Raw genomic sequence first — 57,369 nt, forward strand, 5'->3', positions numbered from 1 at the left:
AAGCTCTTCAGCGCCGATGGTAGTTGGGGGTTTCCCCCTGCAAGAGTAGGACGTCGCCGGGCACACGGTCATTACCAATAGGTAATGGCTTTTTTGTTGCCTAAAAATGAAAACCGAAGGTTTATTCTACGCCGACGCAATGAAATGCGAGGAAGTGAAAGTGGAAGGATCTCGCATATGATATACGCGAGAACTAGACGACCTAAACTGATCAAGAAAACTGTCGCTCATCACCTTCTGTAGTCTCGGCCTTTTTTGCTTATCATTTAGTAGGATTTATTGGGGACAAGCATTTAATTGATTGAATGAAATGGTTTATAAACATTAAGAATAATGATGTCAGGTTTTCTAAGTTACAGACTGAATAAATTGGCAGTATCCTTTATAATAGAAATAAGTAAAGGAAGTGTGATTTGCAATGGAAAGTCCTGAACGTCCGCTTGTTAAGGCGTTACTAAAATTCAAAGAAGCAGATTCGGTTTCATTTCATGTGCCGGGACATAAGGGAGGCATGCTGTCGAGCTTGCCGACTGAACTACGTTCGATGCTCCGTTATGACTTCACGGAGTTAGCGGGGCTTGATGACCTTCACGAACCGGATGGAGTTATAAAAGAAGCGCAACAGAAGCTTTCGTCATTCTACGGTTCGGATCATAGTTTTTTTCTCGTGAATGGTTCGACAGTTGGAAATTTGGCGATGATCTATGCAACATGCGGTGCAGGAGATACCATTATTGTTCAGCGCAATGCACATAAATCGGTGTTCCACGCAATTGAACTGACTGGCGCGAAACCTGTACTTGTTTCAGCAGGATTGGATAGACTTACAAAGACAGCCGGAGTGATGACCGTCGAGCAAATTGGAGAAGCACTGGAAGCGTATCCTAACGCCAAGGCAGTTGTTATAACGCATCCAACTTATTACGGCACGACCGGGACAGATCTGGAAAAGACGATCGGACTTTGTCATACATATGGAGTACCAGTCTTGGTAGACGAAGCCCACGGTGCGCATTTTGTCATAGGTGATCCATTTCCCCGCTCAGCATTGGATATGGGGGCAGATGTGGTTGTGCATTCGGCACATAAAACGTTGCCCGCTATGACAATGGCTTCGTTCCTGCATGTAAGGTCAAATCTTGTTTCCTATGAAAGGGTTGCGCATTATTTACAAATGCTGCAGTCGAGCAGTCCATCGTATATATTAATGGCTTCACTTGATGATGCAAGAGCTTACGTAGAGTCTTATCGTGAGGAAGATAAGGCTTTATTTATGGAAAGGCGCTCAGTATTTATCGAACGGCTAACGATGATTCCGCGGATTCAAACGGTTAGGGTAGATGATCCTTTAAAGCTTATTATACGATTGGAAGGTTACTCGGGATTCGAACTACAAAGGGTGCTGGAAGCGGAAGGGATTTATGCAGAACTTGCGGATCCGTATCAAGTACTATTCGTTTTACCACTGTTGAAAGTGGAGTCGGATTATCCATTTGAGGAGATTAGCCGGAAAATCGAGTCTGCGATTGCACAATTAGATCATGCGGACCGGACATGGAGTTCAATTGAGGTCCCATCTTTAGATGAAGAAACTTCTTGTCTAACGTATACAGCTGGACAACTTACAACAATGGAGACTGAGTGGGTTCCATATGAAGTTGCCGCGGGGCGTGTCGCAGCTGGTTCCATTATTCCTTATCCTCCAGGCATTCCGCTGTTAATTGGTGGGGAGAAGATTAGGGACAAGCATATTCAATCGCTAATGAAGTTGCTTCAAATGGGGGCAAAGTTTCAAGGTTCAATTCGAATGAATGACGAGCAGATAGTTGTCGTAAAGGAAGAGGTCGAGGAATAGTATGGTGCAGAAAGGCGTTTTTATTACATTTGAGGGCCCTGAGGGTGCGGGTAAGACGACGGTTATCGCAGAGTTGTATAAGCGTTTAGTGAGTGAAGGGCATAATATTATTCTTACGCGTGAACCCGGCGGTATTCGCATAGCGGAGAAAATCCGAGATGTAATTCTTGATAATAACCATCTGGAAATGGATGCTAAGACGGAAGCTCTTCTTTATGCTGCTGCAAGAAGGCAACATCTTGCAGAGAAAGTAATGCCCGCACTTCGCGATGGCTACATTGTGTTATGCGATCGCTTTGTCGATAGTTCGTTAGCTTATCAGGGGCACGGGAGAGGACTTGGGATTGACGAGGTTTTATCAATTAATGAGTTTGCAATTGGCGAAACAATGCCGGATTTGACTATTTTCTTCGATATCGACCCAGAGGTGGGATTGGCACGTATTGCAAAGAACGATGAACGTGAACAAAACCGATTGGATAGAGAGAGTCTGGATTTTCACTACAAGGTTTACAATGGCTATCAGGAGATCATCCGCCGTTATCCAAACCGGATAGTAAAAACTGATGCATCTCTTTCTGAATTGGAAGTAACGGAAAATGTTTGGAAAATTATATGCAACCAACTCATGTAATTTGTGAATTCATGATATAATAGTTGGAAAGCGGAAAAGGGGAGATTACTGTGAAATTGATTGTGGCAGTAGTACAGGATCAGGATAGTAACCGATTGTCTGCAGCGTTGACCAAAAATGACTTCCGGGCAACGAAGTTAGCCAGTACGGGAGGTTTTCTTAGGTCAGGAAATACAACGTTTCTTATTGGTACTGATGATAGCCTTATTCCAAAGGCACTTGAACTTATCCGAGAAAATTGCCGTTCACGCGATCAAATGGTAGCGCCTGTGTCACCTATGGGCGGTAATGCCGATTCATATATTCCTTATCCGGTTGAAGTTGAAGTTGGTGGAGCAACAGTATTTGTTCTTCCAATCGAACATTTTCATCATTTTTGATGAACAGAGGTGAATCGATGTGAAAGTAAACGGTGATTACCGGGCTGGCCTTGATAAGATGAGAAATGACCCATTGCAGACACCGCAAAGTGGAGCAAGGTTTGGACAAATGGTCGTCAAACAAGAGCAGCGACTCCATGGAGAGCAGATCACTAGGCTTCTTGGCGATATTTCATCGGCTGGAGATCGGATTGCCCGTTCACGTAATTTACGCGACATGGCTAAGTATAAAATGCTCGTCCGCCGTTTTCTAAAAGAAGCCGTCGAATCGGGTATGGGACTTAAACAGTCACATACATGGAATCGGTTTGGCGAGGGACGACGTTTAAAACTCGTTGAGACGATAGATGTACGGCTGATTGAATTGGCAGAGGACTTGTTGAATGAAGAAAAAACATCTGTCGATCTGTTAGCTAAAATTGGAGAGATCAAAGGACTACTCATTAATCTATACATGTAATCCCGTGTTTTCTGTCCTATAAGAAACACGGGTTTTTTCAAACAAGGGGTGTGGCATGATGTCGGAAGAAGGAAATCAACGGCTTTTTGAAGAGCAGAAAGTTGTTATTGAGCGGCTGAGTTCTTCCTATAAAAACGGACGGATTGGGCATGCATATATATTTGATGGAGAATCGGGAACAGGAAAAGAACAGGCAGCACTTTTTTTTGCCAAACTCCTTCTTTGCAATCAACCCGAAAATTATGTTCCATGTGAAACATGTCATTCTTGTCGGCGCGTCACATCCAGCAATCACCCTAACGTAACTACTATTCGACCAGACGGACAAGATATAAAAAAGGATCAGATGTCTACCCTTATTTATAACATGACAAAAAAGGGATATGAATCAGGAAGAAAGATTTATATTGTTTCAATGGCAGACCGGATGAATGTTGCCGCGGCAAATACCCTTCTTAAGTTTCTAGAAGAACCTGAAGGGGATGTGACAGCGATATTGTTAACGGATTCCTATCAATCTATTTTACCGACAATCCAATCGCGCTGTCAGCGAATTTCGTTTCTTCCACCGTCAAGAGATATGATGATACAGGGACTCGTTAAACAAGGGATTACTTCTTCAATGGCCGCGACAGTGACAATGGTAACGGCCAGTCCAGACGAAGCATTTCGACTGGCAGGTGATGAGCAATTTGCACACATGCGAAAGACAGTGTTAAAATTGGTTGAAGCATCTGATAGACATGTCCATGAAGCTTTATTATTCATTCAGTCGGAGTGGTCACCTTTATTTAAAGAGAAAGAAGAAGCGGAACGTGGGCTCGACCTACTGCTATATGCCTACCGAGATATGGTAGCATTGAAGGCGGGGTTGCAGTCAACACCAGCATTTCCAGATCAGCAGGAACTTATGAAGAACCTTTCGATGAAGATGACATATAGCCGATTGTCTGCCAATATGGAGGCAATTTTACAGGCGAAAAAGCAACTGCGTGGCAATATGAATCGCACGCTTTTAATGGAACAATTGGTGCTTAGCATGCAGGAGGGGTTACTTGTTGTATAAAGTCGTAGGCGTCCGCTTTAAAAAAGCGGGTAAAATATATTATTTCGATCCAGTTGATTTTATACTCGACACGGGAGACTATGTCATTGTTGAGACTGTACGCGGGATTGAATATGGTAAGGTTGCGGGGCAGGTAAGGGAAGTCGAAGAAAATGATGTAGTCCTGCCACTCAAGAAAATTATTCGTCCCGCACAGACGGAGGATCTTCAAAAAGTTGAGGACAACCGTCTTGAGGCTGAAAAAGCTTTCTCAACGGGTGTAGAGAAGATTCAGGAACATAAATTAGAAATGAAGCTGGTTGATGTTGAATATACATTTGATCGCAATAAAATTGTCTTTTACTTCACGGCGGAAGGACGCGTCGATTTCCGAAATCTTGTCAAAGACTTAGCATCGATTTTCCGAACGCGTATTGAGCTAAGGCAAATAGGAGTGCGTGACGAAGCTAAGATGCTTGGCGGTATCGGACCATGTGGCCGAATGCTTTGTTGTTCGACGTTTCTCGGCGATTTTGAACCCGTGTCGATTAAGATGGCAAAAGATCAGAACTTATCGCTGAATCCATCAAAAATCTCAGGTCTTTGTGGCCGTCTTATGTGCTGCTTGAAATATGAGAACGATGAGTATGAAGAAGCGAAGGCGCTAATGCCGGATGTCGGAACGCATGTTAAAACGCCGGAAGGACCTGGTAGAGTAGTAGGTTTGAACCTACTTGAACGTTTACTTCAAGTAAGTTTGACTGATCAAGATCATGTGTTGGAGTATTCGTTGGAAGAATTATTGGAGCAACAAAACAATATAGCTCAATTGACGAAATGATGAGGTGGGATAGTTGAAAGAAAGGAATTTTCTGGACAGGGTAATGGAATTTGAACAACAACTCAGCTCTATGCATAAGCAATTTCACGAATTAATTGGATTTGTCGCGCAGATGACGGAAGAGAACCATTCGCTTCAACTCGAAAACCATCATTTGCGAAAGCGGCTTGAGGAAATGGATGGGCAAGCGCAAGTCGTGAACAAAAAGCAACATCGCAAAAAGCCGAATACCGTAGATATCGGAGAAGGTGTCGATAACTTAGCGAGGCTTTATAACGAAGGTTTCCACGTGTGTAATGTCCATTATGGAGGTACCAGAAAAGGCGAAGACTGTCTGTTCTGCTTATCTTTTTTAAATAAACAAAATGTGTGAAGTGAGCCGATCCTATTGTCATGTAGGCATCGGCTTTTTCTTTTGAGGAGTGTAGGTATGGAAGGAATTTTACGAGATGATGAGCGTCTCGATTATTTGTTAGCAGAAGAATTACGGATTATCCAAAGCCCATCTGTTTTTTCGTTTTCACTTGATGCGGTGCTACTTGCAAAGTTTGCTTATGTACCGATTCGTTCGGGAAAGATTGTCGACTTATGTGCTGGTAATGGTGCAATCCCTTTATTTTTGAGTGCGCGTACAAATGCCGATATTACAGCCGTCGAATTACAGGAACGACTTGCGAATATGGCGGAAAGAAGTATTTGTTATAACGGACTAGAAAATAGGATTCATATGGTCAACGATGATGTCATTGGCATTGCTTCGAAAATAGGGTACGAAAAGTATGATACGGTGACCTGTAATCCGCCTTATTTCCCAGCGGAAGGGGCTAGTGAGAAGAATTTACTTGAACATGTTGCGATTGCTCGACATGAAATTAGGCTTACGCTTGAGCAGGCAGTTCAATCGGCAAGTGAATTGTTGAAACAGGGTGGGAAAGCGGCATTCGTTCATCGTCCTGGACGATTGCTAGACATTGTCACCGCAATGCGCGCGAATCGACTGGAGCCTAAACGGATCCGGTTTGTGTATCCTAAAGAAGGTAAAGAAGCGAATACATTGTTAATCGAAGGGATTAAGGATGGGAAGCCGGATTTGAAAGTATTGCCTCCATTATATGTGTACGGCGCTGATGGTGAATATACGGACGAAGTGAGGCTACTTCTTTATGGAAAACAAGGCTGATCATTTATTTTATGTACTAGAGTGCAAGGATGGCTCTTTCTACGCGGGTTATACAAATGATTTGGATAAGCGTGTACGTGTCCATAATGAAGGCAAAGGTGCGAAATACACTCGTGCAAAAAGACCTGTGCGTTGTATTTATTATGAAAGCTTTGAAACAAAACGGGAAGCGATGCAGGCTGAATATCAATTTAAACAATTAAAAAGAGAAGCAAAAGAGCGGTATATTGCAAAGGAGCAGATGTTAGATGAAGTCGCAAAAGAGCGCTGAACTGGGTGGTGGAAAGCTATTTCTCGTTGGAACACCAATCGGCAACTTAGAGGATATGACATTCCGTGCGATTCGTATCTTGAAAGAGGTCGATACGATTGCAGCAGAAGATACTAGGAATACAATCAGGCTGTGTAACCATTTTGAAATTAAGACACCGCTAATGAGCTACCACGAACATAATATAGAGTTTGGTGGGGAAAAGATTTTAGCACTACTTGAGGAAGGGAAGTCAGTTGCACTTGTAAGTGATGCAGGAATGCCATGTATCTCAGACCCGGGTGCGGATATAGCTGCCAAAGCAATAACTGCAGGATATGATGTCGTCCCCGTACCAGGTGCCAATGCGGCAATTAGCGCGCTAGTTGCTTCGGGATTAGTACCACAACCCTTTTTGTTTGTTGGTTTTGTATCCCGCCAGAAGAAAGAACGGACAAGTCAATTGGATGTTTTAAAGCGCCGGGAAGAGACTGTCATTTTGTATGAGGCACCTCACAGGCTGAAGGAAACCTTGCGTGCGTTAGAAGGAAGTTTTGGTGGGGCACGTCGTGTCACGTTGGCAAGGGAATTGACAAAGCGATTTGAAGAATTTCTTCGGGGTACGCTTGAAGAGGCTGTCTTATGGGCAGAATCAAATGAGATAAGAGGAGAGTTCTGTATTGTCATCGAAGGTAGTGATGGTATCGTTGAAGAACAACAAGATGTATGGTGGAGTAGCATCGGGGTTCGTGATCACGTCGTTGAAGTCATGACTAGGAAAGAACTGCGGTCAAAAGAAGCGATTCGGGAAGTAGCGATAGAGCGTGGCATGAGTAGACGTGATGTGTATAAGGAATATCATGTAGAAGATGAATAATTTTAACCTGTTTCGAGAGAAGTCTTTATTGTTATAAGTGTGGGGTGGAAATTAGCCTACAAAATGTAATATCCAGAACAGTTACTCGTTCTGGATATTATTATTGGAATTTAGTTTTGTAAATTTTCTTCGATTTCTTTAATAAGTTGTTTTGCGCCTTCTGGGCTCAAAATCAATTTTCCGTCGATAAGACGGAGGTTGCTGTCAGACACATCGCCCGTAATTGAGCATGTCATATTCGGCATATATTTCTTCAAGATGATTTTATCTTCATCCACGTAGATTTCCAAGGCGTCTTTCTGAGCAATACCAAGTGTACGGCGTAATTCGATAGGAATCACAACACGTCCAAGTTCATCAACTTTTCTTACAATACCAGTAGATTTCATAGCAAGGATACCCTCCAATTCATTAGTTTTCGTCAAAGTTCGACAAAATTCTCTTGTCTGCTTTTTATCATACCAAGACTTCCAATTATCGTCAATACAACTTACTTAAAACTATAATAAAAATAATAGTTAGTTCTACTAGACAACTAGAAAGTGTACATAAGTACGTTTAAAACGGCTACCGGCAAGGAATATCATTGTATCGGCGTGACGCTTTCGATAGAATAGAAGGTATATTTAATTACACTGGAGGAATATTCGTGGCTGATCAGAAAAACACATTTTATATTACGACACCGATTTATTATCCAAGCGGGAAATTCCATATTGGCACGGCTTATACGACCGTTGCTTCAGATGCTATGGCGCGCTACAAGCGACTACGCGGATACGATGTTCGCTTTTTGACGGGAATGGACGAGCATGGTCAAAAGATACAAGAAAAAGCGGAAGAAGCGGGACTTCCACCGCAGGAATATGTGAATGGTATTGCGGAAATAGCGAAAAAGGTATGGGACATCATGGATATTTCTTATGATGACTTCATCCAGACGACAGAGGAACGTCATAAGACAATTGTTGACAAGATTTTTAAAACGTTCCTCGACAATGGCGACATTTACAAAGGGGAGTACGAAGGATGGTATTGCGTGCCGTGTGAGACGTATTACACGGAAGGGCAACTTGATGACGGCAACTGTCCGGACTGCGGACGGGCTGTTCAAAAAGTGAAGGAAGAATCGTACTTCTTTAATATGAAGAAATACGCAGACCGATTGTTGAAGTTTTACGAGGATAACCCGAAATTTATCGAGCCGGAGTCACGGAAAAACGAGATGATTAATAACTTCATCAAACCGGGCCTTGAAGATTTATCCGTTTCTCGTATGTCATTCGATTGGGGCATAAAAGTACCTGGAGATCCGAAGCACGTCATCTATGTATGGGTCGATGCTTTGACGAACTATATTACGACACTGGGTTATCAGTCTGAAGACGATTCATTGTTCAATAAATATTGGCCGGCGGATGTCCATGTCGTGGGGAAAGATATTGTTCGTTTCCATACGATCTATTGGCCAATTTTCCTAATGGCGCTTGATTTGCCGCTACCGAAAAAAGTGTTTGCACATGGCTTTATAATGATGAAGGATGGCAAAATGTCGAAGTCAAAAGGTAATGTCGTCTATCCTGAAATGCTTGTCGAAAGGTATGGTCTTGATGCGACACGTTATTTCCTTCTTCGTGAGCTACCATTTGGACAAGATGGTGTGTTTTCACCGGAGTCGTTCATTGAACGGACAAATTATGACCTAGCCAATGATTTAGGAAACTTATTGAACCGGACGATTTCAATGATCAATAAATACTTCGATGGCGAAATTCCGACGACAGGGCTTGTTGCGACAGAATTCGATACGAGTTTGACGGATTTCATCACAAAAACGGTGGGCAAGTACGAAGCTTCGATGGAAAACATGCAGTTTAGCACTGTGCTGTCCGATTTGTGGGCGCTTGTATCACGGACGAACAAGTATATAGATGAAACGTCTCCGTGGGTGCTAGCGAAAGAGGAGGCGGATAGAGGCAAGCTTGCATCTGTTATGGCGCATCTGGCATCTTCGCTTCGTCATATCGCGGTGTTGTTGCAGCCATTTATGACGGAATCACCGAAAAAGATTGTGTCACAACTTGGTTTGGACGAGTCGCTGCTCGCTTGGGATACGCTTGGCAACTTCGACGCAATTCCAACAGGTACAAAAGTGATAGACAAAGGTGTACCAATTTTCCCACGCTTGGATTCAGAGATTGAAATCGTTTATATTCGCGATCAGATGGCTATCTCAGCCCCGGCCGAAAATAAGCCTGCCAAGCAAGCTGAAAAGGTAGAGACTGAAGTTGCTGAAGTGGATGAAATCACATTTGAAGAGTTCATGAAAGTTGATTTACGTGTTGCGACAGTAACTGCATGTGAGAAGATTCCCAAAGCAGATAAGTTACTGAAACTACAACTAGATCTAGGCTATGAGCAAAGGCAAGTTGTATCAGGTATTGCGGAACATTACGAACCGCAGGCGTTGATTGGTGAAAAGGTCATTGTCGTTGCGAACTTGAAACCTGTAAAATTACGCGGGGAACTGTCCCAAGGTATGATATTGGCCGGGAAATCGGATGGTATCTTGAAATTAGCAAGCGTGGATCCAGCATTGGAAAACGGCGCGCAAGTGAAGTAAGAAAAGCGTAAGCGCCTGCTCAGCCCCGACAAGCGCTGGCCGACTAAATTCGCCACGTCCTGTGGCAACGTCGGCACTAGTACGTCCTGTACGTCGAAAGGCTTGAAGATAAAGGCTCTCTTTGCCTTTATCAGCAAGTAGGAAGGATGTAATTCCATCCTTCCTCACTGAAGCGACTCGAGGGGCTAGGCGCTGAAAACTAGACAAGTAAGAAAAGCACAAGGCACCTACTTAGCTACGACCGGCGAATGGCCGTGCAGCTGGGCTGAAACTTTGAGGAACAAAGTCCTCTGAGCGTCTGGAGCCTAGACAATAAAAGATGGAGACGGCGTCCCTCATGGAAACGCCGTTTTTCTTTACAAATAAATGTATAGTGAGGCGGAAAATTTATGTTTATCGATACACATGTCCATTTAAATGCAGACCAATATGAAGAAGATATAGCTGAAGTAATTGAGCGTGCTCTCGAGGCTGGCGTAGAAAAGATGGTAGTCGTTGGATTTGACCGCAAGACAATTACGAAGGCAATGGAACTAGCGGAGCAACATTCGTTCATCTATGCGGTCGTTGGCTGGCACCCTGTGGATGCAATCGATTGTACGGAGGAAGACCTAGAATGGATTGAATCACTAGCTGCACACCCGAAAGTCGTTGGTATTGGGGAAACAGGACTTGACTACTATTGGGATAAATCTCCGAAAGATATTCAACAGGAATTGTTTAGAAAACAGATTCGACTGGCGCAGAAAGTGGGACTTCCTGTTATTATTCACAATCGGGATGCGACAGCGGATGTGGTTCGTATTTTAAGGGAAGAAGAAGCTGAAAAAACGGGAGGCATTATGCACTGTTTTGGCGGGAGTGTAGAAACAGCTAAAGAGTGTATCGATTTGAATTTCATGATTTCACTCGGAGGGCCTGTTACGTTTAAAAATGCTAAGACGCCAAAAGAAGTTGCAACCGACATTTCGCTCGATTATTTATTGATAGAAACAGATGCACCATATTTGGCGCCGCACCCCTATCGAGGCAAGCGGAATGAGCCTGCTTGGGTGACGCTAGTTGCTGAAGAAATCGCACGGTTGAAGGGTTTACCCGTAGACGAAGTAGCCCAAAGAACAACTGCGAATGCGTTAAAAGTATTTAATATTGGATGAATAAAATGGCAATAAGTCTTCCATACTTTTCATGTGGGAGGCTTCTTGGTTGCCTTATCCGGTAAGTTCGGGTGGGTTGACACGCGTGAAAGTAACCTTTATAATCAGCCGAGTGATAAAGGAGGAGTTTTTTTCATGTCAAAATGGTTCATGGAAAACCTGTTCTTTCAGTCATTGAGGAGTAAACAAATAGCTGTAACCGTCGTATCACTTACGCTATTTGTTGCTATTACAACACTTGTCCTTTATGAAGGGACACAAAAATCGGTCACGTTACAGGTGAACGGTGAAGAACAAGAAATTAAGACGCACGCACATACAGTTGGTACACTTCTTTCTGATCAAGATATAGAAGTTACCGAGCATGATTTAGTAACACCCTCAGTGAATACATCTATCGAAGACGGACTATCGATTAGGTGGGAACAGTCGAAACAAGTTGCAATTCAGGTCGATCAGGAGAGTACATCTGTTTGGACAACGGGTAGTACGGTAGCAGATGCATTGGCGGAAGCCGACATTGTAGTTACCGAAAACGATAACGTAAGTCCTGGCCTACAGGAGCGGCTTGCAAAAGACAACAAAATTACCGTCCAAAAAGCGTTCGAAATAACGTTGAGTGACGGGGGAGCACAGAAGAAGGTCTGGTCTACTTCGACTACGGTCGCTGACTTTTTAAAGAGAGAGAACATTCAACTGAATGCAGATGACCGACTAAATGGAAAGGCAGATGGATATCTGAAGCCTGGTTCTGTGGTAGAGGTCGTACGAGTGGAAAAGGTCACCGATGTAGTGGAAGAACCAGCGAACTTTGCAGTTGAAACACGTAGCGATCCATCTTTGCTAAAAGGGCGAGAAAAAGTTGTCCAAGAAGGAAAGAAAGGCACGGTTTCACGGGAGTTCGAAATTGTTAAAGAAAACGGCAAAGAGGTTTCTCGTAAGGTATTAGTAGAAAAAGTTATTGCAGAACCACAAAAGAAAATTGTTGCGGTTGGTTCAAAATTGATGGTTGCGAGTGCATCATCGAAAAAGTCTGGTGTGGGCGTATCCCGTAGTAATTCCAATGCCCCTTCAGGCGGTAAGGAATTTTATGTGACGGCTACGGCATATACAGCGTATTGTAATGGTTGTTCGGGCGTTACAAAGACGGGTATCAATTTGCGTTCAAACCCGGATTTGAAGGTTATTGCGGTTGATCCAAGTGTTATTCCACTCGGCTCTAAAGTATGGGTGGAAGGGTACGGTTATGCAGTCGCTGGAGACACGGGTGGTGCAATCAAGGGAATGAAGATTGATCTTCATGTTCCCACGAAGAACGAGGCCTATAAATTTGGACGACGCCAAGTAAAAATGAAAATCATCGATTGACGTAGAAATCCGTAGGACTGCAATTGGTCCTACGGATTATTTCGTTATGGCTTGCTTCTCCTAAAGCAAGCCATGCCTCCGGCGGATGTCACAAATTTTGAAGGGAGTTAATTGCGCAAGCGCAATTCAAAATTTGGACGCAATTACGCCTTGGCATAATTGATACAACTTCTGCCTTCAGTGGATATCCTGTTCCTTTCTGTACAATGGTCTTTATGCAATGTAGAATTGGAGAAAGAATAGAACGGGAAAGAGGATTTTTGTGAACATAAAAGAGATTATTGTTGTTGAAGGAAAATCTGACACGGTCGCAGTAAAACGTGCAACAGGTGCTGATACCATCGAAACGAATGGTTCTGCCATTGACGATAAAACACTTGTCCGTATTCAGCATGCCCAGGAAACGCGTGGCGTGATTGTTTTTACTGACCCCGACTTTCCAGGTAGAAGAATTCGTGCAATCATCGAAGAGCGTGTCCCAGGCGTCAAGCATGCTTTTCTCAAAAAGGCATTGACGATTGCAAAGAATGGGCAAGGGCTTGGTATTGAGCACGCACAAGACGAGGATATAAGAAAAGCCATTAGCTCGGTTTATACCGTAGATGATCAGCCAGTTGTGGATATTCCACTTGCTGACTTGATAACGGCTAGGCTAGTCGGTCATCCAGATGCCAAGAGGCGGCGCGAACAATTGAGTGAACTGCTACAAATTGGTCAAGTGAATGGCAAGGGTTTGAAAAAGCGACTTGAGATGTTCCGTATTAGCCATGAAAAATTTGCGGAAGTATTAAAAGTTCTCGACAAGGAGGAAAATTAATGAATAAAGATATCGCGACTCCGGTTAGGACGAAAGAAATTCTTAACAAGTATGATTTTGCATTTAAAAAAAGCTTAGGTCAGAACTTCTTAATCGATCCAAATATTTTACGTAATATCGTGTCTCACGCAGAGTTAACAGAGAAAACGGGTGTTATCGAAATTGGACCGGGCATCGGGGCACTGACCGAACATATTGCTAGAAGTGCAGGTAAAGTGGTGGCTTTTGAAATCGATGGCCGTCTGTTACCTGTATTGGAAGATACATTATCGCCTTATGACAACGTTACAGTTGTTCATCAAGATATATTGGATGCTGATCTCGCGCAAGTCGTCACGGAGCACTTTGCGGACTATGACGATGTCGTTGTGGTAGCGAATTTGCCTTACTATGTTACGACGCCGATCATCATGAAGTTCCTGCTCGGCAAAGTTCCGATTTCAGGTATGGTTATCATGATGCAGAAAGAAGTGGCGGACCGTATTACGGCTCTTCCTGGAACGAAAGCGTATGGCTCACTTTCTATCGCTATTCAGTACTATATGGATGCGGAAGTGGCGATGATTGTACCGAAAACTGTATTCATGCCGCAGCCTAATGTTGAATCGGCCGTACTCCATTTGACAAGGAAAGAAACAGCCCCAGCACACGTAATTGACGAGGACTTTTTGTTTGCTGTATCAAGAGGGTCATTTGTTCAGCGCAGGAAGACAATTTTGAATAACTTGCAGTCGTCACTACCGGAAGGCAAAGCAAAAAAACAGCAAATATTAGATGCTTTTGAGAAAATCGGCATGGACCCTAGTAGGCGCGGAGAAACATTGACGATTGAAGAATTTGCGAGTCTGTCAAATGCTTTGTATGAGGATTTTTTCGTGGCAAAGAAAAAATAATGCATAAAAGGATTGACAAAGTTACTGCTAAATTGTTAAAATGAATCTTTTAATTGACAGAAACTTTTAAAAGTGTTATGCTTATACTTAGTGAGGTGTAAGCGACATGCCAAAAACATTAGCGGACATTAAGAAGTCATTGGATTCTCACCTGGGAAAACGTTTGCACTTAAAGGCAAACGGCGGTCGGAAGAAGACGATCGAAAGAGCTGGGGTATTACGCGAAACGTATCGCGCAGTATTCGTAGTTGAACTTGACCAGGACGAAAATGCGTTTGAAAGGGTATCTTACAGCTACGCAGATATTTTGACCGAAGCGGTTGAAATAACAATTCTCGATGGCGTAGATTCTACCGAGTTTAGCGTCAAATAATTACAGCATTTATGATTTAGTTCATTTTTTTTTAAAACATCTTTGTCGACATTCTGAAATAGAATGGATGACAGGGGTGTTTTTTCTTTTAAGTGGTTCATACTATGTTTGTCAGCTACAGAGGAGGAAAACCGAATGGCGAAAAGACGTGGTATTATGTCTGAGCACTTGAAAGAAGAAATTGCAAAAGAGCTTGGATTTTACGATGTTGTGGAGCGAGAAGGTTGGGGTGGCATTAAGGCAAGTGACGCTGGAAATATGGTGAAGCGAGCAATTGAAATGGCCGAACGAGGAGTAGCAGAGGAAAAGAAATAGCTATGAATGACCCTGGAATCCATTAAGAGCTGACTGAAGAGGAGTTGCATGTAGCGTCCATACGACGTATCGTGCAGCTCTTTTTTTATAAGATAAGTATACATGTTTTGCAACGTAGAGCAATATTTAGTGGTTTAGGGCCTGTGGGCTATGAGTTACATGGTAGGGACGAGGATTTTTCTTTTTTTATCCAATGCGCTTCGGCTTTTCTTATTGTCTAGCCTCAGCGCCTAGGGACCGGGTCATAAGCCATCTTGGCTATGAGGTAAAGATCTCCTCTTCGCCAATCTTTCTTATGTCTATCGCAGGCATACAGGATGTGGCGAACTTAGGTTGCCTTTCCTTTATCTGAGGCGTTTCGGCATTTCTTATAACCAAAACAAATCGCCCTATGGTAAAATAGGGAACAATGACAAGCTGGAATGGAGGGAGCCGGATGCTGTACGAGAAGGCGCCAGCAAAAATCAATTTAACACTTGATGTGTTACATAAACGACCTGATGGTTTTCACGAAGTAGAAATGATTATGACAACGGTCGATCTTGCGGACCAGATCTGGATTCGTCCGATGGATAACGGACGAATCACCATAAAAACGTCCGAACGTTTTGTACCGAATGATAGAAAAAATTTGGCCTATCAGGCAGCTGAATTGCTACAAAAACAGTATGGAATTAAAAAGGGTGTAGAGATTACGCTTGAAAAAAGTATTCCTGTTGCCGCAGGGCTTGCGGGGGGAAGTTCAGATGCTGCCGCCACATTGCGGGGGTTGAACAGGTTATGGAATTTAGGGATTAGCGCGGACGAGCTAGCTACATTAGGGGCGCGGATTGGTTCAGATGTATCGTTTTGCGTCCATGGTGGAACGGCGCTTGCGACGGGGCGTGGCGAGATCATCAAACGTTTACCTGCACCGCCTAATTGTTGGGTTATTCTCGCGAAGCCCGCTATTTCAGTTTCGACAGCCGATATTTATGGAAATCTTGATCTTTCCGCAGTTATACATCCGAATACATCCAGCATGATAGAGGCACTTATGGCAAGTGATTATGACAAGATGTGCAAGTCCGTTGGCAATGTCCTTGAAGGTGTCACAATGGATCTTCATCCACAAGTTGTGATGCTAAAAGAGCAGATGAAAAGATTTGGCGCAGACGCGGTCTTGATGAGTGGTAGTGGTCCGACTGTTTTTGGTCTTGTCAAACATGAGTCGCGGGTTCCACGTATTTATAACGGCTTGAAAGGGTTCTGTCCGGAAGTCTATGCGGTCAGGATGATCGGCGAACGTCACTTTCTTGATTGACCACGTACAATTGTGTTAATGTACGATTAAAACATTCGGGTTTAGGGAGATGGTACCATGAAGTGGAAAAGAAGCGAGCGGCTTGTCGATATGACGCGCCATCTGTTGGATTATCCACATGAACTCATTCCACTGACCTTTTTTTCCGAACGCTATACAGCAGCGAAGTCCTCGATAAGTGAGGATTTGACGATTGTAAAAGAAACGTTTGAGGAAAAAGGGACAGGAAAGCTAGTGACGATGTCGGGCGCAACGGGTGGAGTGAAGTTTATTCCAAAAACGGCAGAATCAGATGTTCGTGAAGTGATGGCACTCTTAATAGAGAAACTTGGTCAATCAGATCGGTTGTTGCCGGGTGGCTACTTGTTTATGACAGACCTTCTTGGCAATCCACGTATCATGGACCGTGTCGGTAAAGTATTTGCTTCCGCGTTTGCGGAAACAGAGATTGATGTCATTATGACTGTGGCGACGAAAGGGATTCCGATTGCACATGCAATTGCGCGTCATTTGAATGTCCCTGTAGTCGTTGTTCGCCGTGATAGCAAAGTGACGGAAGGGCCTACCGTTAGCATCAATTACGTGTCTGGCTCGACAAGGCGTATTCAGACAATGGTATTATCAAAGAGAAGCATGCAAAGCGGTCAGAAAGTGCTTATTACAGATGACTTTATGAAAGCTGGCGGCACAATGGTCGGGATGAAGAACCTGCTCGAGGAGTTTGGTTGTGAGCTTGCAGGTGTGGCGGTTCTTGTTGAATCTATTCACCCGGAAGAAGTCCTTGTCGATCATTATTTGTCCCTTGTAAAGCTTCATGCGGTAAATGAGAAGGACCGCACCATCGCATTGGAAGAAGGCAACTACTTTTTGGAAGGTGGAAAATGATATGAACTATGTAGCGACAGAAAACGCACCAAAGGCAATTGGACCATACGCACAAGCGGTCAGCGTGAACGGATTCATTTATACATCTGGACAAATTCCTTTGACGCCGGAGGGACAACTTGTTGAGGGAACCATCGAGGAACAGACACATCAAGTGTTCGCAAACTTAAAAGCAGTTCTTGCGGAAGCCAACTCTTCATTGGACAAGGTTGTAAAAGCAACCGTTTTCATTAAAGATATGAATGAGTTTGCTGCGTTAAATGAAGTCTATGCAACCCATTTTGGTGCGCATACGCCTGCCCGTTCAACGGTGGAAGTTGCAAGGTTGCCGAAAGATGTAAAAGTTGAAATTGAAGTCATTGCTTTAGCTAGTAAATAACGTGAAATCTGCGCCCGCCCGTTAAATCGGAGCGGGTTTTTCTATTTATAGACCAGTTAGAAACTTCTGTTATTCCAAATCTTTTAAAAAATGTATTGCTAAAAGAAGGGAAACGCTTACTTTTGTGGAATATAGTCGTCATGCGTTGTAAAGATAAAAGGGGTGGAAAAGGGATGGAAGTGACAGATGTGAGATTACGAAAGATAGAGACAGATGGAAGAATGAGGGCGATTGCTTCAATTACGATTGATGATGAATTTGTCGTACATGATATCAGGGTTATCGATGGCAATGACGGTTTGTTCGTTGCTATGCCAAGTAAGCGGACGCCAGATGGGGAATTCCGTGATGTAGCACATCCGATTAATTCGAGTGCACGGACAAAAATTCAAGAAGCTGTACTCGCGGCGTATGATCTTTGTGCGAAAGAAGAGGTACTTGAAGGGGCAGGTGCATGATCGACTAACCAACCCTGTATGATGCAAATGGAAAAAGCTACCTAAAAGGGTGGCTTTTTTCTTATGCCACGGAATGAAAACATCTCCTTGAATAGAATTGAGAAAATAAAAGTACTAATATTAAAAGATTATTATCTACTTGTCAAGTGAGGGTGGTTGAAAAAAAAAGTATTTTCAGCTATAGTCAAATAGTGAAAAGATTAAGGGCTAAACAGTTTTTAATTCTCATTGATGGGGGAAGTCAAATGACGAAAACATATGCCGTAGTTCTTGCTGCAGGGCAAGGCACACGGATGAAGTCGAATTTATATAAAGTACTCCATCCAGTCTGCGGAAAACCGATGGTCGAACATGTAATTGACCATATACGTGGTCTTGGAATTAACAAAGTTGTAACGATAGTCGGTCATGGTGCAGAGCAGGTTGAAGATACGCTTGGGGATAAAAGCGAATATGCGCTCCAAGAACAACAACTTGGGACTGCGCATGCAGTTCAGCAGGCGGAGAGACTCATTGGTGATTTAGACGGTACGACAATCGTCGTATGCGGGGATACACCACTTATCCGTTCGGAGACGATGGAAGCACTCATCGCACATCATAATGCAACCGGTGCAAAAGCGACAATCTTGACAGCTAATGCAGATGATCCAACAGGATACGGACGTATTATCCGCGGGCAAGATGGGCAAGTTCTTCGTAACGTTGAACAGAAGGATGCGACACCAGAAGAGCAGGAAGTTACCGAAATCAATACAGGTACGTATTGCTTTGATAACAAAGTGCTTTTCGAAACGTTGAAAAAAGTAAAGAATAACAATGTGCAAGGTGAGTATTATCTTCCGGATGTCGCTGGTATTTTGCAATCCGAAGGAGCACTCGTTTCGGCGTATATGACAGACGACTTCAGTGAAACACTTGGTGTTAATGATCGTGTCGTCTTATCGGAAGCGGAACGCGTTATGCGCCGTCGTATTGCCGATAAGCATATGCGGAATGGTGTAACAATCATTCACCCGGACAATACCTATATCAGTGCGACTGCAGAAATTGGTCGTGATACGATTCTTCAACCAGGTACAATGATTGAAGGGCATACTGTTATCGGCGAAAACTGTATAATTGGCCCCAATAGCCAGATTGTAGATAGTGTCATCGGTACAGGGACGACAGTCCATTCTTCGGTTGTTCTTGCCAGTACGATTGGTTCTATGACGGCAGTTGGACCGTTCGCTCACATCCGCCCTGATTCAAATCTTGGTGATAAAGTGAAAATCGGTAACTTCGTTGAAGTGAAAAAGTCGACACTTGGCGAAGGAAGTAAAGTATCTCATTTAAGTTATATTGGTGATACAAATATTGGTTCACGCGTCAATGTCGGTTGCGGAACAATTACAGTCAACTATGACGGTAAGAAAAAACACGTCACGACAATCGAAGACGATGCCTTTATCGGTTGTAATTCTAATTTAATAGCACCGGTAACTGTCGAAAAAGGTGCATATATAGCGGCTGGGTCAACGATTACAAAAAATGTCCCAGAAAGTTCACTTGCAATTGCACGCGCGCGGCAGGAGAATAAAGAAGGTTATGTAAAAAAACTAAATTCCAACAACCAGGAGGGCCATAATGCCTAATCATTATCCAGACAATAAATTAAAGATATTTTCTTTGAATTCCAATGAACCACTTGCAAAGCAAGTAGCAGAAGAAGTCGGGTGTACACTTGGTAAATCTTCGGTCAAACGATTCAGCGATGGCGAAGTGCAGATCAATATCGAAGAAAGTATCCGTGGTTGCGACGTATTCGTTATTCAGTCGACGTCACAGCCAGTTAATGAAAACTTGATGGAATTGTTAATTATGATTGATGCATTAAAGCGTGCATCTGCGCGTACAATTAATGTTGTTATGCCTTACTATGGTTATGCACGTCAGGATCGCAAAGCACGTCCACGTGAACCAATCACTGCAAAACTTGTTGCAAATTTAGTGGAAACAGCTGGTGCACACCGTGTGATTGCAATTGACTTACACGCACCACAAATCCAAGGTTTCTTTGATATTCCAATTGATCATCTTGTTGCCGAGCCGATTCTTACGGAATACTTTGAAGGAAAAGGTTTCAACCGAGATGAACTTGTTATCGTTTCTCCTGATCACGGTGGTGTGACTCGTGCACGTAAGATGGCAGATCGCATGAAAGCACCTATCGCAATCATCGATAAGCGTCGTCCACGCCCGAATGTTGCTGAAGTAATGAATATCGTAGGGAATGTTGAAGGAAAAACAGCAATCCTGATTGATGATATGATCGATACTGCAGGGACAATTGCAATTGCGGCAAGTGCCCTTATCGAAAGCGGTGCAAAAGAAGTGTATGCTTGTTGTACACACCCTGTGTTGTCAGGACCTGCTATTGAGCGTATTGACAACTCAAAAATTAAAGAATTGGTTATTACGAATACAATCGAGCTTCCGGAAACGAAAAAGTCTCCAAAAATCACTGAGCTATCGATTGCCAAACTTCTTGGCGATGCAATCGTTCGTGTATTTGAAGAGAAATCTGTTAGCACATTATTTGAGTGATATGAAAACATGCGCATGGAAATCCGTGCGCATCTTTTCTATTTAACTTTATTCGTCAGATGTCACAGATTGTCAGGGGAGCTTAAGAAGGCAGTCTAAGTGCGCGACGTCTTGTCGCAACAAGGTAGGATGTAGTTCAATCCTTCCTCACTGCATGATCTACTTCCTGTAGACCCTGAGCTCGAAAAAAATCGGACGCAATTACGCCTTGGCGTAATTGATAATAAGGACTAAAAAAGGACGCGAAAATGATGAAAATGATAATTGGACTCGGCAATCCGGGTAAACAATATGAAAAGACCCGCCATAATGTGGGTTTTCATGTCATTGATGAGCTTTGCGACCGTCTGTCTGCACCGGCGATGCAAGCAAAATTCAACGGGATGTATACAGTTATTCACCGTCCAGAAGGAAAAGTGATGCTAGTCAAGCCGCTTACCTATATGAACCTATCTGGCGAGTGTGTCCGGCCATTAATGGACTATTTTGAGGTGAATGAAGCGGATATTGTCGTTTTGTATGACGATCTCGATATTGCACCAGGAACCATTCGACTGCGCCAAAAAGGAAGTGCGGGTGGCCATAATGGCATGAAATCACTAATTGCACATCTTGGGACAGACCAATTCAACAGAATCCGTATTGGTGTTGGACGTCCGACAGGCGGTATGAAAGTGCCGGATTATGTGCTGGCGCCTTTTAGCAAAGAAGAAAGTCCGTTAATAGAGGACATGGTGCAAAAAAGTGCATCTGCTTGCGAAGCATGGTTTGCCAAACCTTTTCTCGAAGTCATGAATAACTATAACTAGCCTCAGCAAATGTTTTTGTACTGAAAGCGAAGCGTCAGCTACAGAAGCCTCCACTTCGAAAAGTGATGGGATGACGACTCGATTTAGTGCTGGTTCAATTACGCCTCGGCATAATTGATTGATGTGTGACGAATAACGTAGCCGACTCCTGCCTATACTAAAGGTAAAAAGGGGCGGAGACTATAATGGCGATTCGATATACATGCCGGCATTGCGAGACAGAAATAGGTACACTCCCGTTTGAATCCGTGAAGGAGACCATTCTTCAGTTACAAAAGACGGACGAAGGACAAGAGGACCAGTTTTTGACGTATGAAAAGGACGGAGATTTGACGGTTCGCTGCATATGCGAGCAATGTGAACAGTCACTCCTTCGTTTCCCAGATTACTACACACTTAACAAGTGGCTTCAATAAGAGGTATGCTTTGGCGCTAGATGGCGTTCAAAGCTTTTTCTGTTTTTTTACTGGATCCAATAGAATTACTTCAGCTCTATTAGTGGTGTAACTGATTTGATGAATGATGAAAAGAAGGGGTGTGTATGAGTGGAAGCGCTCTTAGATTTATTTTTACAAGAAAAAGAGATTCGGGGTCTAGTGGAAGAGTTAGAGGTGGGGCAGGACCGTCAGCTCATCGCAGGGTTATCAGGCGGAGCAAAGTCAATCTTTTTCAAAACACTTCAGCAGTCTAGTAGACAACCGATTCTAATCGTCTCTCCTAACTCATTGCAAGCGCAGCGTACATATGAAGATCTAGTCAAAATGTTGGGTGACTCACTTGTCCATTTGTATCCGGCAGAGGAGATCATTGCGGCAGATTTCTCGATCTCAAGTTATGAACTTCGTGCTCAGCGCATCGATACACTGGATCATATGGCGCGGGTTGGGAAAGGCATTTATATTACCCCGATTGCGGGCATGAAAAAGCTACTGCCGGCAAGAGAGCGGTGGTTGAACAGCACGTTAATGACGAAAATTGGTGATACAATTGACATCGTAAAATGGCTGGACCAACTTGTATCGATGGGCTATACGAGACAAACGATGGTAACGGCACCGGGTGAATTTGCATTGCGTGGAGGTATTTTAGACCTCTATCCGTTGAATATGGAAGACCCTGTTAGGATTGAGTTATTCGATACGGAGGTTGACTCCATCCGGACATTTTTGGCTGAAGACCAGCGCTCTACAGGGAAGTTAGAGGAGATAACCATTCTTCCAGCATCAGAGTTTGTTTGGGCCAATGAAGATTTGACGACCATTGCGGAAAATCTAGAAGTGGCACTCGGCGTCAGTCTGAAGAAGATGAAAGATGTGGAAGCCAAAGAACGGTTAACGGTGAATATGACGGGCGATATTGGCCTATTGAAAGATGGCATCCTTCCAGAAAACATGTTGAAATACGCATCTTTTTCAAATGCAAACACTTACCTCGGGGACTATTTCCCGGGCAATGGCACCGTGTTTTTCGATGAGATTGGGCGGATTCTAGAAGTTGTCGCGTCACTTGAAGCAGAAGAAAAGGAATGGATGATAGCGCTTTTGGAAGAAGGAAAGATTGTCCATGACGCAAAAACTTCCTTTGTATTCGACGAAGTGCATAGCATGTTAAATCAGCGTAAAGTCTATCTATCGCTATTTGTTCGTTCGATACCAGGAATTACTGTGAAAAAGACGGTCACATTTTCATGTAAGCCAATGCAGCAGTTCCATGGTCAAATGAATTTATTGAAAAATGAAATAGAACGGTGGCAACAAGGTCATTTTAATGTTTTCATTGTCGTGGATGGCACTGAACGCATGAAGAAAGTACAGTCGATTTTGCAAGATTATGATATGACATCCGTCTTGTCTGGTAAGACTTCGAATGCAGGTGCTGTACTTGTCGTGGACGGGGATTTGTCTGCAGGATTTGAGCTCCCTTTCCAACAGATTGCTGTTATAACGGATTCGGAATTATTTAAAGGGAAACCGAAGCGTAAAGCACGACCACAAAAGATGACCAATGCAGAGCGCATCAAAAGTTATTCAGAAATAAAACCAGGGGATTACATTGTCCATGTGAACCACGGAATCGGAAAATACATCGGTATTGACAACATCAGTCAAGGCGGTATAGATAAAGACTTCCTTGTCATCCATTTCCGCGGGGAGGATAAACTGTACGTTCCTACGGACAAGATTGATTTGATCCAAAAATATGTTGCGTCGGGCGAAAAAGAACCGAAATTGCATAAGATGGGCAGTGCAGATTGGAAAAAGACCAAAAGTAAAGTATCAGCTGCTGTTCAAGATATTGCGGACGACCTGATTCTTCTATATGCCAAACGTGAATCTGAAAAAGGGCATGCATTTGCCCCAGATGACGACTTGCAACGGTCATTTGAAAACGCATTCCCTTACGATGAGACAGATGACCAACTTAGGTCGATTAGCGAAGTGAAGCTAGATATGGAGAGAGAGCGTCCCATGGATCGATTACTTTGCGGGGATGTCGGCTATGGTAAAACTGAAGTGGCCATCCGTGCTGCGTTTAAGGCTGTGGCGGACGGAAAACAGGCGGCGTTCCTAGTGCCGACGACGATTCTTGCGCAACAGCATTACGAAACTATGAAAGAGCGTTTTGCTGGTTTTCCGATTGAAGTGTCGCTGTTAAATCGTTTCCGAACGAAAAAGCAACAGACGGAAACGTTGAAAGGCGTAAAAGCTGGAACCATCGATATTGTCGTGGGTACGCACCGCCTGCTTTCAAAGGATGTTGCTTATCATGACCTTGGCTTGCTGATTGTCGATGAGGAGCAACGATTTGGCGTGACGCACAAAGAGAAACTAAAACAGTTGAAAACGAATGTTGACGTTCTGACGTTGACAGCGACGCCAATTCCGCGAACGCTCCATATGTCGATGCTTGGTGTCCGTGATCTTTCTGTCATCGAAACGCCCCCAGCAAACCGATTCCCTGTTCAGACGTATGTGATGGAACATAACTTTGGTCTTGTTCGCGAGGCGATTGAACGAGAAATGGGCCGTGGTGGGCAAGTGTTTTATCTATACAATCGTGTGGAAGACATAACGCGGAAAGTCGATGAAATTAAGCAACTTATCCCCGAAGCGAGAGTAGGATTTGCACATGGACAAATGGGAGAGTCGGCACTCGAATCAGTCATTCTAAGTTTTTTGGAAGGTGAATACGATGTGCTTGTTACGACGACGATTATTGAAACAGGTATCGATATTCCAAACGTCAATACGCTAATCGTTCACGACGCGGATCGAATGGGCTTGTCGCAGTTATACCAACTACGCGGACGTGTAGGACGTTCTAATCGTGTGGCGTATGCTTATTTCCTTTATCAACGCGATAAGGTACTGACTGAGGTGGCTGAAAATCGTCTACAGGCGATTAAAGAATTTACCGAACTCGGTTCTGGATTCAAAATTGCGATGCGTGACCTATCCATTCGTGGTGCAGGTAATTTACTTGGCTCGCAACAGCATGGCTTCATTGACTCGGTTGGTTTCGATCTGTATTCGCAGATGTTACAAGAAGCAATTGAAGAAAAGCAGACGGGTATTGTCAAAGCAGATATTCGAGAAATGGAAATATCGTTGCCAGTCAACGCTTATATTCCAGACGGGTATGTTCGAGACGGCTTCCAGAAGATTCAAATGTACAAACGCGTGAAGGCGATTGACAGTGAAGAGGATTATAGCGAGCTCGTCGATGAAATGACAGATCGTTTTGGTGACATGCCACTTGAAGCAGATTTACTGCTTCGTATCGCGCGTATCAAAGCATGGGGACGTGCTGCAGGTGTTGAATCCATCAAGAAAGTCAATGCACGTATTGAAGTACGTCTATCACCAGAAGGGACCGCAATAACGGACGGTGCTAAACTGGTATCCGAATCGATGAAATTTGGTCGTGCAGTTGGGTTTACAATGGAGGGCGGTCAACTCATCATGAATGTCGATGAACGTCATACTGGAAAACAGACGGCATTTGATGTTTTGGAAGAAATGATGCAGTTACTTCAATCGGCTGTAAAGGAAGCAGTTGTTTTTGATTCCGTCTAAAGGGCATGTTGCATATTTTGTCCAAAAATGATGCATACTACATTTGAAACAAAGATTTAGTTCAATTTTGTGGAAAGTGAGGCATCATGTATGAAGGCAACGGGAATCGTCCGCAGAATCGACGATCTAGGAAGGATAGTTATTCCAAAGGAAATTAGGAGAACACTCCGAATTCGTGAGGGGGATCCGCTTGAAATTTTCACGGATCGAGATGGCGAAGTCATTTTGAAAAAGTATTCCCCGATATCGGAACTGGGCGAGTTTGCGAAAGAGTATGCAGAAACGCTGTATGAAACGCTTGGCACACCTACACTTATCAGCGATAGGGATGAGATGATTGCCGTAGCCGGTTTATCGAAAAAGGATTATTTGAATCGCCAGCTATCCCCAGATATCGAAGAAGTATTAAAAGGCCGTAAAATCGTCATCGAAAAACTTGAAAAGGCAGTGGAATGGATACCGGGACAAGTCGAACAAGTCAAATCATATTGTATCGCACCGATTGTAGCTGGTGGTGACACAATTGGAGCTGTTTACTTGCTATCGAAAGTCCATTTCATTGGCGAACCTGAACAAAAGGCGGCAGAAACAGCCGCACATTTTTTATCGAAACAAATGGAGCAATAAGAAACAGCCCACATGGACCGGAAGTTGTCGGTTTGTGTGGGCTGTTTTTGTGAATGGAGAGAAATGATTGGTACCTAGCGCTTACACAATCAATCCATCCTTCATTGTAATAATCCGATCCGCATAAGCTAGCATTTCCTCGTCATGTGTCACCATCAACGTCGTAATATTTAACGTTTTTGTCAGCTCGCGAATCAATGTCATTACGTCTTTCGATCTTTTTGAATCAAGGCTTGCTGTCGGCTCATCGGCAAACAGCATTTTCGGTTTGTGGATGATCGCGCGGGCGATTGCGACCCGCTGTTTTTCCCCGCCGGATAAGGAAGCGGGGTAAGCGTCTTTACGATGATTCATGTCGACCAATTTTAATATCTTTGCAACTTCGTCTTTTTGTACGCGTTTAGCCATTTTTGTTTCTGATACATCAAGCATCAGCAATAGTTGTTCTTCCACAGTCAAAAAAGGGACGAGGTGGGAGGATTGAAAGACAAAGCCGAACTCGCTGGCTCTGATTTTTCGAATTTGCTCTTGGCTCATGTCGCTCATATTTTTCCCTTGGAATACGATTTGCCCATCGGATGCACGTTGCAATCCTGCTGCGATTGTCAGGATTGTGCTCTTCCCAGATCCTGATGCGCCGACTAAGGCTGTTATTTCCCCTTCCTGTAGAGAAAGGTTAATGCCTTTTAAGACCTGTTCTTCGACTTCACCGTTCGTAAATGTTTTTGTTACTTCGTCAATAGTAAAGACCGTCATTTTACACCTCTCCTTGCTGAATGGCTTGTAGTGGTTCTACTTTTTTAATTTGCAAACCAGAAAGTGTGGCGCCTATGAATCCAATGACCAAGAATATTACGGACAATTGAATGGTTGTGGCCAGCGTTAAGCTGAAGGGCATGCCTTCGGGTGCGATGAGTGCAAATCCTTGGCTTAGCGCAACGGATAGTCCGAGTGCAATGACGGTGATGACAATCATTTGATACCACATCATCCCGAACAATCTGCTTGTTTTAACACCGAGTGCTTTTAAGATGCCGTACAAGCCAATTTTTTGGACGTTCATCATATAGAAGAATATCGCGAACAACATGCCGCTAATGGCGACCAAAAACCAAATAATCATATTGAGTGACATCTGTTCTGCGCTATAACTCGGGATTGTATTGAGGAATTCTTTATTTTTAAAGGCTTGTAAGGACGAAATGTCCTGGGCTTTGTCTTGTCCTGGGACGAACACTAATTGCATCTCAAGGACACGGTAAATTTCTTGGTAGTTTACCATGTTAATAAAAGCGACTGGTGCATGGCTATATTTTTGTTTATCGACAAAGCCTGTTACTTTAAATTCGCCACTAAACTGATTGTTGGTTAAGATATCTCCAACCTTGATGCCGTTCTTCTCTAATGAACGATCGAGGATGACTTCTCCTGGGGCAACTGTTGGAAACAATTTCGAATCAGTCGATGTGACGAAGGCTACACTATGCTGTTTGTCGTCCGCATCGTTGACAAAACCCATTTGAATCGACATAGCGTTAGCATCGTTGTGCTCTTTTAATAGAGCGGCTTGTGTATTTTCATCTATTCTCGACAGGCTGTATTTTTCATTCGCATCTGCATTCATATAAAACTGTCCATTCGGCAGATCCTTTATTAACGCAGCATTATCTTGGGATAGTCCGTTGGATAATCCAGAAATGATAAATGTTAAAAAGCTGACGAGGAAAATGATAGAACCCAAAATCGTAAATTTTGTTTTATTCTTGCTGATTTCTTTCCATGCAATATTCATCTTTACGCCTCCGTTTTTCTTGATAACTTGAGTATAGGGGAGCAAGGTGAACGGAAGATGAACACATCATTACAGTTTGCAAGAACTCCCATCGGATAATAAAAACAGCCTACACGATAATTTAGGTTCGTGTAGGCTGTTGCTTATTTTGATAATGGACAATACGGGCATTTGTCGGTATTCGGAAGTTCCTTTAAGAGGCAACAGGTCGTCCGTTTGTAATTGGCCATTGCATCGAGTGCTTGTTGATTGTTCAAGTATTGTTTAAATGGGGAACGCCGCATTGCGGGTTTCCAGGTTTCGTCTTCTAACAAAATGGCTAAGTCATGCTTTGCGAATGAAGAGTTTTCTTCAAGTAACATCGAATACATCCATAATACGTAGCCCCACACATTTTCCCACAAAATTAACTTGGCGATTTTAGCACGCTTGCTGACATATTCAACGACAGGGTGTCCGTACGATTCAAGAATAAAACGAATGTCTTCTTCCCGGTTCTTCACGTTTCTAAAGCCGGTTGTAGGAACAGAAAACAGTAGGGTGTCATTGTCGATGAATAACGAGATATTTTCCAAATTACCTGCCCAAAGTAAACTGTGTTCGCTGATTAGATGCAGTTGAGCGGCTATGAAAAAACCGTGTCTTCTCATATAAATGGATGCTGCAACAGTATCTGTGGGAGCCCCCGATAAGTCGTGTATCTTTTCGAAGAGTATGTTACTACCTAGTTCGGATAATGCACCCCCGACCGATAAAAACGTGTTGGGTTGTTCACCAACGTGCACGCTAAAACGTTCCAAGGCCGTTTGTTGTGAAGTGTGTAATTTAATCACCTATATGACCTCGAAGTTCGGGTACGATACATCGACCTCGTCCGAATGGAACGCAGTGTGGTGTGCCAAACAGGGGATCTGTTGATACTTGGCATTCCATCCCAAACACAGTACGAACTAAGTCACAGTTAATAATATCTTCCGGTTTGCCTTGTGCATACACGTCGCCATCTTTAATGGCAACGATATTATGCGCATAGCGAGAAGCTAAATTTAAATCGTGTAGTACCATAACGATCGTACGATTTTTTTGCTCGTTTAATTCAAATAGTAAATCCAGAATTTCAATTTGATGCGTCATATCAAGATACGTTGTAGGCTCATCGAGCAGGATGATATCCGTGTCCTGGGCAAGTGTCATTGCAATCCAGGCACGTTGACGTTGACCGCCTGATAGCGTATCGAGTGCTTGATCGCGAAGATCGGTGATTCGTGTTGCATCCATTGCAGCGTTCGTTTGTTTCGTATCCTCTTCCGTCCATCTTGTCAGCCATGATTGGTGTGGGTAGCGTCCTTGTTTCACAAGATCATGGACAGTTAACCCTTCAGGGGACACGGGACCTTGGGGTAGTATCCCCATTTTCTTGGCGACGTTACGTGAGGACATTGAATGAATATCTTTTCCTTCGAGCAAAATAGAGCCATCTGAAGGTTTTAAAAGACGTGCAATTGACCGGAGCAATGTCGACTTTCCGCAGCCATTACTACCGACGAATACGGTGATTTCTCCACGGGGGATAGCCAGGTTTAAGTTTTCAAAAAGAAGTTTGTTCGGATAGCCAATGGACAAGTTGTCGGTTTTGAGCGCAGTGTGCATAGGGATTCCTCCGTATCTATGGGTTGTTTCAATGAGTGTTATATTCAAGTTATTATTACTATAATAGCATATTTGCTCTGCGTTGAGAATGATAATCACTCGATTTAAAAAAGACTTTACAATTCATGCATGTCGAGTTTACACTACTAATTGAGAATGATACTCATGTAATAGGAGGAATGTTTGATATGAAAAAGTATTTGAAATCATTATTTTTCTTGGCGATCGTGTCAGTTTTATTAATTGGTTGTTCATCGAAGAATGAAGGGGACAAAGTGGCTGACACTGGGAAAGAACAAGAAAGTGTAACGATCACAGGTGTGAATGGCGAAGTGACACTGGATAAAGCAGCGAAAAAAGTCGTTGTTTTAGAATGGACTTACGCAGAAGATTTATTGGCAGTTGGCGTCCAACCAGTTGGGATGGCGGATATAGAAGAATATCATAATTGGGTAAACATAGACGCAGAACTAAGTGCGGACGTGGTAAATGTCGGTGGTCGTCAAGAACCGAATTTGGAAGCAATTGCTGCATTAGAACCTGATTTGATCATCGGAACAAGCTTCCGTCACGATGGAATGGTTGCAGATTTAGAAAAAATTGCGCCGACCGTCATTTTTAATCCATATCCTGAAGATGAAAAAATGGATTTGTATCAAGAAATGATCACAACGTTTAACGAAATTGCGAAAGCAGTCGATAAGACGGATGAAGCGAAACAAGTGTTAGCAGATCTCGATGCAAAATATGATGAAGCGAAAACAAAAATTGAGAATGCCAATCTGAAAACGAAAGATGTCATTTTAACACTTGCTTATACAGGACCACAAGCACCTGAAGTTCGTGTGTTTACACCAAATTCAATGGCTTCCCAAATCATTGAGAAAATTGGTTTGAAAAATGTACACATACCAGATCAATTTGAACTGTATGGCTCGAGCACATTTAACGTAGAAGGACTTACGAAGTATGAGGATGCAAATTATTTGTATATTGTACAGGACAACGACAATATTTATGAAAAACAATTAAAAGATAATGCGGTATGGAAGAATTTGAACTTCGTGAAAGAAGACCGTCTATTTGATCTAGGTGGAGATACTTGGCTGTACGGAGGTCCTCTTTCAGCTGAAACATTGCTGAATAAAATTACAACTACAATGGTGAGTAAGTAATGGCGAAAAAAACTTCAGGAGCACGATCCCTTGTTGTTATGATCATCGGATTGTTCCTGTTGCTGTTATTATCTTGTATTCATTTAACGCAAGGGCAAGCTGATTATACGGTTGCTCAACTAGTAAAAGAGGTGTGGACGGAGGGGCGCGTGCAAGATATCGTGCTCTCTCTTCGTTTACCCCGATTAGTGATTGGGATCGTAGCGGGTGGAGCTCTAGCCGTGGCCGGTGCTGTGTTACAAACGTTGACCAATAATCCTTTGGCATCTGCTAGCACACTGGGTATTAATGCGGGAGCTTACTTTTTCGTCGTCGTGTCGATGATCTTCTTTCCAACATTACTCGGTAACTTTCCATTTGTAGTTGCAATGGTGGGGGCAATCCTGTCTTCCGTTCTTGTGGTGCTCTTAGCAGGTAAGCAAATGGAACCGGTGCGCGTTGCATTGACAGGAATGATTATTTCGTTATTGTTTGCGTCTCTGACAGGCTCATTGCAGCTATTATTCGAAAATCAGACAAACGGTCTCTTTTTATGGGGCTCGGGGACGCTTGTCCAGTTGAATTGGGATGGTGTATCGTTTGCAGGACCAGTTATCATCGTGTTCTTCTTGTTGGCATTAGTGCTAGCAAAGCCGTTAGATATCTTGTCGCTTGGTGAAGACACCGCGTCGTCTCTTGGACAAAATGTTCGGCTTGTGAAATTGTTTGCTTGGGCGATTGCGATTGTTCTTGCAGCAACGACAGTAAGTGTTGTCGGTCCAATTGGTTTTATCGGACTAATGGCACCGCATATTGTTCGGATGCTTGGTGTCCGAGGGCATTTGCACATTATCCTGCAGTCATTTTTGTGGGGAAGTGTCATGTTGATTGGCGCGGATGTGTTAGGTCGATTAATCCAACCTGGTCAAGAAGTGCCGGTGGGTGCTATGACTGCATTGATTGGTGGACCGTGGCTGCTGTACTTGGCATGGAAAACTGCGAAAACACATAGTCGTGGCGACCGTCAAATGGGTGGAACGTTAAAGCCGGTGAAACTACCGGTTGTTGTCACGATTATTGTGGCACTGATTATTGGCATTATATCACTGGCCTTATCCTATAACGGCATGGCCTGGTCGATGGAATGGTTGAAACCTGTCGTGTGGAACTTCCGTGTGCCGCGTGTGTTAACCGCGTTTATCGTTGGCGTGATGCTTGCGATTGCAGGGGTTTTACTACAAGGGGTGTTACGAAATCCATTGGCGGATGCTAGTATTTTGGGCGTCACATCGATGGGCGGCGCGGGGGCGATGATGCTTCTCGTATTATTCCCGGCCATTCCGGTTCAATATATGCCGTTTGGTGCAGTAGTGGGGGCTGCCATCGCACTTGGAATCATTTTGGGGACATCGTGGAAAAACAATTTCCAACCAATGCTCGTGGCGCTGATGGGGATTGCGATTTCTGCGTTTGGCTCTGCTGCCACACAAGTATTTGTCGTGAAAGCAAAACTTGCTGTTGCTGCTGCGCTTGTCTGGTTATCAGGCAGTACGTATGCAAAAGGCTGGGATGATGTCCAACTTGCCGTGTTGTTATTTGTGGTGTTCATCGGCCCGGCTATTTATTTGACACGTAGCTTGGATACGCTGACATTCGGAGATGATGTTGCGGCTGGTCTAGGGCTTTCCGTTAAGTCGACGCGTGTGTGGGCATTGATAGTCGGAGTTGCAATCAGTACGGCAGCCGTTTCGATTGTTGGTACGATTGGCTTTGTTGGGCTAGTTGCACCTCATATCGCACGCCGATTAGTAGGGTTTCGCCATCTGCCATTGATTGTCGTATCCGGATTAGTAGGTGGACTATTGCTCGTGACAGCTGACTTTGTCGGAAGAATCATCATTGCACCCAAAGACATTCCAAGTGGGTTAATTGTGGCACTTATCGGCACACCTTATTTGTTATATCTCTTACGAAAAATGAAATAGAGCGGGAGCTGCTACTTAGCGGCTCCCGTTCTATTTTAATTAGATTGAAATCCTTGGTACCTATTCAGTAGCCCGTCCAGCTCCTGACTACATGCTATAACGATCGGATGAGTAAAGCCGAAAAGATTGGCCTTGGCATACATATCGTGCTGCTTCAACTTAATTTGTTTTGAGAGAATACGTTTTCTAGGAATCAATTTAATCATAATTTACCCCCCTATACTTTATGAATGAAAGTCGTGGACCATAAAAACGTTAGTTAAACCTGTATGGTCTCAGTGTAAATAATTCTGATTAATTCGACTACTGAGGAATGTTAGTGGTAGTGATAAAAATGATGGCTAACAGGAATCCATTTGTGAATGTGGCTAATGGTATACTGGTTTCACCGTTATTTAGTGATGGTTCAAACCTGCCGAATAGGGGAACTCGGACTAAGTTCGCTGCGTCCTGCAGGTACAAGCTCAATTCAAAATCTGGACGCAAACACGCCGAGCTGTGTTTGATTACATAAGGAAAGTGGGTCGGGCATGACTTCTGTGGATTGGAATATGAAAACATTCATGAAAGGTGCGTCGATCCTGACGATTTCGGCGATTATTGTAAAATTGCTTGGTGCGGTTTATCGGGTACCGTTTCAAAACCTTGTTGGCGACAAAGGGTTTTACATTTACCAACAGGTTTATCCGTTTATAGGCATCTTTATCGTTTGGACGTCGTACGGTTTTGCGGTGGCAGTGTCCAAGTTACTCGCAGGTAGCACAAGTCGCGGCGAAGCTAAAGCGATGATGCGTGTGGCGTTTACCTATTTGCTTGTATTATCGGTCATGTTTTTTGTTATTTTGACTGTATTTGCACCGCACTTCGCACGTGCAATGGGGGATCCTGAACTTGTTATATTGCTGCGTGCGGGTGCTTATATCGTGTTAGTCATGCCGGCACTTGCGGTGTTAAAGGGGTCATTCCAATCAGAAGGTAGGATGGTGCCTGTTGCTGTGTCTGGTGTGGGGGAGCAAGCGTCTCGTGTGGCTGTTATTTTGGTTGGGACATGGATTGCGGTGCAAGCGGGTGCTTCGCTTTATGCAGCGGGAGAAGTGGCAATGTGGGGTGCGGTTGTTGGAGAAAGTGCAGGGGTTGTCATTCTTGCACTTTATTTTCGGAATACGTTTAAAGGGCCTTTGGAAAAGGTGGATACATGGCGGATTGTCAAAGAATTGACGATAGTTAGTCTGAGTATCAGCGCCAGTTCGCTCATTCTTCTACTATTTCAGCTTGTCGATTCGTTTACGGTTTACAATATTCTTCTGACAAATGGTTTTTCCTCAGATGTAGCGATGGAAATGAAGGGCGTCTATGATCGCGGGCAGCCGCTTGTGCAAATGGGTATTCTCGTTGCATCAACGCTAGCGCTAGCCATCGTTCCGCTTATTGCTTATCATTCGACGAAAGAGGCGGGGCAGGGGGCCTTGCCTTTCATACGACTGACATTCCGTACCGCTTTTCTATTTGGCTGGGCAGCCGCGGCAGGACTCGCACTCGTGTTACCTTATGTGAATGAAATGCTATTTGAAACACGTGCTGGCTCTGTCTCCCTTATTATTTTTTCGCTGCAAATTTTCTGGCTGTCGCTTATTTTACCGCTCACAGCTATTTTGCAAGGCGCGGGGAAAGTGAAAATCCCGACGTTGTTGCTTGTCGGGGGACTAATCGTCAAAATGATTGCCAATCAACTGCTCGTCCCTATATGGAATGTCATGGGTGCGGCGATTGCGGGCAATATTGGTTTTGCGGTGATTACATTGGGACTCGTTGTGTATTTTAAAAAGGTCTATCCCATCCAGCTTGCGCCTAGTCGATTTTACGGTTGGGTAATGGCGGCGACCACGCTGATGATTGCGGTTACCTTGCCATGGATGGTTATGGCGGACGGGGTTTTATTGGAAGGAATGGGAAGCCGGGCGAGATCGACAGTTATTGCGCTTACGGCTGTTACGCTAGGTGCGTCCGTTTTTCTCCTTGTCATTATGAAATCGCGTATAATGGCAGAGAAGGAATGGTATCTCTTGCCGTTCGGGAAACGTTTAGCTACATTACAATTACGACTGAATCAGAGAAAAGGTGACTAATATGCATCCATTAACAATTATCGGTCTCGGTGCAGGTGATTTAGACCAACTCGTACTCGGGACTTACCGACAATTAAAAGCAGCAACTACCATCGTTGCTAGAACGGACCAACACCCCGCAATTGTGGAATTAAGAGCCGAGGGAGTCGTGCTGACAAGCTTCGATGCTATTTATGAAAAACATGATTCGTTCGAGTTAGTTTACGAAGAAATCGTTGCGGAACTACTGGTCATGTGCGCCAAACAACCGGTTACGTATGTGGTACCGGGACATCCGCTGGTGGCAGAACGGACAGTGCAATTATTAGTTGAAAAAGAGCGGGAAGGTATTGTCGAACTGAACATTGCAGGAGGCAATAGTTTTCTGGACCCGATTTTTGCGGCGCTACGTATTGATCCGATTGAAGGCTTTCAATTACTCGATGGTACGGATATGAAGCGTGATGATGTGCAGATGACGCAGCATGTCCTCATTGGACAAGTGTACGATGCGTTTGTAGCATCGGAAGTGAAGTTATCGCTGATGGAGAAATATGCATACGACCACCCCGTGACCATTGTGACGGCGGCGGGTTCTTCAGGTGAAAAACTAAGCACGGTTCCGCTATTTGAGTTGGATCATGTGACGACCATTGATAATCTGACAACAGTTTACGTTCCGCCAGTGCTCGAACGCGAAGGGCGATTGAAGGACTGGTCGACATTCCGTGAAATTATCGCGGCGTTACGTGCGCCGGATGGCTGTCCGTGGGATCGTGAACAAACACATGCCTCGTTGAAAAGGTATTTAATCGAGGAAGCGCATGAACTGCTAGAAGCGATAGAGCAACAGGATGACGACGCGGTCATTGAAGAACTTGGCGATGTCTTGTTGCAAGTATTTCTCCACGCTCAAATTGGCGAGGACGACGGTTATTTTGCGATGGAGGACATTCTTGAGTCTGTCAGTGCGAAAATGATTCGCCGTCATCCGCATGTTTTTGGCGATGAAAATGTAGAGAACTCCGAAGAAGTCCTGCTGAATTGGCAGGATATTAAACAAAGCGAGAAGCCGCAGGTGGAATCGTTGTTGGATGGGCAAGATAGGCATTCATCTGCATTGTTGACGTCCTTTAATTATCAAAAAGAGGCGGCGAAGGTTGGATTTGATTGGCCTACGATTGACGGTGCTTTTGATAAGTTTGAAGAGGAATGGCAGGAATTCCATGCAGAAGTGAAGAATGGTACGAAAGAGAGCCAAACGGATGAACTTGGTGATGTGTTGTTCACCATCGTTAATATCTCCCGATTTCTTAAACTGTCCCCGGAAGAAGCGATGGTCCACGCGAATCAGAAGTTCCGTTCACGGTTTTCATTCGTGGAAACAAGTGTAAAAGAAGGTCGGGGCGAGTTTGCCGACTATACACTCGACGAACTTGAAGCGTTTTGGCAACTTGCGAAAGGAAGGGAAAAATAATGAGACTCGATAAATTTTTAAAAGTATCACGTCTGATCAAACGACGGACGCTCGCTAAACAAGTGGCTGACCAAGGTCGAATTACTATTAATGGCAAGGTGGCAAAGGCGTCATCTGTTGTCAAAGAAACTGATGAATTGGCAATCCGTTTCGGTCAAAAGATTGTAACGGTAAAAATCAACTTATTAAAAGAGTCTACCAAGAAAGAAGACGCCACTTCGATGTATACGATTTTAAAAGAAGAGAAGCTTGAAAAAGTGGAACTTGAATTTGTGGATGATGAAGATTAACTTTGTAAACTAAGCACTACGTGTATAGTTGTTTTGGGATTGCTTTGGATTGAACAACTTCTATACCATTACCGAGATATCTTGGTGTGTAGGGATGCGACAAAGTCGCATCCCTACACACTTTTTCTGTAATCGTATGGCGGTCATTCATCTGTCGCTCTCCAAAAGTGCAGATACACGAAGTACTATTGCTTTTCGGGAATGAGGGCATAGAGGGTTTCTTACCTAGAAAGAGGCAGCCAAAGATACAATTTTGGCTGCGGAAGCCTTGGCTATAAGTAGTCCTATTTCTAATTCAGGAAAGTAAAGAAGGAACACGTCGTACAAAGTGCTAGAGTGCCCGAAATTGCATCTTCGGGCACTTACACTCTTTATAGAAAGTCCTCTATTCTTTATTTTCCAAGCAACTGCATTTTTCACTTAATCATTGTAGGTACGCGACAGGTGACCATTCGCAACAAGATGATCGAAAAAGTATGGCTAGAAGTGACGAAGTCGCATCTAGCTATACTTGCTCTATCGGTAATTATGTCGTGAATATGTCGCCGAAAGCGGACCGGAAATGGTTCAGCGAAAATAGGATTTTACAATCCCTTCTCACCAGTATTTTAATCAAGTAAATCATTCATCAACAGATATAGAATTAGGTAATGCCAACTTAACTAACATGACAGGAATTTTTCTGTCATGTTTTTTTATGTCCCGGCATAAGATAATCGTGAACATACAAGCAAAGGGGGAAGCATCATATGCAATTCCAGACGGACAGTCCTACGTACACAATCCCATCAGGTGACCATGTCGTAACAATGCGTAACAGAAAAAGGATGGACCTCACATCGGTAAAATCAATCGACCGCTTCGATCAAGAAGAATTTTTGATTCGGACATCACAAGGATTGCTGCAGATACGCGGGGAGGAACTGCGCATCGTCCATCTAGATGTCGATAAAGGACTTCTCACATTGGAAGGAACAGTTGCCACTATTCAATACGATGAAGAAGAAACAGGTTCTCGGAACTTCCTCCATAAATTGTTTGGATGAGTTTATCTGTTCAGTTTCTTAGTCTACTTGCAATGATTGGGACAGGCATTGTTGCCGGTGCATTCATGGATATGATTGGGACGGGAACTTCGCATGCAGGAAAGAAATCATTTTTCAGAAGACGTGCAATTTGGTTTGAAATCATTGGGTGGATCATCGCCGGATGTGGAACATTCTATATTCTTTTTCTAGTTCGGGATGGCGCGTGGCGAATGTATGATCCATTCGCCCAAATTAGTGGACTGCTACTGTATGCTAGTTTGTTCTATAGGCCATTCCGTTTGCTTGGGAGAATGATCTTGTTGATCGTGATCAAACCGATATGGTTCATAATCCGGTTCATCATCTCGATTATTGGGCACATCTTTCGTATCTTGTTTAAGGTCATTGTATTCCTTATCACGCCATTCATTAAACTATACCAGTTCATTTCCAAAAAACTTTTGAACTTCATTCGTCCGAAGCCTTCTACTTCTAAAGGTGGCAAGAAGAATGCGAGGAAGTCAAATAATTCAAGTGGGGGTTCGAAACCTAGCTGAATCGCGGTGCACTGGCGGATGGGACAGACTTTTATGGGGCAATCATGATAAAAGTCTGGGCCAAAAACGCCTTTGCATATTTGATAAAGAAAGGGAAATGATGTATAATCCGTAGACTAACGAATGTGTTTTGTGAAGAAAGGAAGTGCAGGACTTGGAACAAAAGCAGCAGAGAAAGTCGCCCGCAACGGTCGCAACGATTCAAACTGAATATGTCCGCTCCCTGCAAAAGAAAGAACATCGAAAAAATGCACGAAAAGTTAAACTGTATCGGAGGCTGACAGCGTTTGCAATCGTTGCGGCGGTTTCTTTTGGCAGTTTGACGCAGTTACTTATCAAACAGAAGCAGGTTTTGGCGGAGAAGGAACAGCAGCAAGTAGAGATGCTTGCGCAGCTTGAAGTCGTACAAGAGGAACAAGAATCGTTGAAAAGACAGCTTGTTAAATTGAATGACGATGACTATATCGCAAAGCTTGCACGTAAAGAATACTTTTTGTCTGAAAACAGCGAAATTATTTTCTCAGTCCCGGAAAATAAGAAAAAAATCGATAAAAAAGACGACGGAAAAGAGTAGTCTTATTGACACTCTTTTTTTGTTGGCTATAATGAGAGTAGGGATCTTGCATTTTGCAGGATCATTAATACGGTTGCAAGGCTTCCAAAAAGGAGCCCGCTTAAATTCTAAGGAGGAGCATTTTTTTTATGTCAATTGAAGTAGGCAGCAAGTTACAGGGGAAAATAACAGGAATTACAAACTTCGGAGCGTTTGTTGAGCTACCGAATGGTTCTACAGGTCTTGTCCATATCAGTGAAGTGGCAGACAACTATGTTAAAGATATTAATGAGCATTTAAAAGTAGGCGACATGGTTGAAGTGAAAGTGATGAATGTCGGAACAGACGGTAAGATTGGATTATCGATTCGCAAAGCGAAGCCGGAATCTGAACAACGTCCAGAACGTCCACAGCGCCCTCAACGCCCTCGTCAAGGCGGTCGTCCTAGCCCAGTTGATCGTCCAGAGAATTTTGAAACAAAGATGGCGAAGTTCATGAAAGATAGTGAAGAACGTCTATCGACTTTGAAAAGAGCGACAGAATCGAAACGCGGTGGCCGCGGCGCAAGAAGAGGGTAACTTGCTAGCTGCTTCAATTCAAGAAAAATGTACGTTTGATAATAGAAAAGCGACGGACATAGGGTGATTACCCTTGTCCGTCGCTTTTTTGTTTTAGTGTGAAGTTGTTGCAAGCTAGTGTCTAGCTCCGGGTGCCAGACTCTCGGGTCATAAGCCAAACCGGCTGTGTGGCAAAGAACGCCACCTACCGATTCGTCTTATGCATGTCGAGTCTTAACGGTCGTCTACGCATTACTTGTATGGCGGCAGAGGGGATCGAACCCCCGACCTTACGGGTATGAACCGTACGCTCTAGCCAGCTGAGCTACGCCGCCTTGGTGATTTCTAGTTCGCATTTTTGACTGCTCTCCAGAACAACAATACCCATATTACATGCGAACTTTGGCGATGTCAACCCATCGTAGGAAAAAAGAAAAATAGTCCTTAATAAGTCGAAACATTTTGTTTTCTCATCGTCATGAACAGACAATTTCCTGCCATTTACCAATGTATACTCAAGGCATAGTAGACATAGGGGGAATGGGAAATGAAACTGATAGACAATGTGACTCGTCCAGTTGGTCAGCCGATTCGTATGTACATTGAGATGTTTCGGAGGGAAAAGATACACATACTCGTTGCAACTCTATTTTTGTTTGGCTCCTTTTTCTTGTCACAAGCTGTGTTGTTCGATACAGCTGTACCCTTTTTCTTACCAGTTTGGGCATTAGCACGTGCACGCTTTAGAAAATACCTCATGTGGGTGTTCGTCGGCGGGATGTTGGGGAGTGTGTTTGTGGGTGAGGGGATTGGACAAGCGGTGATCCATCTATTAATGCTTGCCTTGTTCAACGCGGTTGTCAGATACCCCCTCGTCCGAAAATCGATCCCGTTGACAGTGGCTGGTTGTATCATCGTTGTTCAAGTATTATGGCAGTTTGTCATGTATGCTGGGCAACCGCCAGTAAACGTGCAGTTATCGATTGGTTTTGAAGCGATACTTGCATTGATCATGACTTTTTTTCTTTTCATTGCCTTTCCACCTGCGGATCGGATCTTTTTTGGAAAATGGACGCCTGAACGACTTGCCGCCGCCTGTTTGATTGGTGCAATGGCAACGACGGGAATGAATGGCATCATGCTTGGTCATGTTTCGGTCGCCGGTCTGCTGATTCATCTTGCGATCTTACTAGCTGCATTAGTTGGTGGGCTTCCATTTTCTACGACAATTGCGATGATTATCGCCACAATTATAGGTGTTGCGGAACTATCGTTCACGGGCATGATGGCTGTATATGGTATGACTGGCTTTTTTGCAGGTGTACTTAGCCGCTTCGGAAAAATTGGCATTGCATTAGGTGGGGTTTCTGTATCACTATTTTTCCTTCTCTATGATTTAACGTTACCGTTAGATAGTTCACACTTTGTGACAATCGGCATCGCAACGCTACTTTTTTTAGTGATACCTACTAAAAAGCTAGAGCCGATTCGTAATGTCTTTTATCCGGAGAATCAGGAGACTTCGGAAAAACGTCAAAAATGGTTGGCAGAACGTCTTGATGAGCAACTCGCCGACTTTCAACAGTTTTCCGAATTCATGTCGACACTTGTGGGCGGGCGATTTTCCTCCGGTGGAGATAAGGAGGAACCCACGCCTCAAGTGATACCGAAGGCTTGTGCATCTTGTTTCCGCTATGCTAAATGCTGGGAATCGTCAGATGACGACATGGCGCGACTTCTGTTTGAATGGGAGTCGACATATTCGATGACGAAAAAGGCCTCACGTCATCGCGTTGAGGAAAAGATTAAATACAAATGTATCCGGTTCAATGGACTCGTGGCGGAACTTGAGGAACAAGCGACGAATCGTTTATTGACGGGACAACTTCAGCATGGTCGGAAAATGCTTGCCCTCCAATTACGGGATATGAGCACACATCTGGATAAGATTATGAACGAAGTAAAAGAGGATTTGTCCGTTTATAAGCCTGTTGAGGATGAACTTGCAAAACGGCTTCAGGAAAAAGATATTGAGTTTTTCCAAATTGATATTTTATCGGGGGAACGGGGGGCGCGTCGAATTGTCTGCTGCATTCCGGAGAAAAGGTCTGATTTTGAAACAGATACAACTGTCGCGGAACGGCTCATTCTACCCGTTCTTGAGGAAATGTATGAAGAGCCATTTCAGGTGGCTAAATCCGTCGTGCAACAACAGCCATTCCCGCATATTCAATTGACGTTCGGATCGGCAGTCCGTTTTTCACTTGATTATGGAATTGTCGCAACAGCGGGCAGTGAGTCATTCCAAGCAGGCGATGCTTATGAGGTGTTCCCAATCCATGATGGACTAACAGCTGTATTGCTGTCGGATGGAATGGGGCAGGATTTGAATGCATATCGTGAAAGCCGCAAGGTAATCCGTCTGATGCGGGAGTGTTTGGACCGCAAAATGGATCCAGAGACAGCCATGCATACGCTTCACTATATGATGTCATTGAATGGGCTTGACGATATGTACGCTACGCTAGATTTGGCTTTAATTGATTTACAAGATGGGCGACTCTGGTCGTGGAAAGCAGGTTCAATGAGTACGTATATTAAGCGGGGCCAGGACTTCTTAAGGTTGGATAGTGAATCCGTTCCGGTTGGTTTTCTTCCATCCTTTTCTGTAGAGGCGAAAAAGGAGGATCTAAAAGCCGGAGATATTATTATTATGATGACGGATGGTATGTTTAATGGTGATATTTCGCTTGAAAAACAAGAGAGTACTCTATACGGTACACTTGAAAAGTATGGGGATTTCAAGTGTGACAAAATTGCAGACCGTATTGTGAGTGAGATGGAGCGGAAGTATGGCGTGGTAGCGGATGATCGAACAGTATTGGTCATGAAAGTGGACCATGTTCTACCAGAATGGTCTAGCTTTACACCATACTCACAAATTATTTCCTAAGAAAAAGGAATCCCCACTTTGCTTCACTTGAAGTGGGGACATTCTTTCAGTTAAATTTAACTTGATTCAGCAAATGTATTTGTACTGAAAATGAAGCGTCGGGATGAATACTAAAATGTCTATAAATCAGTGGAGGTGCAAACACCCTGCTGATTAGGGGAACTCAGACTAAGAGCGCCGCGTCCTGCGGCAACGTCTGAGTAACCAACATCCTGTTGGTCCAAGCCTCCGGCGGATGTCACAAATTTTGAAGGGAGTTAAGGAAGGTAGTCTAAGATCGCGACTTCCTGTCGCAACGACCGCATGACCTACATCCTGTAGGCCTCAAGTGCAATTCAAAATTTGGACGCAATTACGCCGAGGTGTAATTGATTAGGGGTTTTCCGAGCGTAATTCAAGAAGGAGTTTTGGCAATGAATACATTTAGACAATCGGTTTTCCGATTTATCAAGGAGTGGTCGCTGATAGCCCCTGGAGACCGGATTCTCGTCGCTTGTTCTGGTGGTGTAGATTCGGTGGCGCTGTTACATTTCATGGCTTCCAATCAAGACAGGATGGAGATTGAAGTAGCCGCCATTCACGTCGACCATATGTTGCGGGGAAAGGAATCAGCAACGGATGGAGTTTTGGTTGAAGGGCTATGTGAAACATACGGTATTCCGTTTTTTGGCGGTAGCGTCCCGGTTGCCGACATGATTAAACAAGATGGGGGGAATGTGCAAGCGGTTTGTCGTGAGGGGCGTTATGCATTGTTCTCTGACATCATGCAAGAACAAAGATACGATGTTCTTGTTACTGCGCATCATGCAGAAGACCAGCTGGAAACGGTTTTGATGCAAATCGCGAAAGGTAGTCAACCATCTGGCATCCCTGTGAAGCGTAAATTCGCTGGCGGCGTTGTCGTTCGGCCGATTTTACCCGTTATGAAAGAGGAACTTTACTCGTACGCTAAGGAACATGACGTACCGTATCGTGAAGACCCAAGTAATGAAAGTGACGCCTATATGCGCAACCGTTACCGTCATCATATCGTCCCGTTTATGTTAAATGAAAACCTCGCCGCCGCTAAAAATGCAGTGAAAATGTCGGGATGGCTTCAAGAAGATGAGGACTTACTAGAAACATTGGCGGTGGAACAGTTAGAAAGAATCGTTGAATTTACAGATGAAGGTCTCCCTGCTATTGACAGCGGCGATTTTTCTGTTATGCACCTAGCTTTACAAAGGCGTGTGATTACACTACTATTGAAGTATCTTTACGATGGGGAGAGTACACCTGTAGAATACAATTCCGCGCTAATTAGCCAACTATTACATCATGTTGAATCGCAAAATGGGAATGTGTCTATCGACCTTCCACGTGGTTACCGATTCACACGAGCGTATAGCAAGTTGACGTTTGTTCGTCATACACAATCTGAGGAAATAGCGACGCGAAAAGTATTTCCGAAAGGTAACTGGACCCGTTGGGGAAATGATTTGGAGCTTTATTGGGCTGAAGTGGATGATTCCGATGCGGAATTATTCATGAGTACAGATGACATAATGTATTTCGATCTGCCGGATTCTCATCTGCCCCTATTTATTAAAAGAAGGGAAGATGGGGATCGGATCTTGTTACCAGGGATGGACCATCCAAAACGTGTGTCAAGATTATTGATTGATGAAAAGGTGGACCTGGCCGAACGTGATCGATTACCGCTAATTGTCACAGCATTAGGTGAGATTTGTGCAGTTCCGGGATTACGCTATGGAGTGGCATTTTCACGAAACAAGACAGAGCAGAGTAATTACATAGTTCGTACAAGAAAGTGCTAGTCGACTAAAATGGAAAAGGGAGGAATTTTGGTGTTAGAGAAAGATATCGAAGAAGTATTAATTTCGGAGCAACAAATTGATGAGAAAGTACGAGAGCTTGGGGCGGTATTGACCAAGGATTATCAGGATAAATTCCCGCTTGCAATTGGTATCCTTAAAGGTGGATTGCCTTTCATGAGCGATCTTATTAAGCGCATAGATGCATATATCGAACTTGATTTCATGGATGTATCTAGTTACGGCAATGCAACAGTCTCTTCAGGTGAAGTGAAAATTGTTAAAGACTTGAACACAAGTGTTGAAGGACGCGATGTACTTATTATCGAGGATATCATCGATAGCGGGAAAACATTGAGTTACCTTGTTGAACTTATGAAATATAGAAAAGCAAACTCCATCAAAATTGTCACGCTGCTTGATAAGCCGACAGGCCGAAAAGTAGATTTGAAGGCGGACTACATCGGCTTTGATGTGCCGGACGCATTCGTTGTAGGATATGGACTTGATTACGCAGAAAAATACAGAAACTTACCTTATATCGGTGTGTTGAAAAAGGAAATTTACTCCTTTTAATCATTCTTAAGAAATGCTTTCCAAATAAGGCATTTTCTTTGTAGATTGAATCAGACCTATGATAAGATTTACACTAGTTTTCTGTTTGAATGAAATGAGGAGGCTTGGGATGAATCGAATACTTCGATACTTTCTATTATACGGATTAATATTCCTAGCGATAATGGGGATATTCAGTTCACTAAACAAAACAAACCCGAAAATGCAAGAAATTCGGTACGATGAATTGATTGTGGCGTTAGAAAAAGGGGAAGTAGAGAGTCTATCTTTACAACCGATTAACAATGTACTGCAAGTTAAAGGTAAAATGGCAAGTTATAAGAAAGACGAGTCATTTGTTGCAAATGTCCTGAATGGCAACGATCTTCAAGCGGATATCAAATCGCTTGCGGGGACTAAAACAAAAGTTGAAATTCTACCTGCACCGACAACGAGTGCATGGGTATCCTTCTTTACGGGTCTTGTGCCGTTCATCATCATCTTCATCCTATTCTTCTTCTTATTGAATCAGGCACAAGGTGGCGGTGGTGGTCGTGTGATGAATTTTGGTAAAAGTAAAGCGAAGCTTCATACGGACGACAAGAAGAAAGTTCGTTTCACAGATGTTGCAGGAGCTGACGAAGAGAAAGCGGAGCTTGTGGAAGTTGTTGACTTCCTGAAAGACTCACGTAAATTCGTTGAAGTCGGCGCGCGTATTCCGAAAGGGATTCTGCTAGTTGGACCTCCGGGTACAGGTAAAACATTGCTTGCACGTGCAGTAGCAGGTGAAGCTGGTGTGCCGTTCTTCTCTATCTCGGGTTCTGATTTCGTGGAAATGTTCGTAGGGGTTGGTGCATCACGTGTACGTGACCTATTCGAAAACGCGAAAAAGAATGCACCTTGTATCATTTTTATCGATGAGATTGATGCGGTCGGTCGTCAACGTGGCGCTGGTCTTGGTGGTGGACACGATGAGCGTGAACAAACATTGAACCAACTCCTTGTTGAAATGGACGGTTTTGGTGAAAATGAAGGCATTATCATTGTGGCGGCAACAAACCGTCCGGATATCCTTGACCCTGCACTTCTTCGTCCAGGACGTTTCGACCGTCAAATTACGGTTGGTCGCCCGGATGTTAAAGGAAGAGAAGCTGTACTTCAAGTACATGCACGCAACAAGCCGCTTGACGATACTGTCAACTTAAAGGCACTTGCGCAACGTACACCAGGATTCTCTGGTGCTGATCTTGAAAACTTGCTAAACGAAGCAGCGCTAGTCGCAGCAAGACGTAGCAAAGTGAAAATCGACATGGCGGATATTGATGAAGCAACAGACCGTGTAATCGCGGGTCCTGCGAAGACAAGTCGTGTCATTTCGAAAAAAGAACGCAATATTGTTGCTTTCCACGAAGCAGGTCACGTTGTTGTTGGACTGATGTTGGACGACGCAGAAATCGTTCATAAAGTAACCATCGTACCACGTGGTCAGGCAGGCGGATATGCAGTCATGCTTCCGAAAGAGGACCGTTACTTTATGACGAAACCAGAACTTCTGGATAAGGTCTCTGGACTTCTGGGTGGCCGTGTGGCGGAAGAAATCGTTCTGGGCGAAGTGTCTACAGGAGCCCATAATGACTTCCAGCGTGCAACAGGTATTGCGCGTTCGATGGTAACAGAATACGGGATGAGTGATAAGCTTGGACCGATGCAATTTGGCCAGTCACAAGGAGGGCAAGTGTTCCTTGGACGCGACTTTAACTCTGAACAGAACTATTCTGAATCGATTGCTTATGAAATCGACCAAGAGATGCAACGTATTATTAAAGAACAATATGCGCGTACAAAAGAGATTCTTACGGAGAACCGTGAGTTGCTCGATTTAATTGCAACAACGCTTCTTGAAGTAGAAACACTCGATGCAGAACAAATTAATCATCTGAAAGATCATGGCACACTGCCTGATCGTCCATATGGCCGTTATGGCTTGGACAATTTAGATAAAGATGTTAAGAGTGTGGATATTTCGAAAAAAGAAGAGGACACAGTGGTCTCTGATTCAACGGGAGCGCCTAAAGATCCGTCAATTGGCGACCTGCCAAAAGAGCTTGGATCTGATCAAGCGATGAAACCGATTGATGAACAACGCAGAGATTGAATGACAAATGATAGCTGACTGCTTCTTTTGAAGCAGTCAGCTTTTTTTCGTCTAGGACCCGATTTTCGGATGTGTGGACCATAAACTATTTTGGCTAAAGGTGCAAATCGCTCCAATGGTAGTCTGTCTTATGACGGTCATATCTAAGTGGGCGCCCTGCGCTTTTGTTCATCTAACCGACTATGGTATGATGTGTTGGAAAACATCGAATGTTAGCGAGGAAACCATTATGATTTTAGTGTTGGATACTGGGAATACCAATATTGTCCTTGGAGTCTATGAGCAAGGACAACTTAAACATCATTGGCGTATGGAAACATACAGACACAAGACGGAAGATGAATATGCGATGCAAGTCAAATCGTTATTTTCTCATGTTGGACTCACTTTTGGGGATGTGACAGGCATTATCATTTCGTCGGTTGTGCCGCCGGTTATGTTTCCGCTTGAACAGATGTGTAGAAAGTATTTTAATCAAAAACCGTTGATTGTCGGGCCGGGTGTTAAAACGGGCTTGAATATTAAGTACGAAAATCCACGTGAGGTAGGTGCTGACCGCATCGTTAATGCTGTTGCGGCAACCCATGAATATGGACATTCGCTCATCATTGTCGATTTCGGTACAGCAACAACCTACTGTTACGTCAATGAACAAGGCGAGTATATGGGTGGTGCTATTGCACCGGGGATTGGGATCTCGATGGAAGCATTGTTTGATCGGGCATCTAAATTACCACGTATTGAACTGACAAAGCCGGATCATGTTGTAGGGAAAAGTACAGTAGCAGCTATGCAGTCTGGAATTGTTTACGGGTACGTGGGACAAGTTGAGGGGATAGTTGCGCGTATGAAAGCGCAAAGTAAGGCAGAGACAACAGTTATCGCGACGGGTGGACTTGCCGATTTAATCGCAAGTGAAACAAAGGTCATTGATGTCGTTGATAACTTCCTCACGTTAAAAGGGCTTCATCTAATCTATGAACGAAACATGTAAAAGGAGTCGAAATTGAAAATGAAAGATTACTTAGTAAAAGCGCTTGCGTTTGACGGAACCATCCGTGCGTATGCAACTCGCTCTACAGATACGGTCGCTGAGGTGCAACGTCGTCATGCGATGTGGCCAACAGCGACGGCTGCTCTCGGTCGTTCTATGACTGCGGCGGTTATGATGGGTGCAATGGTGAAAGGTGAAGACAAACTGACCATCAAAATTGATGGCGGTGGGCCACTCGGTTCAATGATTATCGATGCGAATGCACATGGCGAGGTACGTGGATACGCAATGCATCCGCAAACCCATTTTGATTTGAATGACAAAGGGAAATTAGACGTGAGACGTGCGGTTGGAACTGAGGGTATGTTGACAATTGTAAAGGACCTTGGATTACGGGATTACTTTACAGGGCAAGTTCCGATTGTTTCTGGAGAAATTGCAGAAGACTTCACGGAATACTTCGTTGTCTCGGAACAAGTACCTTCTGCTGTCGGCTTGGGCGTTCTTGTTAATCCGGACAATACGGCGAAAGCGGCTGGAGGATTTATCATCCAAGTTATGCCGGGTGCAACGGACGAAACGATTGAAGAGTTAGAAAAACGTATTGCAAATGTTGAACCGATTTCAACATTGATTGCCCGTGGTTTGACGCCTGAGGAGATCCTAGGTGAAGTACTAGGTGCGGATAATTTAGATATTTTGGATCGTATGGATGTTGCATTTACATGTAATTGCTCAAGAGAGAGATTTAGTAACGCGATTATCGGTCTTGGAGAGCGAGAAATTCAAGATATGATTGATGAGGATGGAAAAGCGGAGGCGCACTGCCACTTCTGTCTAGAGACATATGTGTATCCGAAGGAAGAGTTAGAAAGCTTTATCGATGAAATTCGGTCGGAATCCTGAACCGGAATCGGCTAGTTCGCAAAAGCGCAAACTGAAAACAAAACCACTTCTTCTATTGATTGCTGTACTGTTTGCATGCAATGTTTTTTGGTTCATTGGCTGGCTCTTGTCGGATGAGCCGAAGCAATCTGGTGAAGAAGTGGCGTCGGTTGCTGGCGAGCCGATTACAAGAGAACAGTGGATGACGGCTATGGAAAAGGAAGTAGGGCGTGAGACTCTTTTGAACCTCGTCAATGGCAAGGTGATGGAGGTCGCAGCGAAACAATACGATATTTCTGTATCCGACAAGGAGATTGAACTTGAAATTGCACTGATTCGTTCGGTGGATGGACGCTCGTATACGGGCTTGGACATAGAAAAAATGCGTCAAAAAATCCGTTCGGACCTCATACTTGAAAAAGTGCTAACGAAAGATGTCGTTGTTGAAGATAAGGCGATTAAAAAGCATTACGAGGAAAACGCCTCTCTTTATAATATTTCAACTGCCTATCGTACAGCTATGATTGTTGTGCCGACGAAAAAAGAGGCGGAACAAACGATTGATGAATTGTCCAAAGGATCGAGTTTCGATGTCCTTGCAAAAGAGCGTTCAACAGATCGTGCCTCTGCAAGCTTGGGTGGAGATATCGGTTATATCAACACTTCGACGGATGCGATCGACAAGGAGATTGTGGAAGCTGCAGTCCGTATGAAAAAAGATTCGACAAGTGAAATTATCGCTTTGAGCGACGGTGGCTATGCGGTTATCCAGGTGAGTGAAGTGGTAGAGGGTCAGTCATTTACATTAAAAGATGTAAAAGATCATATCAAGCGTGAACTTGCACTCGAGCAACTATCACAATCAGTTAACCCGGAAGCGTTTTGGGATGAGTTCGATGCGAAATGGTTTTATGGTAAATAAGGATGCTGTTCAGATACCGATATCGATTGGTGGATCTGAACAGCTTTTTTATTGCGGAAAGTTGCCGTCAAATACCATCGGAAATTCAAAGGCGGTCAATTATTGACATCGGGCATAAAATGGTAGTATTATTAACTAAATAAAGCATATCAAAATAGTAGGAATTAGGAGAGGATAATGATGACGTTAGTTGGAAACTCTGTTGCAGACTTGGTTGGAAAGACACCTCTTGTAAAATTAAATAGATTGACGGGTCCTGAAGATGCAGAAGTATATTTGAAACTAGAATACTTTAATCCGGGTTCTAGCGTGAAAGACCGTATTGCCCTTGCGATGATCGAGGCAGCTGAAAAGTCTGGGGATTTAAAAGAAGGAAGCACGATTATTGAACCGACAAGCGGTAACACAGGAATTGGTCTTGCGATGATTGCGGCGGCTAAAGGGTATAAGGCTGTACTGGTGATGCCAGACACAATGAGTACAGAACGTCGTAATTTACTGCGTGCTTATGGTGCGGACCTTATTTTGACACCAGGTGTTGAAGGAATGAAAGGTGCAATAGCCAAAGCAGATGAATTGGCGAAGGAAAATGGTTGGTTCGTACCACAACAGTTTAATAACGAAGCGAATCCTGAAATTCATCGCTTGACGACGGGCCCGGAAATTGCTGATGCGCTAGATCGTGTCGATGCATTCGTTTCTGGTGTTGGAACGGGTGGTACGATTACGGGAGTGGGAAGTGTTTTGAAGGAACGTTTTCCAGACGTGAAAATTATCGCGGTTGAACCGACAGATTCTCCAGTACTTTCAGGTGGTAACCCAGGACCGCATAAAATTCAAGGGATTGGCGCTGGGTTTATCCCAGGAGTTCTTGATACGAAAATCTATGATGAAATTGCTTTGGTGACGAACGACGAAGCGTACGATACAGCAAGACGGGCAGCGCGTGAAGAAGGAATTCTTGGCGGGGTTTCATCTGGTGCGGCGATTTTTGCGGCATTGCAGATAGCGAAAGAACTTGGTAAAGGGAAGAAAGTTGTTGCGATTCTACCGTCAAACGGCGAACGATACTTAAGTACGCCACTTTACCAATTCGACGAAGTGTAAAAGTAGGGGGAGGGGGCCGTGGCGCTCCTTCTTTTTTTGTCGTCTAGGCTCCAGCGCCTAGCCCCTCGAGTCGCTTGGGCCTACAGGATGTAGGTCATGCAGTAGGGAAGGATTGAACTGCATCCTTCCTTGTTGCCACAGGACGTGGCGTTTTTAGACTGCCATCCCCTTGCTGATAAAGGCAAAGTGCGCCTTTATCTTCAAGTCTTCCAGCAGGGAAGGATTGAAGTGCGTCCTTCCTACTTGTCGGGGCTAAACAGGCGCTTGCGCTTTTGTTCTCGTCTAGACTCCAGCGCCTAGAGGTGACAGACACTTATGCTTTTACTCTGGCGTGAAATGCCATGTGCAGGGTAAAATGAAGATACAAATTATTAGCAGGGGGAAATGAAGATGCAAGGACAAAAACCAGTCTATACGACGGCATCAATGACGAAAGAACAATTTTTCTATGCATTTAAAGAATTAGCGCACGCGAATGAGCGCCATCTCCTTTTTGAAAGTGGACGTGGCGGTGCGTTATGTGTGGCTGGGATTGATCCGCTTGTGACACTGCAAACGCTTGAAGGCGATAAATTACAACTTACTTGGCGTGATGGTACACAAGAAGTAAAACAGGGTGAACCGTTGGAGTTGTTGAACGAATTTAACCGATCGTTCGAAATGGATACTATTCCAGAGTTGCCGGATTTTCAAGGTGGATTAACGGGCTTCATCAGCTACGATTATGTTCGTCGCTATGAGCCGATCCCTGTGGATACGGTGGATGATCTTGAGACGCCAGATCTATATTTTTATTTATTTGACCGGTGGGCAGTATTGGATATACAAACGGAAACAGTGTATTTCATGACACTACCGAACCGTGATCTGGATGCTGCAGAGGTGAAAAGTGAATGGTTGGCCGCGGCTTCGGAAGGATTGAAGAAACAAGTTTTCGTGCCGGGAAGAGCGACAGAGGTTTCTTCGGAGTCTGATAGTTTGGCGGTATCCGTAACGGGCCCGCAATTTGAACAGATGGTCCGTGATGTACAAAGTTACATTGCAGACGGAGACGTTGTTCAAGTAAATCTTTCAGTAAGACAATCAAAACCACTTTCAGCACATCCGCTTGATATGTATGAAGCGCTTCGTTCCTTCAATCCTTCGCCTTATATGGCGTCGATTGGTTCACCCGAATTTGCGGTCGTTTCAGGTTCACCTGAATTGTTACTGAAAAAGCGTGGAGATGAGTTAAGTACTCGTCCGATAGGTGGGACAAGACCTAGAGGGGCAGACGATAATAAGGATGCTGCACTGGAAGCGGAGTTGCTATCGAATGACAAAGAGACAGGTGAACATATCATGCTTGTCGATTTAGAAAAGGAAGACTTTGAACGAGTCTGCGCACCTGGTACAGTGGAAACAGACGAATTCATGGTGATTGAAAAATATTCGCACGTCATGCATCTTGTTTCGAATGTCCGTGGAACAGCGGCGCAAGGGATGTCGAATGCAGAGATCGTCAAAGGGGTTTTCCCGGGTGGTTCCATTACGGGTTCGCCGAAGCTTCGGACGATGGAAATTATCGAAGAGTTGGAGCCGACGCGTAGGGGCTTATATACAGGGTCAATTGGTTGGTTAGGCTTTAACGGTGATATGGAATTGAATATCGTTATTCGGACGGCTTACATCAAAGATGGTATTGCACATATTCAGGCGGGAGCGGGCTTAGTTGCCGATTCGGTGCCGGAAGCAGAGTATATTGAGTCGTTGAATAAAGCAAAAGCACTTTGGCAGGCGAAAGCGATGTTAGAAAGCTAAGAACGGAGAGTGCGGCATGTGGTGTTGGATGAATGGTGAATTTTTGCGTGCGGAAGAGTTGAAAATTTCCCCGTTCGATCACGGTTTTCTCTATGGTGCTGGATTTTTCGAAACGTTTCGGACGTATGACGGAGACGTATTGTTGTTTGAGGAACATATGGATAGGTTGCAGGCCGCCCTCTTGGAGTACCGGATTACGATGCCTTATGCAGATGCAGAAATTCTATCAGCTGTACAAGGGTTGAATGAAAAGTCGGGGAATGCAGACGGGTATTTCCGTCTGAACGTTTCAGCGGGTGTTCATGATATTGGCCTAGCACCATCCGCGTATACAACGCCGAACGTTATTTTATTTAGAAAAGAGTTGGCTCCGACTGTGCGGGGTACGGAGAAGAGGGCGGTGTGGCTTGATACACCGCGTAACCTTCCGGAAAGTTCAGTACGCCACAAGTCGCATAACTTCCTTAACAACGTACGTGGTCGACTGGAACTACCTTCGTTAAAAGACTTGGAAGGTCTTTTCATGACGAAAGATGGATTTGTTGCAGAAGGTGTTACGTCGAATGTTTTTTGGATGAAAGACGATGAGTTGTTTACGCCGGCTATCGAAACGGGAATTCTTCCAGGGACGACGCGCGCCTTTATCATTGATTTGGCCAAGTTAGCAGGCTTTGTTGTCAATGAAGGGTGTTATGGCAAGGAACATGTGGACGGTGCGGACGAAGTGTTCGTCACGAACGCTGTACAGGAACTAGTGCCATTGGTAGCGATTGGTGATTTTTCGCTTCCAGGTGCTTCGGGGATTTATTATCAAAAGTTTCATGAATTATATATCCAGGCGATAGAGAACATGAAAGAAGGCGACAGGTAATGGAATTGGCGAATGCGCGCAATGTTTACAAATTTGGTGGTACGGAAATGGACTTTACTAGAGAAACGGTCATTATGGGCATATTAAATGTGACACCGGACTCATTTTCGGATGGCGGCAAATTTGGACAGATGGATGCGGCGCTTCAACATGCACAAGAAATGCTTCGTGACGGGGCAAAAATTATCGATATTGGCGGTGAATCAACGCGACCAGGGCATGTTCCGGTTTCACTGGAGCAAGAGCTGGAACGCACGGTGCCAATCATTGAAGCGATTACCAATGAATTTGGCTGTGTGGTGTCGATTGATACATACAAAGCAGGCGTTGCTGAAGAGGCTATCAAAGCGGGTGCACAGATCATCAATGATATATGGGGGGCAAAACGTGAGCCGGCTATTGCAGCGATTGCGGCGAAGTATAATGTTCCTATCATCCTGATGCATAATCGCGAGAAGGCGGAGTATGAAGAGCCTTTCATGAATGCGGTTATTGGTGATTTGGAAGAAAGTGTTGAGATTGCAATTGCTGCAGGTGTCATGCACGAAAACATTTGGCTCGATCCAGGCATTGGCTTTGCGCGAGACACGATGCAAAATATTGAGACGATGCAAGGGTTACGCCGAATTTCCGATATGGGCTATCCAGTTTTGTTAGGGACATCACGGAAGTCGTTGATTGGCAATGTGTTAGGATTGCCTGTTGAGGAACGGCTAGCAGGAACAGGTGCGACGGTTTGTTATGGAATTGAGCAGGGTTGCCATATTATGCGTGTTCACGATGTGAAGGAAATCGCACGTATGGCAAAAATGATGGATGTATTAACGGGTAAAACCGTTTTTGAGCAATAGGAGGGGCTAGTGTGGATTATATTCATTTGAATGAAATGGAGTTTTACGGTTACCACGGTGCGTTGCCAGAGGAAAATAAGTTAGGACAACGTTTTCGTGTGACGATTTCACTTGCGACGGATCTTTCGGAGGCTGGAGAAACAGATGATCTGGAAAAAACGGTGAACTATGCGGAAGTCTATCTTGTGTGTCGTTCAATTGTAGAAGGGGAACCAGTGAAGTTAATTGAAACCGTTGCGGAAAAGGTTGCGGCCAATGTCATGAAAGAGTTTGCGGCTAAAGTGACAGGCGTTCGCGTTGTGTTGGTAAAACCCGACCCACCAATTCCGGGCCATTACGCGTCGGTATCAGTGGATATTACAAGGGGACGTTTCATATGAGTATTGCGTACCTGTCGATCGGTTCGAATATAGGGGATCGACTGCAACATTTGGTGGGTGCGGTGCAGGCACTTCATTCACATGATGGGGTTGAAGTACTGGCAGTGTCTTCTGTGTATGAAACGAAACCAGTTGGCTATACGGATCAGGCGGATTTTCTGAATGTGACAGTCTGTGTGGAAACTGTTGTTAGTGCACATGAATTGCTGGTGGCTTGTCAAAAAGTTGAACAGGAACTTGGTCGGGTGCGAACGATAAGATGGGGTCCGCGAACTGTTGACCTCGACATCTTACTGTATAGTAATGACAATATTGAAACAGAGAGTTTAGTTGTACCACATCCGCGTCTGTGTGAGCGGGCGTTTGTTCTCATTCCGCTTTTGGAAATTGCTCCTACGATCACCCATCCGGTAACAGGGAAGTTGTTTTCGGAAGAAGCTGCTGTCCGCGATAGTGGTGTAGTACTTTGGAAGAAGGTTAACGGAGTTAAAGATTTCCTGCAATTAAAGGAATGAGGCGCCACGAGATACGCAGCGTATACTGGACTAAACTGGCGTCGATGGCATTGTGATGGGACGCGACCGCATGGCAGTAAGTGTTGTTTAAAACAAATGAGTTGGGCTGCCATGTATTGTGGCGGCTCTTTTTACTACATACATGGGTTGTTTTAATAAGTAAAGCGTGTCGGCGCGGCACAAATTGTGTACAATAGGTGCAGACTATCTAAAGGTTAAATAGATGAAGGAGTGAAAGAAATGTCCCATTTGGATGAATTGAATGATCAGCTACTGGTGAGACGCCAGAAGATGGAGGATATACGGGAAAGTGGATTAGATCCATTCGGCTCGCGGTTTGAACGGACGCATCTGTCGAATGAAATTTTAGAAAAGTACGAGAGTCTTTCAAAGGAAGAACTCGATGAAACGCCACATGAAGTGAAAATTGCAGGACGTATCATGACGAAACGTGGAAAAGGGAAAGCTGGCTTTGCGCATTTGCAAGATCTTGGCGGCCAGGTTCAAATCTACGTGAGACAAGATGCGATTGGTGAAGAAGCATATGAACTTTTCAATAGTACGGATCTCGGTGATATTATCGGGATTGCTGGAGTGGTATTTAAAACGAAAGTTGGAGAACTCTCCATTAAAGCGACTGAGTTTACATTCCTGACAAAAGCGCTACGTCCACTACCTGAGAAGTTTCACGGGTTGAAAGATATCGAGCAACGATACCGCCAGCGTTATTTGGACTTGATCTCAACAGAAGGAAGTAAAGAGACATTCATCTTAAGAAGTAAGATTATCCAATCGATGCGTCGTTATTTGGATGGACAAGGTTTCCTTGAAGTTGAAACGCCAATGCTGCATGCGGTTGCAGGCGGTGCCTCAGCTCGTCCGTTTATCACGCACCACAATGCGCTAGACATGGAGCTTTACATGCGTATTGCTATCGAACTTCATTTGAAACGCCTCATTGTAGGTGGACTTGAAAAGGTGTATGAAATCGGACGTGTATTCCGTAACGAAGGAATCTCGACTCGTCATAACCCTGAGTTCACAATGATTGAATTATATGAAGCGTATGCGGATTATAAAGATATCATGGCGCTAACGGAAAATATGGTTGCTCATATCGCGCAAGATGTACTTGGTACAACGCAAGTGCAGTACGGCGAAGATACAATCGAATTAGCACCGGGTTGGACAAGACTCCACATGGTTGATGCGATAAAAGAATATACAGGCGTAGACTTCTGGCCAACTATGACGAAAGAAGAAGCACATGCACTAGCTAAAGAACATGGCGTAGAAGTAACGGCGTTGATGGAAGTCGGACATGTGTTGAATGAATTCTTCGAACAGAAAGTGGAAGAGCAACTCGTGCAACCAACATTCATCTACGGGCATCCGGTTGAAATCTCTCCGCTTGCGAAGAAAAACCCGGAAGACGGTCGCTTTACAGATCGTTTCGAATTGTTCATCGTCCGCCGCGAACATGCTAACGCATTTACAGAGCTAAACGATCCAATCGATCAGCGTCAACGTTTCGAAGCGCAAATGGTTGAGAAAGAGCAAGGGAACGACGAAGCGCATGACATGGACAATGACTTTATAGAGGCGTTGGAATATGGATTGCCACCTACAGGGGGACTTGGAATCGGAGTTGACCGTCTTGTTATGTTATTAACAAATGCGCAATCTATCCGTGATATCCTGCTATTCCCGCAGATGCGTAAGAAAGACTGAGTAAAGCAAATGCCGCGTAAAGCCGTGAGAATAGGCTTTACGCGGTGTTTTATTATTAAACAAGAAAAGAATTCGATTAAAGTGTTGCAATCGAAAGGGCAGGATGTTATATTAGAAAACGTTGCACTTCCCATAAGACGAAAACGACGAAAAAGAAATTGAAATTAGTTGTTGACTCGTTCGAAAGAAAGTGTTAAGATAGTAAACGTTGCGCTTCCGATATAATGAAAACAACGAAAAAGAAATTGAAAATAGTTGTTGACATGAGGAACACAACTTGATATGATATAAGAGTTGCTGCTGAAACAACGGCAACGAACATTATCAACATGAACCTTGAAAACTGAACAGCAAAACGTCAACGAAATATAGCGAGAGTGCCAAGTGCACTTGAGCAAAAAAACGTTTCTAAGTAAAACGATTTCCGTCGGATGAACAGAAACACACATGACATTATTAATTTAATGCCAGCAAGAAATGAGCTATTCATTTTC

56 protein-coding genes and 1 tRNA gene are annotated in these 57,369 nt (G+C 44.0%); 50 read left to right on the forward strand and 7 right to left on the reverse strand.

All coding sequences use genetic code 11. The features are described from left to right. The first annotated feature begins 418 nt into the window (after positions 1 to 418). From ACIQ0H_RS20740 to rsmI, 10 genes are read left to right on the forward strand one after another with little or no spacing between them, the layout of a single operon-like run. Positions 419 to 1,855, forward strand: a complete 1,437-nt coding sequence (locus ACIQ0H_RS20740; RefSeq protein ID WP_403419074.1) for an aminotransferase class I/II-fold pyridoxal phosphate-dependent enzyme — start codon at positions 419 to 421, stop codon at positions 1,853 to 1,855. A gap of 1 nt (position 1,856) precedes the next feature. Then, the gene (tmk, locus tag ACIQ0H_RS20745; protein WP_403419076.1) at positions 1,857 to 2,489 is read left to right on the forward strand and encodes a dTMP kinase; all 633 of its coding nucleotides are present in this window, start codon (positions 1,857 to 1,859) and stop codon (positions 2,487 to 2,489) included. A 50-nt stretch (positions 2,490 to 2,539) separates the two neighbouring features. Then, positions 2,540 to 2,869 carry a cyclic-di-AMP receptor gene (locus ACIQ0H_RS20750; protein WP_203248937.1) on the forward strand — a complete coding sequence of 110 codons (330 nt, stop codon included), beginning with the start codon at positions 2,540 to 2,542 and terminating at the stop codon, positions 2,867 to 2,869. 19 nt (positions 2,870 to 2,888) lie between these two features. Continuing rightward, the gene (locus tag ACIQ0H_RS20755) at positions 2,889 to 3,329 is read left to right on the forward strand and encodes a YaaR family protein (protein WP_403419078.1); all 441 of its coding nucleotides are present in this window, start codon (positions 2,889 to 2,891) and stop codon (positions 3,327 to 3,329) included. Positions 3,330 to 3,387: 58 nt separating this feature from the next. After that, the gene (gene holB / locus ACIQ0H_RS20760; RefSeq protein WP_403419080.1) at positions 3,388 to 4,395 is read left to right on the forward strand and encodes a DNA polymerase III subunit delta'; all 1,008 of its coding nucleotides are present in this window, start codon (positions 3,388 to 3,390) and stop codon (positions 4,393 to 4,395) included. Next, positions 4,388 to 5,215: a PSP1 domain-containing protein gene (locus ACIQ0H_RS20765; protein ID WP_403419082.1), complete on the forward strand. Its 828-nt coding sequence runs from the start codon at positions 4,388 to 4,390 to the stop codon at positions 5,213 to 5,215. Before holB ends, ACIQ0H_RS20765 begins: the two co-directional genes overlap by 8 nt. Positions 5,216 to 5,228: 13 nt before the next feature. Continuing rightward, complete coding sequence (gene yabA / locus ACIQ0H_RS20770) at positions 5,229 to 5,588, forward strand: DNA replication initiation control protein YabA (RefSeq protein WP_403419084.1); 360 nt, start codon at positions 5,229 to 5,231, stop codon at positions 5,586 to 5,588. A 57-nt stretch (positions 5,589 to 5,645) separates the two neighbouring features. After that, positions 5,646 to 6,395, forward strand: a complete 750-nt coding sequence (locus ACIQ0H_RS20775; RefSeq protein ID WP_403419086.1) for a tRNA1(Val) (adenine(37)-N6)-methyltransferase — start codon at positions 5,646 to 5,648, stop codon at positions 6,393 to 6,395. Next, the gene (locus tag ACIQ0H_RS20780) at positions 6,379 to 6,666 is read left to right on the forward strand and encodes a GIY-YIG nuclease family protein (RefSeq protein ID WP_403419088.1); all 288 of its coding nucleotides are present in this window, start codon (positions 6,379 to 6,381) and stop codon (positions 6,664 to 6,666) included. Before ACIQ0H_RS20775 ends, ACIQ0H_RS20780 begins: the two co-directional genes overlap by 17 nt. After that, positions 6,644 to 7,522: a 16S rRNA (cytidine(1402)-2'-O)-methyltransferase gene (rsmI, locus tag ACIQ0H_RS20785; protein ID WP_403419090.1), complete on the forward strand. Its 879-nt coding sequence runs from the start codon at positions 6,644 to 6,646 to the stop codon at positions 7,520 to 7,522. Before ACIQ0H_RS20780 ends, rsmI begins: the two co-directional genes overlap by 23 nt. Positions 7,523 to 7,632: 110 nt before the next feature. Here rsmI and ACIQ0H_RS20790 read toward each other — a convergent pair whose 3' ends face one another. Continuing rightward, positions 7,633 to 7,911: a transition state genes transcriptional regulator AbrB gene (locus tag ACIQ0H_RS20790; RefSeq protein WP_403419180.1), complete on the reverse strand. Its 279-nt coding sequence runs from the start codon at positions 7,909 to 7,911 to the stop codon at positions 7,633 to 7,635. 260 nt (positions 7,912 to 8,171) lie between these two features. On the opposite strand from ACIQ0H_RS20790, the gene metG reads away from it, so the two are divergent. From metG to spoVT, 17 genes are all read left to right on the forward strand, one after another. Next, entirely contained in the window at positions 8,172 to 10,145 is a 1,974-nt protein-coding gene (gene metG / locus ACIQ0H_RS20795; protein ID WP_403419092.1) for a methionine--tRNA ligase, read from the forward strand. Between the two features lie 389 nt (positions 10,146 to 10,534). Next, entirely contained in the window at positions 10,535 to 11,302 is a 768-nt protein-coding gene (locus ACIQ0H_RS20800) for a TatD family hydrolase (protein WP_403419094.1), read from the forward strand. Positions 11,303 to 11,437: 135 nt separating this feature from the next. Continuing rightward, positions 11,438 to 12,670 carry a resuscitation-promoting factor gene (locus tag ACIQ0H_RS20805; RefSeq protein WP_403419096.1) on the forward strand — a complete coding sequence of 411 codons (1,233 nt, stop codon included), beginning with the start codon at positions 11,438 to 11,440 and terminating at the stop codon, positions 12,668 to 12,670. A gap of 262 nt (positions 12,671 to 12,932) precedes the next feature. Continuing rightward, a complete protein-coding gene (rnmV, locus tag ACIQ0H_RS20810) occupies positions 12,933 to 13,487 on the forward strand; it encodes a ribonuclease M5 (protein ID WP_403419097.1) in 555 nt (184 codons plus the stop codon). Then, positions 13,487 to 14,380 (forward strand): 16S rRNA (adenine(1518)-N(6)/adenine(1519)-N(6))-dimethyltransferase RsmA, encoded by an 894-nt coding sequence (gene rsmA / locus ACIQ0H_RS20815; protein WP_403419099.1) that lies wholly within the window; start codon positions 13,487 to 13,489, stop codon positions 14,378 to 14,380. Before rnmV ends, rsmA begins: the two co-directional genes overlap by 1 nt. A 106-nt stretch (positions 14,381 to 14,486) precedes the next feature. After that, positions 14,487 to 14,753, forward strand: coding sequence for a biofilm formation stimulator Veg (gene veg / locus ACIQ0H_RS20820; protein ID WP_403419101.1), 267 nt, complete (start codon positions 14,487 to 14,489; stop codon positions 14,751 to 14,753). Between the two features lie 135 nt (positions 14,754 to 14,888). Next, a complete protein-coding gene (locus tag ACIQ0H_RS20825) occupies positions 14,889 to 15,068 on the forward strand; it encodes a small, acid-soluble spore protein, alpha/beta type (protein ID WP_403419103.1) in 180 nt (59 codons plus the stop codon). Positions 15,069 to 15,504: 436 nt separating this feature from the next. Beyond that, complete coding sequence (gene ispE, locus ACIQ0H_RS20830; RefSeq protein ID WP_403419106.1) at positions 15,505 to 16,371, forward strand: 4-(cytidine 5'-diphospho)-2-C-methyl-D-erythritol kinase; 867 nt, start codon at positions 15,505 to 15,507, stop codon at positions 16,369 to 16,371. A gap of 57 nt (positions 16,372 to 16,428) precedes the next feature. After that, the gene (gene purR / locus ACIQ0H_RS20835) at positions 16,429 to 17,256 is read left to right on the forward strand and encodes a pur operon repressor (protein WP_403419108.1); all 828 of its coding nucleotides are present in this window, start codon (positions 16,429 to 16,431) and stop codon (positions 17,254 to 17,256) included. 1 nt (position 17,257) lies between these two features. Continuing rightward, a complete protein-coding gene (locus ACIQ0H_RS20840) occupies positions 17,258 to 17,635 on the forward strand; it encodes a RidA family protein (RefSeq protein ID WP_403419110.1) in 378 nt (125 codons plus the stop codon). Positions 17,636 to 17,808: 173 nt separating this feature from the next. After that, on the forward strand, positions 17,809 to 18,093 hold the full coding sequence (spoVG, locus tag ACIQ0H_RS20845) for a septation regulator SpoVG (protein ID WP_403419112.1): 285 nt from the start codon (positions 17,809 to 17,811) through the stop codon (positions 18,091 to 18,093). Positions 18,094 to 18,338: 245 nt separating this feature from the next. Continuing rightward, positions 18,339 to 19,730: a bifunctional UDP-N-acetylglucosamine diphosphorylase/glucosamine-1-phosphate N-acetyltransferase GlmU gene (glmU, locus tag ACIQ0H_RS20850; protein WP_403419114.1), complete on the forward strand. Its 1,392-nt coding sequence runs from the start codon at positions 18,339 to 18,341 to the stop codon at positions 19,728 to 19,730. After that, a complete protein-coding gene (locus tag ACIQ0H_RS20855) occupies positions 19,723 to 20,682 on the forward strand; it encodes a ribose-phosphate diphosphokinase (RefSeq protein WP_403419116.1) in 960 nt (319 codons plus the stop codon). The genes glmU and ACIQ0H_RS20855 overlap by 8 nt, the downstream gene beginning before the upstream one ends. A gap of 251 nt (positions 20,683 to 20,933) precedes the next feature. Then, positions 20,934 to 21,491, forward strand: a complete 558-nt coding sequence (gene pth / locus ACIQ0H_RS20860; RefSeq protein WP_403419118.1) for an aminoacyl-tRNA hydrolase — start codon at positions 20,934 to 20,936, stop codon at positions 21,489 to 21,491. A 185-nt stretch (positions 21,492 to 21,676) separates the two neighbouring features. Beyond that, on the forward strand, positions 21,677 to 21,907 hold the full coding sequence (locus ACIQ0H_RS20865; RefSeq protein WP_403419120.1) for an anti-sigma-F factor Fin: 231 nt from the start codon (positions 21,677 to 21,679) through the stop codon (positions 21,905 to 21,907). Between the two features lie 129 nt (positions 21,908 to 22,036). Then, positions 22,037 to 25,567: a transcription-repair coupling factor gene (gene mfd, locus ACIQ0H_RS20870; RefSeq protein ID WP_403419122.1), complete on the forward strand. Its 3,531-nt coding sequence runs from the start codon at positions 22,037 to 22,039 to the stop codon at positions 25,565 to 25,567. A 90-nt stretch (positions 25,568 to 25,657) separates the two neighbouring features. Continuing rightward, complete coding sequence (spoVT, locus tag ACIQ0H_RS20875; RefSeq protein ID WP_403419124.1) at positions 25,658 to 26,194, forward strand: stage V sporulation protein T; 537 nt, start codon at positions 25,658 to 25,660, stop codon at positions 26,192 to 26,194. A gap of 81 nt (positions 26,195 to 26,275) precedes the next feature. Here the strand turns inward: spoVT and ACIQ0H_RS20880 are convergent, their stop codons facing one another. The 4 genes from ACIQ0H_RS20880 to ACIQ0H_RS20895 form a co-directional block, all read right to left on the reverse strand. Beyond that, on the reverse strand, positions 26,276 to 26,950 hold the full coding sequence (locus tag ACIQ0H_RS20880) for an ABC transporter ATP-binding protein (RefSeq protein ID WP_403419126.1): 675 nt from the start codon (positions 26,948 to 26,950) through the stop codon (positions 26,276 to 26,278). A gap of 1 nt (position 26,951) precedes the next feature. Then, complete coding sequence (locus ACIQ0H_RS20885; RefSeq protein ID WP_403419127.1) at positions 26,952 to 27,986, reverse strand: ABC transporter permease; 1,035 nt, start codon at positions 27,984 to 27,986, stop codon at positions 26,952 to 26,954. Positions 27,987 to 28,129: 143 nt separating this feature from the next. Then, positions 28,130 to 28,819 carry a hypothetical protein gene (locus tag ACIQ0H_RS20890; RefSeq protein WP_403419129.1) on the reverse strand — a complete coding sequence of 230 codons (690 nt, stop codon included), beginning with the start codon at positions 28,817 to 28,819 and terminating at the stop codon, positions 28,130 to 28,132. Then, entirely contained in the window at positions 28,812 to 29,636 is an 825-nt protein-coding gene (locus tag ACIQ0H_RS20895) for an ABC transporter ATP-binding protein (protein WP_403419131.1), read from the reverse strand. The genes ACIQ0H_RS20890 and ACIQ0H_RS20895 overlap by 8 nt, the downstream gene beginning before the upstream one ends. A gap of 188 nt (positions 29,637 to 29,824) precedes the next feature. Here ACIQ0H_RS20895 and ACIQ0H_RS20900 point away from each other — a divergent pair, with 188 nt between their 5' ends. Next, entirely contained in the window at positions 29,825 to 30,811 is a 987-nt protein-coding gene (locus tag ACIQ0H_RS20900) for an ABC transporter substrate-binding protein (RefSeq protein WP_403419133.1), read from the forward strand. Further along, positions 30,811 to 32,775: an iron ABC transporter permease gene (locus ACIQ0H_RS20905; protein ID WP_403419135.1), complete on the forward strand. Its 1,965-nt coding sequence runs from the start codon at positions 30,811 to 30,813 to the stop codon at positions 32,773 to 32,775. The genes ACIQ0H_RS20900 and ACIQ0H_RS20905 overlap by 1 nt, the downstream gene beginning before the upstream one ends. A 35-nt stretch (positions 32,776 to 32,810) precedes the next feature. Here the strand turns inward: ACIQ0H_RS20905 and ACIQ0H_RS20910 are convergent, their stop codons facing one another. After that, entirely contained in the window at positions 32,811 to 32,981 is a 171-nt protein-coding gene (locus tag ACIQ0H_RS20910; RefSeq protein WP_403419136.1) for a Spo0E family sporulation regulatory protein-aspartic acid phosphatase, read from the reverse strand. A gap of 324 nt (positions 32,982 to 33,305) precedes the next feature. On the opposite strand from ACIQ0H_RS20910, the gene ACIQ0H_RS20915 reads away from it, so the two are divergent. The 7 genes from ACIQ0H_RS20915 (at position 33,306) to ACIQ0H_RS20945 (ending at position 39,363) form a co-directional block, all read left to right on the forward strand. Further along, positions 33,306 to 34,901: a putative polysaccharide biosynthesis protein gene (locus ACIQ0H_RS20915; protein ID WP_403419138.1), complete on the forward strand. Its 1,596-nt coding sequence runs from the start codon at positions 33,306 to 33,308 to the stop codon at positions 34,899 to 34,901. Between the two features lies 1 nt (position 34,902). After that, positions 34,903 to 36,357, forward strand: coding sequence for a bifunctional methyltransferase/pyrophosphohydrolase YabN (yabN, locus tag ACIQ0H_RS20920; protein WP_403419140.1), 1,455 nt, complete (start codon positions 34,903 to 34,905; stop codon positions 36,355 to 36,357). Then, positions 36,357 to 36,647, forward strand: a complete 291-nt coding sequence (locus tag ACIQ0H_RS20925; protein ID WP_403419142.1) for an RNA-binding S4 domain-containing protein — start codon at positions 36,357 to 36,359, stop codon at positions 36,645 to 36,647. The genes yabN and ACIQ0H_RS20925 overlap by 1 nt, the downstream gene beginning before the upstream one ends. Before the next feature lie 749 nt (positions 36,648 to 37,396). Continuing rightward, the gene (gene yabP / locus ACIQ0H_RS20930; RefSeq protein WP_403419144.1) at positions 37,397 to 37,693 is read left to right on the forward strand and encodes a sporulation protein YabP; all 297 of its coding nucleotides are present in this window, start codon (positions 37,397 to 37,399) and stop codon (positions 37,691 to 37,693) included. Further along, positions 37,690 to 38,232 carry a spore cortex biosynthesis protein YabQ gene (gene yabQ, locus ACIQ0H_RS20935; RefSeq protein WP_403419146.1) on the forward strand — a complete coding sequence of 181 codons (543 nt, stop codon included), beginning with the start codon at positions 37,690 to 37,692 and terminating at the stop codon, positions 38,230 to 38,232. The genes yabP and yabQ overlap by 4 nt, the downstream gene beginning before the upstream one ends. Positions 38,233 to 38,386: 154 nt before the next feature. Beyond that, positions 38,387 to 38,806 carry an FtsB family cell division protein gene (locus ACIQ0H_RS20940; protein WP_403419148.1) on the forward strand — a complete coding sequence of 140 codons (420 nt, stop codon included), beginning with the start codon at positions 38,387 to 38,389 and terminating at the stop codon, positions 38,804 to 38,806. Between the two features lie 128 nt (positions 38,807 to 38,934). Beyond that, a complete protein-coding gene (locus ACIQ0H_RS20945; RefSeq protein WP_403419150.1) occupies positions 38,935 to 39,363 on the forward strand; it encodes a S1 domain-containing RNA-binding protein in 429 nt (142 codons plus the stop codon). 240 nt (positions 39,364 to 39,603) lie between these two features. Here ACIQ0H_RS20945 and ACIQ0H_RS20950 read toward each other — a convergent pair. After that, positions 39,604 to 39,677, reverse strand: a tRNA-Met gene (locus tag ACIQ0H_RS20950). 212 nt (positions 39,678 to 39,889) lie between these two features. Between ACIQ0H_RS20950 and ACIQ0H_RS20955 the strand changes: the two genes are divergently transcribed. The 14 genes from ACIQ0H_RS20955 (at position 39,890) to lysS (ending at position 56,875) form a co-directional block, all read left to right on the forward strand. After that, positions 39,890 to 42,295 carry a SpoIIE family protein phosphatase gene (locus ACIQ0H_RS20955; protein ID WP_403419152.1) on the forward strand — a complete coding sequence of 802 codons (2,406 nt, stop codon included), beginning with the start codon at positions 39,890 to 39,892 and terminating at the stop codon, positions 42,293 to 42,295. 413 nt (positions 42,296 to 42,708) lie between these two features. Beyond that, positions 42,709 to 44,112 (forward strand): tRNA lysidine(34) synthetase TilS, encoded by a 1,404-nt coding sequence (gene tilS / locus ACIQ0H_RS20960; RefSeq protein WP_403419154.1) that lies wholly within the window; start codon positions 42,709 to 42,711, stop codon positions 44,110 to 44,112. 30 nt (positions 44,113 to 44,142) lie between these two features. Beyond that, complete coding sequence (gene hpt / locus ACIQ0H_RS20965; protein ID WP_403419156.1) at positions 44,143 to 44,685, forward strand: hypoxanthine phosphoribosyltransferase; 543 nt, start codon at positions 44,143 to 44,145, stop codon at positions 44,683 to 44,685. Positions 44,686 to 44,794: 109 nt separating this feature from the next. Beyond that, positions 44,795 to 46,819, forward strand: coding sequence for an ATP-dependent zinc metalloprotease FtsH (gene ftsH, locus ACIQ0H_RS20970; protein WP_403419158.1), 2,025 nt, complete (start codon positions 44,795 to 44,797; stop codon positions 46,817 to 46,819). A gap of 229 nt (positions 46,820 to 47,048) precedes the next feature. Beyond that, complete coding sequence (locus ACIQ0H_RS20975; RefSeq protein ID WP_403419181.1) at positions 47,049 to 47,813, forward strand: type III pantothenate kinase; 765 nt, start codon at positions 47,049 to 47,051, stop codon at positions 47,811 to 47,813. 18 nt (positions 47,814 to 47,831) lie between these two features. Then, positions 47,832 to 48,719 carry an Hsp33 family molecular chaperone HslO gene (hslO, locus tag ACIQ0H_RS20980; protein WP_403419162.1) on the forward strand — a complete coding sequence of 296 codons (888 nt, stop codon included), beginning with the start codon at positions 47,832 to 47,834 and terminating at the stop codon, positions 48,717 to 48,719. Next, positions 48,697 to 49,620: a peptidyl-prolyl cis-trans isomerase gene (locus ACIQ0H_RS20985; RefSeq protein WP_403419164.1), complete on the forward strand. Its 924-nt coding sequence runs from the start codon at positions 48,697 to 48,699 to the stop codon at positions 49,618 to 49,620. Before hslO ends, ACIQ0H_RS20985 begins: the two co-directional genes overlap by 23 nt. A gap of 180 nt (positions 49,621 to 49,800) precedes the next feature. Beyond that, positions 49,801 to 50,727 (forward strand): cysteine synthase A, encoded by a 927-nt coding sequence (cysK, locus tag ACIQ0H_RS20990; RefSeq protein WP_403419166.1) that lies wholly within the window; start codon positions 49,801 to 49,803, stop codon positions 50,725 to 50,727. 390 nt (positions 50,728 to 51,117) lie between these two features. Further along, complete coding sequence (locus ACIQ0H_RS20995; protein ID WP_403419168.1) at positions 51,118 to 52,527, forward strand: anthranilate synthase component I family protein; 1,410 nt, start codon at positions 51,118 to 51,120, stop codon at positions 52,525 to 52,527. A 16-nt stretch (positions 52,528 to 52,543) separates the two neighbouring features. Beyond that, positions 52,544 to 53,398 carry an aminodeoxychorismate lyase gene (pabC, locus tag ACIQ0H_RS21000; protein ID WP_403419170.1) on the forward strand — a complete coding sequence of 285 codons (855 nt, stop codon included), beginning with the start codon at positions 52,544 to 52,546 and terminating at the stop codon, positions 53,396 to 53,398. Further along, positions 53,398 to 54,249, forward strand: coding sequence for a dihydropteroate synthase (gene folP, locus ACIQ0H_RS21005; protein WP_403419172.1), 852 nt, complete (start codon positions 53,398 to 53,400; stop codon positions 54,247 to 54,249). The genes pabC and folP overlap by 1 nt, the downstream gene beginning before the upstream one ends. 11 nt (positions 54,250 to 54,260) lie before the next feature. Then, entirely contained in the window at positions 54,261 to 54,629 is a 369-nt protein-coding gene (gene folB / locus ACIQ0H_RS21010; protein ID WP_403419174.1) for a dihydroneopterin aldolase, read from the forward strand. Next, the gene (gene folK, locus ACIQ0H_RS21015; RefSeq protein ID WP_403419176.1) at positions 54,626 to 55,144 is read left to right on the forward strand and encodes a 2-amino-4-hydroxy-6-hydroxymethyldihydropteridine diphosphokinase; all 519 of its coding nucleotides are present in this window, start codon (positions 54,626 to 54,628) and stop codon (positions 55,142 to 55,144) included. The genes folB and folK overlap by 4 nt, the downstream gene beginning before the upstream one ends. Before the next feature lie 240 nt (positions 55,145 to 55,384). Continuing rightward, complete coding sequence (gene lysS / locus ACIQ0H_RS21020; protein WP_403419178.1) at positions 55,385 to 56,875, forward strand: lysine--tRNA ligase; 1,491 nt, start codon at positions 55,385 to 55,387, stop codon at positions 56,873 to 56,875. The last annotated feature ends 494 nt before the right edge of the window (positions 56,876 to 57,369 follow it).

The sequence above is a fragment of the Sporosarcina sp. NPDC096371 genome (genome assembly GCF_044762865.1).
Lineage (GTDB): Bacteria > Bacillota > Bacilli > Bacillales_A > Planococcaceae > Sporosarcina.

What these genes read in the sequence shown, in the direction of transcription:
- ACIQ0H_RS20740 (WP_403419074.1), top strand. Translation starts at nt 419, where the DNA reads ATGGAAAGTCCTGAACGTCCGCTTGTTAAGGCGTTACTAAAATTCAAA.
- tmk (WP_403419076.1), top strand. Translation starts at nt 1,857, where the DNA reads ATGGTGCAGAAAGGCGTTTTTATTACATTTGAGGGCCCTGAGGGTGCG.
- holB (WP_403419080.1), top strand. Translation starts at nt 3,388, where the DNA reads ATGTCGGAAGAAGGAAATCAACGGCTTTTTGAAGAGCAGAAAGTTGTT.
- ACIQ0H_RS20775 (WP_403419086.1), top strand. Translation starts at nt 5,646, where the DNA reads ATGGAAGGAATTTTACGAGATGATGAGCGTCTCGATTATTTGTTAGCA.
- ACIQ0H_RS20780 (WP_403419088.1), top strand. Translation starts at nt 6,379, where the DNA reads ATGGAAAACAAGGCTGATCATTTATTTTATGTACTAGAGTGCAAGGAT.
- rsmI (WP_403419090.1), top strand. Translation starts at nt 6,644, where the DNA reads ATGAAGTCGCAAAAGAGCGCTGAACTGGGTGGTGGAAAGCTATTTCTC.
- ACIQ0H_RS20790 (WP_403419180.1), bottom strand. Translation starts at nt 7,911, where the DNA reads ATGAAATCTACTGGTATTGTAAGAAAAGTTGATGAACTTGGACGTGTT.
- ACIQ0H_RS20800 (WP_403419094.1), top strand. Translation starts at nt 10,535, where the DNA reads ATGTTTATCGATACACATGTCCATTTAAATGCAGACCAATATGAAGAA.
- ACIQ0H_RS20805 (WP_403419096.1), top strand. Translation starts at nt 11,438, where the DNA reads ATGTCAAAATGGTTCATGGAAAACCTGTTCTTTCAGTCATTGAGGAGT.
- rsmA (WP_403419099.1), top strand. Translation starts at nt 13,487, where the DNA reads ATGAATAAAGATATCGCGACTCCGGTTAGGACGAAAGAAATTCTTAAC.
- veg (WP_403419101.1), top strand. Translation starts at nt 14,487, where the DNA reads ATGCCAAAAACATTAGCGGACATTAAGAAGTCATTGGATTCTCACCTG.
- ACIQ0H_RS20825 (WP_403419103.1), top strand. Translation starts at nt 14,889, where the DNA reads ATGGCGAAAAGACGTGGTATTATGTCTGAGCACTTGAAAGAAGAAATT.
- ispE (WP_403419106.1), top strand. Translation starts at nt 15,505, where the DNA reads ATGCTGTACGAGAAGGCGCCAGCAAAAATCAATTTAACACTTGATGTG.
- purR (WP_403419108.1), top strand. Translation starts at nt 16,429, where the DNA reads ATGAAGTGGAAAAGAAGCGAGCGGCTTGTCGATATGACGCGCCATCTG.
- ACIQ0H_RS20840 (WP_403419110.1), top strand. Translation starts at nt 17,258, where the DNA reads ATGAACTATGTAGCGACAGAAAACGCACCAAAGGCAATTGGACCATAC.
- spoVG (WP_403419112.1), top strand. Translation starts at nt 17,809, where the DNA reads ATGGAAGTGACAGATGTGAGATTACGAAAGATAGAGACAGATGGAAGA.
- glmU (WP_403419114.1), top strand. Translation starts at nt 18,339, where the DNA reads ATGACGAAAACATATGCCGTAGTTCTTGCTGCAGGGCAAGGCACACGG.
- ACIQ0H_RS20855 (WP_403419116.1), top strand. Translation starts at nt 19,723, where the DNA reads ATGCCTAATCATTATCCAGACAATAAATTAAAGATATTTTCTTTGAAT.
- pth (WP_403419118.1), top strand. Translation starts at nt 20,934, where the DNA reads ATGAAAATGATAATTGGACTCGGCAATCCGGGTAAACAATATGAAAAG.
- ACIQ0H_RS20865 (WP_403419120.1), top strand. Translation starts at nt 21,677, where the DNA reads ATGGCGATTCGATATACATGCCGGCATTGCGAGACAGAAATAGGTACA.
- spoVT (WP_403419124.1), top strand. Translation starts at nt 25,658, where the DNA reads ATGAAGGCAACGGGAATCGTCCGCAGAATCGACGATCTAGGAAGGATA.
- ACIQ0H_RS20880 (WP_403419126.1), bottom strand. Translation starts at nt 26,950, where the DNA reads ATGACGGTCTTTACTATTGACGAAGTAACAAAAACATTTACGAACGGT.
- ACIQ0H_RS20885 (WP_403419127.1), bottom strand. Translation starts at nt 27,986, where the DNA reads ATGAATATTGCATGGAAAGAAATCAGCAAGAATAAAACAAAATTTACG.
- ACIQ0H_RS20895 (WP_403419131.1), bottom strand. Translation starts at nt 29,636, where the DNA reads ATGCACACTGCGCTCAAAACCGACAACTTGTCCATTGGCTATCCGAAC.
- ACIQ0H_RS20900 (WP_403419133.1), top strand. Translation starts at nt 29,825, where the DNA reads ATGAAAAAGTATTTGAAATCATTATTTTTCTTGGCGATCGTGTCAGTT.
- ACIQ0H_RS20905 (WP_403419135.1), top strand. Translation starts at nt 30,811, where the DNA reads ATGGCGAAAAAAACTTCAGGAGCACGATCCCTTGTTGTTATGATCATC.
- ACIQ0H_RS20910 (WP_403419136.1), bottom strand. Translation starts at nt 32,981, where the DNA reads ATGATTAAATTGATTCCTAGAAAACGTATTCTCTCAAAACAAATTAAG.
- ACIQ0H_RS20915 (WP_403419138.1), top strand. Translation starts at nt 33,306, where the DNA reads ATGACTTCTGTGGATTGGAATATGAAAACATTCATGAAAGGTGCGTCG.
- yabN (WP_403419140.1), top strand. Translation starts at nt 34,903, where the DNA reads ATGCATCCATTAACAATTATCGGTCTCGGTGCAGGTGATTTAGACCAA.
- ACIQ0H_RS20925 (WP_403419142.1), top strand. Translation starts at nt 36,357, where the DNA reads ATGAGACTCGATAAATTTTTAAAAGTATCACGTCTGATCAAACGACGG.
- yabP (WP_403419144.1), top strand. Translation starts at nt 37,397, where the DNA reads ATGCAATTCCAGACGGACAGTCCTACGTACACAATCCCATCAGGTGAC.
- yabQ (WP_403419146.1), top strand. Translation starts at nt 37,690, where the DNA reads ATGAGTTTATCTGTTCAGTTTCTTAGTCTACTTGCAATGATTGGGACA.
- ACIQ0H_RS20945 (WP_403419150.1), top strand. Translation starts at nt 38,935, where the DNA reads ATGTCAATTGAAGTAGGCAGCAAGTTACAGGGGAAAATAACAGGAATT.
- ACIQ0H_RS20955 (WP_403419152.1), top strand. Translation starts at nt 39,890, where the DNA reads ATGAAACTGATAGACAATGTGACTCGTCCAGTTGGTCAGCCGATTCGT.
- tilS (WP_403419154.1), top strand. Translation starts at nt 42,709, where the DNA reads ATGAATACATTTAGACAATCGGTTTTCCGATTTATCAAGGAGTGGTCG.
- ftsH (WP_403419158.1), top strand. Translation starts at nt 44,795, where the DNA reads ATGAATCGAATACTTCGATACTTTCTATTATACGGATTAATATTCCTA.
- ACIQ0H_RS20975 (WP_403419181.1), top strand. Translation starts at nt 47,049, where the DNA reads ATGATTTTAGTGTTGGATACTGGGAATACCAATATTGTCCTTGGAGTC.
- hslO (WP_403419162.1), top strand. Translation starts at nt 47,832, where the DNA reads ATGAAAGATTACTTAGTAAAAGCGCTTGCGTTTGACGGAACCATCCGT.
- ACIQ0H_RS20985 (WP_403419164.1), top strand. Translation starts at nt 48,697, where the DNA reads ATGAAATTCGGTCGGAATCCTGAACCGGAATCGGCTAGTTCGCAAAAG.
- cysK (WP_403419166.1), top strand. Translation starts at nt 49,801, where the DNA reads ATGACGTTAGTTGGAAACTCTGTTGCAGACTTGGTTGGAAAGACACCT.
- ACIQ0H_RS20995 (WP_403419168.1), top strand. Translation starts at nt 51,118, where the DNA reads ATGCAAGGACAAAAACCAGTCTATACGACGGCATCAATGACGAAAGAA.
- pabC (WP_403419170.1), top strand. Translation starts at nt 52,544, where the DNA reads ATGTGGTGTTGGATGAATGGTGAATTTTTGCGTGCGGAAGAGTTGAAA.
- folP (WP_403419172.1), top strand. Translation starts at nt 53,398, where the DNA reads ATGGAATTGGCGAATGCGCGCAATGTTTACAAATTTGGTGGTACGGAA.
- folK (WP_403419176.1), top strand. Translation starts at nt 54,626, where the DNA reads ATGAGTATTGCGTACCTGTCGATCGGTTCGAATATAGGGGATCGACTG.
- lysS (WP_403419178.1), top strand. Translation starts at nt 55,385, where the DNA reads ATGTCCCATTTGGATGAATTGAATGATCAGCTACTGGTGAGACGCCAG.